Source organism: Clostridium sp. DL1XJH146 (assembly GCF_054819755.1).
Window position 1 is genome coordinate 1 of sequence record NZ_JBTVVN010000032.1, and the last position, 43,330, is coordinate 43,330.

Genomic DNA, 43,330 nt, shown 5'->3' on the forward strand with positions numbered 1-43,330 from the left:
TGCACTGGAGACGGTGTGGGAGAGTAGGACGTTGCCAGGTAAAAGAACTTTACTTTATAGTAGAGTTCTTTTTTTATGTCCAATTTTATTTTTTCAAGAAGATATCTAATAATTCAAAAATTTTTTTAAACACAATTCTTTTATTACTAAGAAATATAATATATTATAATATATAGGAGGCGTATTTTTATGAATGATATTTTAAAATTAGTTAGATTAATTGAAGAAAGCTCAAATATAGTTTTTTTAGGAGGGGCAGGAGTTTCTACAGAAAGCAATATTCCTGATTTTAGATCTCAGCAAGGTATATATAATACAGTTAATAATTATAGTTATAATGCTGAGGTAATGATAAGTTATACTTTCTTCAAAGAACATACTGAGGATTTTTTTGATTTTTATAAAGCAAATTTAATATACAAAGAAGCTATGCCTAGTAAAGCACATATATCATTAGCTAATCTAGAAAAAATGGGTAAGCTTAAAGCAATAATAACTCAAAATATCGATGGTCTTCATCAGATGGCAGGATCTAAAAATGTATTAGAACTACATGGTTCTGTTCATAGAAATTATTGTGTTAAATGTAATGAAAAATTTAGTTTAGATTATATTTTAAATAGTAAAGGGTATATTCCTTATTGTGATAAATGTGGGGGGATAGTACGTCCAGATGTAGTACTTTATGAGGAAGGTTTAGATTCTAATATATTGAACTCTGCCGTTCTATATATAAAAGGATCTGATTTATTAATAGTAGGGGGAACTTCTTTAGTAGTCTATCCAGCAGCAGGGCTTATTGATTTTTATAGTGGTAATAAACTCGTTTTAATAAATAAAACGCAAACAGCTTATGATGATAGAGCAAATTTAATAATCAGAGATAGTATTGGTGATGTTTTAAGAAAGGCTTTATTAAAAACTGGCTATGGGTCAAAGAGTTGTTGATTTATAAAGTATTGTTTTATTAATAGAGCGAAAGGTGAAGTGTGAAATGATGGATGACTTCCTAATTTTTCGTTTACATTTTAATTAAATATAATTATCATCCTTAACTTAATATTTCAGATTTCACTCTTCACAATATTATTAAAGCATAATTTTATCTGAAAAATAATAATAAAAGTTTACAGGTTATTAAAACATCTTCTTCCTATTTAAAAATATAATAGTAATTATTGTAGTAATAAAAATCAAAGATATTACAATTGAAAATCCATTGGGATTATGAAGTAAAGGAAGTCCACCCATATTCATTCCGAATATACCAGAAAATATATCTGGAATAGACATAACTATAGTTATTGAAGCTAAAAACTTCATAACTTGATTAAGGTTATTTGAAATCATATTTGCTGATGCATCCATAGTAGTATTTAAAATATTAGTATAAATACTGGTCATTTCGAGGGCTTGCTTATTTTCAATAATGACATCCTCGAGTACATCCTTATCCTCTTCATATTTTTGCATAATAGATAGTTTTAGCATTTTTTCTAACGTCGCTTCATTAGCTTTAAGAGAAGTTGAAAAATACACTAGTGAATTTTGTAGTGAAAGTAATTGTGACAATACTTTATTACTCATAGACCTATGTAAAGTTTTTTGTAACATTAAACTTTTCTTGCCTATTTGTCTTAAGCAATTTAGATAATATCCTGCAACTCTATAAAGTAATTGTAAAATAAACCGTGAACGTTTATAAGTATAGAAAGACCTTATTTTACCATCTATAAAATCAGAAAAAACTTTACTGTTCTTCAACGATACAGTTATAATATAAGAATTTGTATATATTATTCCAAGTGGATAAGTTTCATAAGTTAAAGAATTTTCTTCCATTTCAGAATAAGGCATATCAACTATAAATAGAATATTATCATTCTCAATATCTATACGAGAAGTTTCTTCTTCATCCAGTGCTGCATTAATAAATTCTAGAGGTACTCCAGTTTTTTTTGATATTAGAATAGATTCTTGTTCACTTGGATCAACTAAATGAATCCAACAACCATCTTCTAAATTTTCTAGCTTATGAATTTTAGGATTACCTAACGGGGTCTTGTATAAAAATATCATTGTAATCACTCCTTTCTAAAAAATAGCATATAGTATTATTATAGCTTAGTCTATACAAAATTAAAAATTTAGCTGAAATAAATTTTGAACTAAGAATAAATGAGAGCATTTGTGAGTATAAACGCAAAATAGATAGAATTGAATATTTAATTAATACTATTAACGTAATATGGACAAATATTAATAGATATGGTTATATTACTGGTTGGATATTATATTAATTATTAGTATAATCACTATATGAGCTTTTGAGAAATTCACGGAGGACCTTGTGTGGAATGTATAAAGAGACTATTATGAAAAAAAAACTAATAGCATTGGGTACAATGCTATTTTTATCTGTTTTGGCCATACTGTTATCGGATTTTATGGGAACCCTTGAAATTAGAGGACAAAGTATAGACACATATTCTTCTTCTATAATATTTGTACTGATAATTATGTTGAATTATAAGCAACTTAAAAAATGTTCAATAAAGTATAAGTATTCAATAATTGCTGATCAATTTATTATTTATGAAGTATTTAGAGATAATCATCAAAATGTAAAAGAGAATTTTAGACTTTCTGAAATTATTTCAATTAAGAAAATAAAAAGTAATATATGTAGTAAAGATATATTATGTAGAAGATATATATGTTTTAGCAAAAATAGAGATATTTATAAATGTAATTATCTAAAAAATGGACAAGAAGTGACTTTTTTATTTGAACCAAGTAATTCTTTAGTTAATAAACTTGATAAATTAATGGAAGAAAATATGTAAGCTAGGGATTCCCTAGCTTTTATTTGACTCAATTTTTGCTTCTTCAAGCAATGTTTCTTTTTCTACAAGATCAATGAATGTACAACAGATAGAGGAAGCAATGTTTTTAACACATGTAATTGTATCTTTTTTCAATGTTAGTTTTGAAAATTCTTCTGTAGCAAAAGGAAATAATTCAGGATTACCTATTTTAATAAATGGTTTTATTGTTGGTATTAAGGTACTAATATTCCCTAGACTTAAACCATAAGTGAAATCTTTTTTATTCTCTACGTTTATTATCCCATTTTCTTTCATATTGTGTACAAATATTCTACTTAATGTTTCGTTTATTTTTAAACTATGATAGGGAACTCCAGATAAATTTAAATTAAAGCTAAAGTTTAGCGACGTTGATAATTTTGTTAATAGTTCACAAAGCTTTTTTTTATATTCATAGGCTTTATCAAGACTTGAAGCTTTAATTGTAAAATCTATTATAGTTTCTGTATTTTTAATTTTGGGATTTAAAGAACCCTGAATATTCAGTTTGTCAATACAGATGTCATCACTCCTATTAAATAAATTCTGAATACTATTTATTATGTCATACCATAGATATGATGGACTGTCGAATATCTGTAATTCATCTATAAACTCAAGTTTTATTTCTATAGGTAAAGTTGCAGGAGAGGTGCCATTCTGTGCATTGAAATTATGCGGTTGGAAGGATATAACGGCATCTACATCTTCAAAAGCTCCTAGCTTAGCAAGGATAGCTTTACTGCCACTTACAGACTCTCCTGGGCATCCATATACCTGTACTTTACCCCCAATGGAAGGAATAATTTTAGTAATGGCCATAGAGGCGCAAATTGAAACAGCATTTAGCACATTAGTTCCTAATATATGTCCAAACGGGTCATAGCTATCATATTCACAAATTAAAGCTATGGTAGGATAGTTATTGCCAAATTCTGCTTTGAAGGCTGTATTAATACCATAGATGTGTTCATCTACTCTAAAGTTGTTTTCTTTAAAAATATCAGTTATAAAACTATAAGATTTATATTCTTGATAGCCACGTTCATTAAATGAGTATAGCCCAGATAGAATTTTATAAATCATACTGTCTAATGTAGATAAATAAGTAATAGCCTTTTGTTTCACATCAATTCCCCCTAATAGTATAGTATCAACATATATTTTAACCAAAAAATATAAATTTATTTATAGGACAAAATAAGTTTTGTGTTTAGGTGCATAAATATATAGTAAAAGAAGTTTTGTGTTAAAACTTCATATCTTTAAATTATAATCTAATTTAAAAAAAGGAGGCTTATATGTATTTAGGGCAAAAGAAATACTGTATAATCTGTGGTAAAAGGTTGAATGATGGTATAATTATTAATGGAAAAGGAATATGTAGACAATGTGAACTAATGATTATACAATCGACAAGTGAATCAGAGGATTACAAGTATATAAAAGGCTGTATTAAGAATACTATTGTGACTAAAATGTTAAAGGGAGAGAGCGAAAATTGCAAGAAACATCTTTTTTGAATAAAATTATTGAATACAAGAACCAGGAGAGAATATCATTTTGTATGCCAGGGCATAAACAAGGAAGAGGTTTTTTGAATACGGAAATGGGTAAGAATTTTTGCAAAGAAATTATAAAAGGTGATATTACAGAAATAAAAGGTATGGATAATTTACACCATCCAGATGGAATAATAAAGCAAGCAGAAGAACTTTTAACAAAGGTATATAAATCAAAGAAATCATATTTTTTAATAAATGGAAGCACTTCAGGAAACCTTGCTATGTTTTTTTCAGCTTTTAATGAACAAGATGAAATTATAGTTGAAAGAAATTGTCATAAGTCAATTTATAATGGGCTTATTCTTAGAAAATTAAAGCCAGTTTATATAGACAATAAGTATGAAAAAAAATATAATGTTCCTCTTTCAATCGATGAGGAGAAGTTATTTAAAATTATAGATAAAAATAAAAGAGCAAAGGGGATAATTTTAACTTACCCCAATTATTATGGAGTTTGCTTTGATTTAAAAAAAGTAGTAGATGAATGTAATAAACGAGGGCTTCTTGTTTTAATAGACGGAGCACATGCGGCACATTTTAATGCAAATAAATTATTACCTAGTTGTCCAGTTGAATTAGGCGCAGATTTAGTTGTTACAAGTTGTCATAAGACACTCCCAGCTTTTACTCAAACAGCTTTTATGCATATAAACAATGAGGCATTAATTGAAAAGACTAATATGTATCTGAAAATGTTTTCAAGCACGAGTCCATCATATATGTTGATGGGCTCTATGGATTATGCTAGGTACTATTTGCAAGAATTAGCAAGTAAGGATTATGAAAAATTGTATCAAGTAATAGAGGAGTTTAAAAAAGATATAAAGAATCTTGATTTTGTTAATGTTGTTGATAGGCAGTGTTTTAGAAAGAGCATATATGATTTTGATTTTACGAGAATAATTCTAAATTTTGAAAATAATTATAGGGTTGATAAAATTGTTAATTATTTAGACCAAAATAATTTAGATATTGAGATGCACGACTTTTATAATATAGTACTGATAGCCACACCTTTTAATACGAAGAAGGATTTTGATGAGCTGTATAGGCTAATAAGTAAATGTTCAGTATTTTATGAAGAAATTAAAGTGCATAATATAATTGATATAAAGATACCAGATATTAGATTTATGCCATATGAGACAATTAATATGAATACAGAGAAAATTAAACTTAAAAAAGCAGAAGGTAAAGTTTCAGGAGAGGCAATAATACCATATCCACCTGGAGTGCCTTTACTAATGCCTGGAGAAATAATAGATGGCGAACTTATAGAAGTTATAATAAAATATATTGATGAAGGTATAGAGGTTATGGGTATAGAATATGAAAATAATAACATAAAAGAATATAAGATTAAGATATTAGAGTGAACTATGAACTGTGCACTGTAACAATAAAAAAATGGAGGATAATATGAAAGGAAAGTTAATTATACTTGAAGCAACAGATGGAGCAGGAAAGAAAACTCAATCAGATTTATTGTACAAAAGATTATTAAAAGATAATAAGAAGGTTATGAAAGTGGAATATCCAAATTATGATAGCCCTTCTTCTACTCTTGTAAAAATGTATCTGGCAGGTGATTTTGGAAATAAACCAGAGGATGTCAATGCATTTGCCGCATCTGCATTTTACGCAGTAGATAGATATGCATCGTATAAGCTTCAGTGGAAGAGTTTCTATGAAGATGGAGGAATTATATTAGCTGATAGATATACAACGGCAAATATGGTTCATCAGGCATCTAAAATTAAGGATAATAATGAAAAGGATAGCTTTTTAAACTGGTTGTGGGAATTTGAATTTACAAACATGGGTCTTCCTGTACCAGATTTAGTATTGTTTTTAAATATGCCACCAGAATATAGTCAAAAACTTATGAAGAATAGAAAAAATAAGATTACAGGGAAAGATAGTAAAGATATTCATGAAAGGGATGAAGAATATTTAAAGAATTCTTATTATAATGCTTGTTATGTTGCAGAAAAATACAATTGGGCTACAATAAATTGTGTAAAAGAAGATAATATAAGAACTATTGAAGAGATTCAAAAAGATGTTTATAGTAAAGTTATTAGTACTATTTAGTATTCAAATAGGTAATGTTTTATTTTTCCATTCAGTATGTTAAAATATATCTAAGAAATGGAGGGGATTATTATGAAATTAATTTTATCAATCATTCAAGATGATTATACAAGTGAATTAGTAGAGGCTATAACTGAAAAAGGGTACAGAGTTACAAAACTAGCTACTACAGGTGGATTTTTAAAATCAGGAAATTCAACATTAATAATTGGAGTAGAAAAAGAAAAAGTAGAAGCAGTTCTTTTAATTATAAAAGAAGTATGTAAAAAAAGAAAACAAGTTGTAGCAGCACCTTCACCTATCACTGAAACTACAGGTATGTTTGTTCCTTATCCAGTAGAGATAGAAGTTGGGGGAGCGACTGTATTTGTACTAGATGTTGATCAGTTTTTGAAAATTTAACAGGTCTCTTTGGAGGATATCTTATGGATTTTAACAAGATAATAGGACATGACGTTGTTAAAACTGGATTATATAATTCCGTTATTAACGAAAAGTATTCTCATGCACATTTAATTGTAGGAGAAGATGGCATTGGCAAAAAAATGATTGCAGAAGAATTTGCTTTAGGGATATTAGGTAAGAAAACGGGGGGGAATTACGTTGATATTCTTAAATGGAGAGTCTTAAAAGGAAAAAAATCTATTGGAGTCGATGATATTAGGGAATTAATAATAGAGATTAATAAAAAGCCTTACGAAAGTGATAAAAAGGTAGTAATAATATATGAAGCAGATAAAATGACTAAGGAAGCTCAAAGCGCATTTTTAAAAACAATAGAAGAACCACCAAAAGGGGTAGTCATAATACTACTTACAAATAATTTACAAACAATTTTACAGACTATTAGGTCTAGATGCCAAGTACATAAATTAAATAAATTGAATTCATATGATATCAAAAAATATATAGATATTAATTATACTGATTTGTCAGATAAAGAAAAAAGGGTTCTTCTAAATTTTGGAGATGGTATTCCAGGAAAAATAGATGAATTTGTTAAAGATCAAAAGTTGAGTAATATAAGAGAAGAAGTGTTGAAGCTTATTTTATCATTAATAGCTAAAGAAAATAGTTTTTTTAAGGAAGCATCATATTTTTTGGATAAGAATAAAGATAGATGGAATGAGGTTTTAAACATATTTCTAGCCTATTTTAGGGATATTATAATATATAAAGAAACTAGAAATAGTGACTTTATTTTAAATTATGATAAAATAGAGGATATACATGAATTAGCAGATGCTATTTCGTATAAGAATTTGAGTAGATTTGTTGAACTAATTAATGAAACAAGAGAAAGACTAGAATCTAGAGTAAATCCCATACTAGTCTTTGATGCAATGCTCTATAAGATGCAGGAGGTATAAAATGATTGAAGTCGTAGGTGTTAGATTTAAAAAATCTGGCAAAATATATTACTTTTCACCTAATGGATTAGATATAAATTTAAATCAATACTTAATAGTTGAAACGGTTCGAGGTACAGAATTTGGTGAATGTGTTATTGCTACTAAAAACGTACAGGATGATGAAATAATTACTCCCTTAAAAAATGTAATAAGATTGGCTACTGATGAAGATATAGAGAAACATACTATAAATAAGGAAAAGGAAAAAAATGCTTTTGAAGTTTGTTTAAATAAGATTGAAGAGCATGATCTTCCAATGAAATTAATTGATGTTGAATACACTTTTGATAATAATAAGGTAATATTTTATTTTACAGCAGAAGGAAGAGTAGATTTTAGAGAGTTAGTAAAAGATTTAGCGTCCATATTTAGGACTAGAATAGAGCTAAGGCAGATTGGGGTAAGAGATGAAGCTAAAATGATTGGTGGGCTAGGACCTTGTGGTAGACCAATGTGTTGTTCTAGTTTCTTAGGAGATTTTGCTCCTGTTTCCATCAAGATGGCAAAAGAACAAAATCTTTCGTTGAACCCATCTAAGATATCAGGAATTTGTGGTAGACTTATGTGTTGTCTTAATTATGAACAGAGTACTTATGAAGAAATAAAAAAAGAACTTCCACGAGTATCATCTATTGTAGAGACAGAACTTGGTAGGGGTATTGTTGTAGCTAATTCAGTAGTTAAAGAAACAGTAAATGTAAAAATAAAGATTAAAGATGGTGAAGATATAATAAAACCTTTCCATATAAAAAAGGTTAAGTTAGTAAAAGGTGATTATGAGTATAGAGAAAATGATGAATGTATATATAATAGCAAAAATAGATATAGTAATGAAGAATATAAAGAGTTAAATGAAATACTAAAAGAAGATTAAGATTATTATTTGTTTTAGAGGGGATAAGTATGAGAATAGTTACAAATTTAGATATGCAAAGAGGATATTCAGAAAAATTTATTGATAAAATATCTTGCTTAGAAGGCGTTATTGCGTGTAGAATTCTTCATAATGAAATTGAAATTATTTATGATGAAAAAATTACTACGGAAGACGAAATATTTGATGCATTGGATTGTTAAATTAAATGTATTATAATAAAATGACATTTATTGATATTTGAAGTGAGAAAATATTATTTATGCATATCTAAAAGATTATAAGGGGATGTTTTAATGGCATATGTAATTAATGATTCATGTGTAAGTTGTGGTGTGTGTGTATCTGAGTGTCCAGTTGATGCTATAAGTGAAGGTGATGGTATATACGTTATCGACGCTGATAATTGTATCAATTGTGGGAATTGTGCTAATGTTTGTCCAGTAGGAGCACCAGAAGCTGAGTGATTTTAAAACCATTCAAAAACGGTTTTTTTTATTAAACTATTCCTTTTAATAAAAAATAGTGGTAAAATATAAAACGAATATATGTAATCAATATATATACTTAATATGTGAAAAGGGGGTTTTTTCATGGCATATAAAATACAAGATTCTTGTGTAAGTTGTGGTGCTTGTGCATCAGAATGTCCAGTTGATGCTATAAGTGAAGGTGATGGTATATACGTTATCGACGCTGATACTTGTATCGATTGTGGTGCATGCGCTAGTGTTTGTCCAGTAGATGCTCCAGTAGCAGAGTAATAAAAAAGACCGTTCTAATAGACGGTCTTTTTTTATTTGCTAATATGTAATATGAAACACTTATAATGCATAGTATATAAAGATTAATTATTTATGGGGGTTATGCATGGCTGTATGGGGAAAAGTGGAAAGAGTATGTGGTACCTGTATACACTGGATAGGAAAAAGAAAAGTTGATTTTAATTATATAGATGTTCAATGTGAAGAAGGTAATTGTAGAAATCCTCATGGATTCTATAATATGAAGACTATGCAGGGTTATACATGTTCAAAATGGCGTGGATTTCCAAAATAAAAATAATCAAATAAAAATACCTAAAGTTATAATTAGCTCTAGGTATTTTTATTTATAAACAAAATTAACTTACATATTTTTTTGATGATGAATTATAAGAAGGAATAGAATTTTTTAAGGTGAAATTTACTAGTAATTCTTTAATTTTAGGTTTTGACTCTATCAATGAATCACTTAATTTTTTATAAATATCTTGATGTTGATTGCTTAAAGTTTCTGCATTTTCTTTGATTTCAAAAGAAAAAATAGTATGTCCAATTGAGTTGAAAGAATGAGCAACTATTTCATCAGCTAGAACATCACAAGTATTTATAAGATGGTCATGAAATCTTGTTTGGTTAACATATAAATCTATCCCGATATTAGAAGTATTATAATCATTAGTATCAGTGCTTAGATCTTCTGATAATTCTAATTCATAACTTATTTTTTCAATTACATAGGTAAATAAAAAAATAAGGTCAACTTTATTTATTATTGTATCCTTGAATTCACCTTTTGAGTAAGATTTCGGATCTTTGCAAAGTTTTAATGAATATGAATAAGCTGAATCTAGGCGATTTTTTAAAAATGTATTTAGTTCTTCATCAATTATGTTATTGCAAAGTGTTTCAAATGAAAAAACATTGTATAAAGAGTACAATTAGAATCCCCCTCATAGAATATAATCTTTTATTAAGACAAGCATAATTATACCTTATAATAATGAGAAAGTTAATACGTTATTATATTTAAAATAGTAATTTCTTGTATTTCTATTGGGTATATTGGATATAAATGTTGGTAATAGCTAATTAATAGATTAAAATTAGTTATTAGAAATTGAAATAATACCATTATTAATTATATAATGAGGGTACGTATTAAAAAAAGAAATTAAAGATGGTGATAATGTGATAAAAAATGATATTGATATGAATTCAGCTTTTAGTATTTTAAAAGAAGATGAAACTTTAGATAATCTGCAATTGGATAATCTTCATTTGATTCAAAAGAAAGGAAGGTTTAGATTTGGAGTAGATGCAGTATTGCTCTCGGATTTTGCAAATGTTAAAACAAAAGATAAAGTAATAGATTTATGTACTGGAACAGGTATAGTACCCATTTTAATGACAGGAAAAACTAATGCAGACAATATAACTGGAATAGAAATCCAAAAAGAAATGGTAGAAATGGCAAGCAGAACAAAACAGATTAATAAATTAGAAGGTAGAGTTGATTTTATAGAAGGGGATTTGACAAATATAGATTTGATGAAGAAGCTTTCTAAAGTTGATGTTGTTACAGTAAATCCACCATATAAACTTGCAAATTCAGGGATAGTAAATCCACAAGATAAAGTTGCTATAGCTAGGCATGAAATATGTTGTACATTAGAAGATGTTATAATAGCTTGTAGGATATTATTAAAGGATAATAAACGAATGTATATGGTTCATAGACCAGAGAGATTAGCAGATATATTTGTACTGATGAGAAAGCACAGAATTGAACCTAAAAGAGTTAGGATGATTCATCCAAATATAAATAAGGCTCCAAACATAGTTTTAGTTGAAGGACAAAGAGATGGAGGTAAATTCTTAAAGTGGGAAAAACCTCTTTATGTATATAATCTTGATGGAAGCTATTCAGATGAGATAAATGAAATCTATGGACGGAAATAATTAAAAGTACAATTTAAAAAAATGCACAATGCACAATGCACAATGCACAATGCACAATTGAGGATGATTTTCTTCCCGTTGGTCAGAAAATCTTTAATTAAGAAAAGAGTATTTAATAAAACAATACTTAATAAAAGAAGATAAATGTTTTTAATCTTTTTTAAAATAGTGGATTTTGCGTAGCAAAATCGCCATTAATTGTGCATTGTGCATTGATAATTGTGCATTGGTTTAAAGGTGCATTGATAATTGTGCATTGGTTTAAAAGTGCATTAATATAAGAGGAAGAAAAAATGTTGGAGGGAAAAATAATGTTAACAGATACAAAACAAAACGGTACACTATATATAGTCCCTACCCCTATAGGAAATTTGAAAGATATTACTTTAAGAGCTTTAGAAGTATTGAAAATGGTTGATATTATATACGCAGAAGATACTAGACAGAGTATAAAATTATTAAATCATTTTGAAATAAAAAAACCTATTTATAGTTATCATAAATTTAATGAGTATGATAAAAGTGATGTTATTTTATTAGATTTAGAAAAAGGTAATGATGTTGCAATAGTTTCTGATGCAGGAACTCCCGGAATTTCTGATCCAGGTAGTGTAGTGATTAGAAAGTGTATTGAAAAAGAGTATAAACTAGAAGTATTACCAGGTGCTACCGCATTTACTACAGCACTTATATATTCAGGACTTGATACTACTAAATTTGTTTTTTTTGGGTTTATTCCAAAAGATAATAAAGGTAAAAATAAAGCATTTGAGCAATTAAAAGATATTAAGGAGACAATAATACTATATGAATCTCCACATAGATTAGCAAAGACTTTAAATGAGTTATATGAAATTGTAGGAAATAGAAAAATTGCTATTTGTAGAGAACTAACGAAATTACACGAACAGATATTAAGGTTTACGATAAAAGAGGCTATTGAATATTATGAGGAAAATAATACTAAAGGTGAGTTTGTAATAGTATTACAAGGATTAAGTGAAGAAGAATTAAAAGAAAGAGAAAAAAAAGATTGGATTAATTTGTCTATAGAAGACCATATACAAGAATATATAGAAAAAGGGGAAAGCAAAAAGGAAGCAATAAAGAAAGTAGCAAAAGACCGAGAAATGTCGAAATCTGAAATATACAAATTCTCATTTAAACTATAAAAATACATAATGTGGGAATAAAGTTTAAAAAAATTGTTTTAAAGTTAAAAATTCATAGAAAGTTTAAGGAATATTGCTGAAAAAACAGGTTTGTGATGTTATAATAAAATAGAGTGTATTGAGTATATATTGTGAAGGAGAGATTTTTGTGCATAAGAGAGTATCAGCGATAGTATTATCGGTAGCAATGTTAGCTTCTCTTAGCCAGTCAAAGACTGTTTTTGCTACTCCGAATTACGAAAGTCAATTAGAAGATCAACAGGAAGAACTAGAAGATCATAAAGAAGATTATGAAGAAGCTCAGAAAAAAGTAGAAGAAATTCAAGTAGAAATTGAATTACTTGATGTAGAAATTGAACAGACACTGATAGATATTGATGACACAGAAGAAAAAATCGCCCAATTAGAACTTCAAATTCAAGAAGCAGAAGAAAATATTGATGCTGCAGAAAAAGATATTGAAGATGAAAAAGCAATGTATAATGACAGAATGATTGCTATGTATATCTCTGGAGGTACTAGCTATCTAGAAATACTTATGGGAGCTGAAAGTTTAAGCGATTTGTTTTCAAGAGTTCAAACTATTAAAACACTTTCTGAGTTAGATGAAGAAATAATTAATGATCTTAGAGAAAAGCAAGCTAAAATTGAAGTTCAAAAGCTTGAATTGATTGAAGAAAATAACAAATTGATCGATTATAAAGACGTTGTAATTCAAAAGAAAGAAAGTTTAGTGGCAGATAAAGATAAGCAACAAGAGTTGATTGATGAAGCTAAAAAAGAAGCAAGTAAGTACGCTAGTATAGTTACAGAAGATGAAAAAGAGATTGCTAAAACAAAGAGTTTAATCGAAGCAGCAAGAGAAGCAACACCATCATATAGTCCCTCAAGAGGTTCTGCAAGTATATCAACGAATTCAATAGTTGCGTATGCTTCTAATTTCTTAGGAACCCCGTATGTATGGGGAGCTACTGGACCAAATTATTTTGACTGTTCAGGATTTACAAGATATGTTTTTGCACATTTTGGGGTTTCAATACCAAGAGTATCTAGAGACCAAGCAAAAGTAGGTACATATGTAGCAAAATCAGACTTGCAGCCTGGTGATTTGGTTTTCTTCGCAAAACCTGGACGAGCTGTCCATCATGTTGGTATCTATGTAGGAAATAATTCTTATATGCATGCACCTAGTACAGGTGATGTTGTTAAGATTTCAACACTATCATCAAGATCAGACTATTATACAGCAAGAAGAGTTTATTAAAATAAAGAAAACTACTGATTTTTCAGTAGTTTTCTTTATTTTAAACTATAATTTAATATAAAAAAAATAAAGGGTTGTCCACCCTTTATCTAATCATATAAAGAATTATTTATCTTCTTTTAATGTTTGCATACATTCTTGACAGATATTTTTACCTCTGTAGTTTATAACATCTCTTGCATTACCACAGAAGATACAAGCTGGTTGATATTTCTTTAAGATGATTTGCTCACCATCAACATAAATCTCTAAAGCATCTTTTTCAGCGATGTCTAAAGTTCTTCTTAGTTCTATTGGTATAACAATTCTTCCAAGCTCGTCTACTCTTCTAACAACTCCAGTTGATTTCATTAAGGTTCCTCCTAATTCAAATATTACAACTTTCGACAAGTTGTAAATAAATAATAACAAATATTACATAAGAAGTCAATAAAATTCGTAAAAAAATTCTTACATTAAAACAAATTTCTCAATTAATTCCACTAATGTATAATATACTATGTATATTGAGGAAAGTCAACAAATTTCTTTATTTACAAAAGTTAAATTAAAAATTCATTAAAGCTAGTGATAGCAAGGATTAAACCGATTTATCATAAAATATATATAAAATTACAGTAATAATTTAAGAAATCTAAAATCTAAAATAAAATAGTTATATACTGTAAAATAAAATAATTTATTTTAATACTTTAATAAGCTTTAACATTAAATAAGGTATAATTACAATATATTGAACAAATTGAAAACAAATGAAAAAACAAGCATACATAAAATTATAATGATTACATATATATGAAATTATTTATCTTAATAAAAAATAAGCCTATGAAATTGGAAATATAAGAAAATTTTTTTCACCTTAGGACAAGAAGGATTATTAAATTCAATAATTAATTTATGAATCTGAGTTATACTTAATACTATATATAGAAACTAGTGTATATGAAATTGTATTTATATGTGATCTAAATACAATAGGAACCAGCTATTTTTGGACATGTATAAATATTTAGATTAGCAGTAAATAATATAATAAGTAATTGTTTTATAAAAGGGGGATTAATATGGATAAATATATAAATAAATTTAATGGAATGATTGAAGATTTTACAGAATGCAATGGTAAATTTTATGCAGTTGGAGGATATTGTAGAGATAAAGTTATGAAAATGTCATCATATATTAATGATGTTGACATAATATATACAGGCAATGTTGAACAACTCATTAATCATATTAGAAAAAAAGGATTTAATATATACATAATTAAAAAAGAAGCATCTATTTATAGAGTTACAGATGAAGATATAATTATTGATATTTCACCTTTAAAAGGAAATACTATTGAAGAAGACTTATATAATCGTGATTTTAGTATTAATTCTATTGCATTTGATATTATAGATAATGTATTTATCGATCCGTATAAAGGAATAGAAGATATAAACAATAAACTACTTAAACGAGTAAATGAGAATAGTATTGCTGAGGATTATGTAAGAATTTTAAGAGCTGTTAGATTTACTAATCAGTATTCACTGCAAATTGAAGAAACATTAATATCAGAAATAAAAAAGCAGGCTAGAAATATATTTAAGGCACCTAAAGAAAGACTATTTATTGAAATAATGAAGATAATAGATAAAGATTTTTATGGGCAAGCATTTTATTGTTTAGATAGATTCGAAATTTTGAAGGAAATAATACCAAATCTAAATGAATTAAAAAAAATAGGTAAATGCAAATATCATGTTGAAGATGTTTTTACACATATTAATATGGTTTATAAAAATTATAAAAAACTTGTTTCTGAGGAAATTTTATTCGATGGATTTTCACTAGAGTTAAAGGAAAAGCAAATAGCGGGTTTTAGTGTACATAATTATATTGCTTTTGCATGTTTTACTCATGATGTTGGAAAATATGAATGCTATAAAAAGGATGGTAATAAAATAAGTTTTATTGGACATGACGTTAAAGGTAAAGAAATTGTAGGTAATATATGTGTAAAGCTAGGATTTTCGAATGAGGGTAAAAAAATTGTAGAAACTCTCGTAGGGGCACATATGTATATTTTGGGTTTATATAAAAATGAGATAAAGGATTATAAGAATTCTTTTTATAAATTTTTTAAAAAATATGATGGGTATATTCAATATATTATTGCTGTGAGTTATTGTGATATGTTAGCTACAAAAAGCTTGTACGATCCGGAAGACCAAATGGAGAACTTTGAGAAGTTTTTAGTTTATATAATAGACGAATATAAATTATATGAGGATATAAAAGTACATAAGTATTTGAATGGTAGCGATATAATACAATATACTAATGCTATAGGAAAAGAAATAGGAGAAATTATTAATCAATTAGATAAACAAACTTATTTTGGACATATTACTAGCAAAAATGATGCCATAGATTTTTTATTAAGGAATAGTTTATAATTAAATATACATAGATATGCACATGTATTCAACAGTATATCCACAATATATACACAGATGTTTGTGGATATATTGTTAGTTGATTTAATATATATATATAAATAAATGAGGATATTAAAGAAAAAAAGAGAATAAGTAAATACACAAGTTATCAACAGACAATGTGGATAAAGACGCAATAATGTGGATAACTTTTTATAAAAACACATATTTATAACTATTTTGTGGATAAGGTTGTTATTTTAGAGTATATAATAGTATATATGTATTTAAAAAAGATCATAAGGGAGCATATTATTATAGGATATTTATTTTTAAAACTTGTAATATAGTTATGATTACCGTATAATATAATTATTAATTAAGTTTTTAAATAATAAAGCTTTTATTTATAGATTTATAGATTCATAGAGTATATTGATTTGTAATGGAGGTTAAAAAGTGGATAAAAGTGTAGAAGTATTAAAAAATATTAAGAATTTAGCTGAACAAATTTCAGATAATAGTTTAGTTTCATATAAAGATTTACCAAGGTATGATTTGTTTTTATCACAAGTAATTGATACACTAAATGATAAATTTGAAGAAGAGAAATATACAAATAATATTGTTCAAAACTATATCAAAAATGAAGTTGTGTCAAAGCCAGAGGATGGTAGGAAGAGAGGATATACAAAAATTCATTTAGCTCAGCTTGTATTGCTAAGTCATATGAGACCTGTACTTACTACTGATGAAATAAAAAAAGTATTTGCTTTAGCTTTTAATGAAATAAATGACAGAAGCGATGATATTATATCTTGGGAAAAAGCCTATGAGATTTTTACGAAGATACAAACTCAAAGTTTTGATAGTTTTTTAAATACAGAATTTTTTGATGAAGAAAAGCTAAAAGCTTATTTGGAAGATTTGAATTTAAAAGAAGATGAAGAAGAAAGAATACTTGTATTTTTAGTAGTTATGAGTTTAATTGCACAAGCAAGTGCTACAAAAAAATTAGCTAAAAAAATTATTGACGAATATGGTAAATCATTTGATGAATAGGATATAATTGAATGCACAATGCACAATGCACAATGCACAATGCACAATGCACAATGCACAATGCACAATTAAGGTGGATTTTCTTCTTTTATCAGAAAATCTTTGGATTTAGTAAATAATAAAACAAATAAAGAATAAATGACCATAAAATGTTGCTGAATATTATCAGGGGCATTTTGTTTTTTTGATGTTTATTAGGCCATATTTTAGAATATTGTTTATATTTATATGTTTATTTATAAAGTATTTACTTTATAAATAAGCAACTTTATAAAATATAGATTAGTATTAATATAAGTTGCCAATAATATAGGAAGAGATAAATTAAATAATATTGCATAAATAATTAAAAAGATGTATAATTATACATAAAAATGGAGGGGTGTTTAAATGAATTTAAAGAATAGAAATTTTTTAACGTTAATGGATTATTCAAAAGAAGAGATTATGTATTTATTAAAATTAGCAGCAGAACTTAAACTTGCTAAAAAGACTAATACAGAAATACAAAAGCTAAAAGGTAAGAATATGGCTTTGATTTTCGAAAAAGATTCTACTAGAACAAGATGTGCTTTTGAAGTAGCGGCACAAGACCAAGGTGCTCATGTTACATATTTAGGACCTACAGGTAGTCAGATTGGTAAAAAGGAATCTGTTAAGGATACAGCAAGGGTATTAGGTAGAATGTTTGATGGAATAGAGTATAGAGGATTTGGCCAGGAAATAGTAGAAACATTAGGTGAGTATGCTGGTGTTCCGGTGTGGAATGGTCTTACAACTGAAGATCATCCAACGCAAGTATTAGCAGATTTTTTAACTATAGAAGAGCATTTTAATAAACCCTTAGGAGATATAAAATTTGTGTATGCTGGTGATGGCAGAAACAATATGGCTAATGCACTTATGATTGGCGCAGCAAAGGTTGGTATGGATTTTGTAATAGCAGCACCAAAAGAATTATTTCCAGAAGAGCAGTTAGTTCAGAAATGTAAAGACATTTTAAAAGAGAGTGGAGGAAAGATTACATTAGAAGATGACCCGATGAAAGCAGTAAAAAATGCAGATGTTATATATACAGATGTTTGGGTTTCTATGGGAGAAAAACAAGAAGTATGGGAAAAAAGAATAAAACTATTGATGCCTTACCAAGTAAATATGAAAATGCTTGATATGACAAAAAATAAAGAAATTAAATTTATGCATTGCTTGCCTGCTTTTCATGATTTAAACACTAAAGTAGGAAAAGAAATTTATGATAAATTTGGCATAGATGCTATAGAAGTTACTGACGAAGTATTTGAGAGTGATAAGTCTATAGTATTTGATGAGGCGGAGAATAGAATGCATACTATAAAGGCTGTTATGGTTGCAACTTTAGGATAAGTTTTTATATAAAATTGCAAAGTATAATATATGGTTTCCGGTTAAACTAGTTATTTATACATGTTAGAAACTACTCAAGCTAGTAGATTTTTAACATGTATAGATAAAGTTTTACTGTGAACACCATATAATTGAAAAATAAGGTTAGTTTTTTAGTTAAACAGTGTGAGTTTTGGCATGGGTCCTTATAGGAGTTGGTATTTCAATTTCTCCAGCTTTAATTAAAGCAGTCTTTGTTAATAATGGTCCAATTAGCTCATAAATTACGGTTGCGGAAAGTATAATTGTTCTAATAGAAGCACCATATGCAGGTAGACTTATTTCGGCTATCATAGCAAGTCCAATTGCTACTCCTGCTTGAGGAACTAATGTAAAACCTAGATATTTTTGAACAGTAGATGGACATTTTGCAATTTTTGACCCAAAATAAGCCCCTAAACTTTTTCCAATTACCCTTGCGAATATATAAGCTATTCCATATAATCCTACATGGCTCAATAAACTTAAATCCAATTCTATTCCAGCTACTGTGAAGAATGCCATATAGATTGGAGGAGTAAATTTTTCAATAACAGAGAATACTCTTTTACTATTTGAAGTAATATTAGTAATAGTTGCGCCTACAGTCATGCAAGTTAATAAAGAGGAAATCCCTATAGAATTTACAAGACCTATTGTAAAGAAAAGCGATGCTAAAATTATAGTTAGTAATTGGTCCGGGCCAGTTGCTTTTTTTGATATATAAGATACTAAAAAACCTACTGCAAATCCTATAATAATAGCTAAGCATAACTCTAAAATAGGCATAAATACAGCATTTATGACTGAAAATTCTGTACTTGCGGATAATGATAAAGATTTAGCAATTTCTAAAGAAATGCCAAATATTATGATTCCTACAGCATCATCTAAGGCAACTATTGGGAGTAAAGTATTTACTAATGGTCCTTTTGCTTTGTATTGTTTTATGACCATTAAAGTAGCTGCAGGAGCTGTAGCAGCTGCAATAGAGGCTAGTACAATACTAAAATCTGTAGGTGCATGAAAAATAAATTTTAAAACTAAGAATACAACTATAACTGCACCTAAAGCTTCAAATAAAGTTATAATAAAAATACCCAATCCTAGCTTTTTGATACTTTTGAATTCAAATTCACTTCCTATAGAAAAAGCAATAAATCCTAAAGCAGCATCAGCTATAATATCAAAATTACCGGAAATAGTACTAGGTACTAAATTTAAAAATGACGTGCCAATAATAACTCCTGCAAGTAGATATCCAGTAACTTTAGGTAATCTTACATAAGAAACTAACTTACCCATTATTAAGCCAGATATTAAAATAATACCTAAATAAAACAGCATATGCATTAAATCATCTTCTTTCTGATTAGTTTAAATCTAGTTTGCCTTCTGTAAAAGAAACTGTATTAAAACAATTTTTACATTAGGCTTATTTAAATTACTGATTACTTTTCGTATAGAGTGAATAGGAATAGGTACATAGTTTTGGTATAATTTGTAAAGAAGCGCGCACTTAGATTACAGAGAAAAGTATATATAAAAATCCTCTATAATAAGTATAGGCTTTTTTATTTTTAAAGTAAAATTCACAAAATGTTTATAAATTATTAAATGAATTAAAATAGAGAAGGTTAAACGTATTCATTAGCTGAATGTTCGTTTTTACTAGATATAATAGATTGTATATTAAAGATATAAACATAAAAGGTTAATAAAAACTTTATAATTATAGGATATAGGATTATATAAAAGAATAAAATATACGACAAAAAAAGAGTGTGTAAAATAGCTTTAAAAATTGCAAATAAAAAATGTAGGTTTGGTTAGGACCTACATTTACCTTATAGGGTTAAAGAAGACTTAAAATCATTTTAACGCCGACCCATATAAATCATTACATACCTATATGCAGTCTCTCGACAACACACAAGCATTACACAACTCATACACATCTTTGCTCGATAATATAAGATACCTTAAGAACTATACATAATCTCTCGACTATATATAACCCTAAACGAATTCGAATTAATTACATCTGAATTGTCGAATAGCCTGCGGAACCCTATATTATCTTCGTTGAACCATTATACATAGCTTGGGACCAAATATATACATTTCGGCACGTAAATAGCCTTTCACAACATATAATAATCTTAACGCCGGCATATAAAGAACCATACAATCCCGTATACACCTTTGCTCGAATGTTAAAAAACCCTAAGATCTCGTAACACTCTTAACTCAACAATGTTAAATCCTCTTGTAATAATTATGATAACCAATTACAATAAAAATATTCTGTTTTTTATAGTAAAACTATGTTTTAAAGGATTGTTGATTTATAGACCATTGTTTATATTGATAGTTCTTATTTTTTAATTAGTGAGTGGATTGTAGTTTGTATTATGTAGTTAATGATTATTTTCTTCTCTTTGGTCATAAAATATTAAATATTTTAATGTTTTAACTGTACTCTGCACTCTGTAAACTTATCAAAAAAGAAGGTGTTTATGGAGACACTCCAAAAGTTATACAAGTAAACAATGAAAAAGATATTAATTTAGTTATTGATAGCTTAATAAAAGAATTAGAAAAAGATAACGAAAAATATGTAGCAATAATTTGTAAAAGTTCTGAAGATACTAAAATATTGTATGAACATTTAAAAGATATAAGTAGATACAATTGGACACTAATAGAAGATAATGAAAATGAAATAAAGAACAATAAAATAATAATTCCTGCTTATAAGACAAAAGGGTTAGAATTTGATTGTTCTATAGTATATGATTGCAGTTTTAATAAATATGAGGATAATGAACTTGATAAAAAGGTATTATATGTAGCATTAACTAGAGCTTTACATAGTGAATTTATATTATTTAAAGATAAGATATCAGAACTTTTGGTATGATATTATAAAAAAATTAATTAGTTGAACTCTGACCACAATATATAGCAGAAGAATGTATCAATCTGGGGTATATATTGTGGTGGATTTTAGTTAAATTTATTTTTAAGGTTTAACCATAACATACAATAGTAACTATTTTAGTAAGTTTATCACTTCTTCATCATAGATTTTTGTCATATTAGACCAATCGTATTTATGAGTTAAGGTGTTATAATTTATTTTTCGTATTTTATCCACATTTTTTATAGCAAATTCAAGTTTATCCACAAATTCTAGTTCTGTAGAATAGAATAATTGTGGATTGTTTTTTATATCATATAAATCTGGATATGTAAGTCTTTCTGGAAGAATAGGATATAAACCGCAGTACACACCTTCCATTATTGAAATTCCAAAAAAATCTTGATTAGATGTAATAGGTAATATATCTCCATATCTTAACCACTCAGCATATTCTTTAAAAGTATCAGCCATTCCGAATTTTACAATTTCATCTTTTAAAATTAATTTAGCTTTCTCAAATATTTTAGGCTTATTTTTATAACTTTCCCCTAATATAGCAACTTTGAATTTTAAATTCTTTTCCTTTAATTTAAATAGAGCATTAAAAAAAGACTCTGGATTTTTGTCGTATTCCCATCTATGATTCCATATTATTAGCGGCATAGATTTATTAAAGTTGAAAGTAAAGGCTTTATTTTCTGAGTATATGTGGTTAGTGGTATCTAAATTAGATTCAATGGTACATAGTTTATTTTGATTTATTGAAGAATCAAATTTATTCAGGTCTAAACCTAAAGATAATACAGAACTTTTTGATTTAAGTTCTTCTATTGCTTGAAGATTTTTATAATCAGGAACGGCTTTAAGAAATAGATTAAGAGCATTATAAAATGACTGCATATGGTAGTTTGAATTAAAATAAATATGATCAGAGCATAGTGCAGAAGTATAGTTAATAAAACCATAATGTAAATCTCTTTTGAGTTTTACATCTTTATCATTAGGGGACCAAGGGTAACTTAATTGATTTTCATGAAAATACATTGATATTTTAGTATTTCTAAGTTTATGTCTAGCAAGAGAAACAAAAGTAGTTAAATCCAGCATATCTGATGCAATAATCAAATCAGCAGTATAGTCTAATTCTAAAAATTGTTTCGCTAGTTCAATAGCGCCCCCATGCATTCTCCATTTCCAAAAAGAACCCTTCAAGCCCATTATTTCGATAGTATGATTGCTATGCTTCTGAAAATCTTCCGCCCAAGTTTTATGTGAACCTGTAAGAAAAGGTTCTATAATTAAAATTTTCATTCTTGTCTCCTTAAATTAGTGTCAGCTTATCTTATATTATCTTATTTAATAATGATGCACAACAGTTCACAATGACAGTGAACTGTGAACTGTGAACTGTGAACTGTGAACTGTGAACTGTGAACTGTGAACTATAAATTATTATATATCCATTCTTGTATTTCCTTCATATTATGAATTAAGACACGAAAGGAGGGATGAAAAAATGGCATGCGGATGTAATAGAAAAAATAGAGGATGTAGCTTTATGGAATGGTGTTTTGAGTTTTTGTGTGAAGATGATGGTCCAGTAGAATCATTTTGTGATGTTGGTTATTTTTATAGAACAACTGGTGATATAAGTTTTGGGCCAAATGCTGCTATTGATTTTGAAGGTGCGGATACTTACGGTGGTGTTACCTTTGAATTAACTAGTCCTAGTGAAATGAAGATTGCAAATACAGGTATATATAAAGTTTCTTATTTTGCAAAAACTCAAAATGCAAATGGAGATCAAATAGGATTGAGGTTAAATGGAGGTACAGTGATAAGTAATACAATTTATGCTACAGGTCCAGATAAATTTGTTTATGGTCAAGCTGTTATTAGAATAGATCAGGTAAATTCAATACTTCAATTATACGCTATAAATCAAATAGATCTTGATAAAGGAAGCGATGTTGAAGTAGTAGCATCAACAGTTGTTGAAAAAGTATGCGAACTAACAGAGGCAAATGACTAAAAAGTTTTTTCTATAAGTTTAAGGAACTAAAATTTATGAACAAAAGAGTTTATAGAGTAATAGTATATATTGTAAAGCAAATGAAAAAAAATGATGTAAAAAAGATATTAAAATAATGAATGGAGGTAATTTTATGGCTTTTCCAGTAACACCAGCTGTTTTAACAGATATGCATAGTATTGACGCCGTAGCAGAAGCAAAGGCTGGTATACTTCAAACTTTAAGTGAATTATTTTACGAACCTGATGCAGCACCAGACCCAGCCCCAGCAGAAGGAAACTTAGTTTATAATATTGAAGCTTTAACTGATTTTGATACTCAAATTTCTCTTATGAAAAATACTTTATGTGCTTATGCGTGTGAAGAATTATCAGCAGCAAAATTAGTTGAATCTCTTGCATGTAAATTAGCAGTAGAAAAAGGACTTGTAGGTGGGGCAGATGATTGTTGTAAATGTTGCTGTTGTTCATATAAATAAATATTAATATAAGGAGGTAATATTTATGGCATTAGAACCAATTTTAACTGACCCTGAATCTATGGACGTTATTATGGAAGCAGAGGCTGGAGTAGTTCAAGGGATGTCTTGGTTTTTATACAATACAGTTGTACCAGGATTAGAAGCATTAGTAGCTGTTCCTGCAACTCCAACAGCAGAAGAAGTTCAAGACCAAGTAGCTAAGATAAAAACTATTTTATGCGGATACACTGCAAAAGAATGTGCTATGGCTGAATTAATTAAAGCTGTTGCTAAGAAAACAGCAGTGGATAATGGAATAGACCCTACAGTAGTATGTGATTGTTTTTGTGACAATAGTAGCTGCTAGTAGTTAAATAAGTATAAATCTATTTGGGTAAATAAGCCCAAATAGATTTATAATATATAAATTTTTAATGAAAATAAGATAGAAGTATATATTTTTTTACACAGTAAAAAAGTTAATAGGTAAATATTTAGTGATTTTTTAATAAGGGGCACTAAATGTTGGTTTATTATCTTGAGAACCTAAAATTCTATAGCTATTTGACCATAAAAATTTTTATTATAAATAGCAAGGGATTTATAGTAAAGGGGGATTGAAGATGAAAAATGGTACAAACATGAGATGTGAGTGTAATAGAGAAAAATGCAGCGATAAAAAATATTTGAATGATATCCTTAAATCAGAATCGGAAATATTAAAATGTTTGCAAGTATTTTTATGCCATTTTCTTAAAGATTTAGAAGAGATAGAATCACCAGAAAAAAGAGGGCAAATTGCAAAAAATATAATATGTGCCTATGAATGTAAGGAAAAATCAATTGCAGAAGTAATAAAGGCAATTTCTATTAAGCAGAAGGTAGATAATTATCAAAAGGATAAAGGATGTTTTGAGATATCGAATTATAATAACTATGGTATAGGGAAATATTTACTTATAATCATTTTTGTGATAATTATTTCTATAGTGGCTTCTTGTTGTAATTATTATAATGGATATTGTTAAGGATAGAAAATCGCGAAAGGTAATCGCGATTTTCTATTATCAAAAAATATCCTTTTTTATATTTGATAAAAGTATGAAAATTACCATTATTACTAATAATAACATAACTATATTTTTATATTAAATTACGATATAGAGTAAGTTAGTTTTAAATTAACAGCCACTATGTTCACGGAAGGTGATCTTTTGAAGAATAAAGAATATATTTCTCCACTGCAATTCTATTTTTTTATTACAGGATTTATATTGGGTTCAGCAATTATTATGTCAACTGCATTAGATGTTGCAGGAAGGGATATTTGGATTTCTCATTTAATTGCAATGATGGGCTCAATATTAGTATTATTAATGATGTTCTTTATAGTTGAAAAAAATCCAGATAAAGAAATTCATCAGATATTTGAGAAATTATTTGGAAAAATCGCTTCTAGATTTATTTTAATAATATATTTTATATATGTTTTATTATTAGGTGGGCTTGTGATAGACAATGTCAGTGAATTTATGACCTTAATGGTTATGCAGCACACCGATGAATGGATCTATATTTTAACTATAACAGTTATAACTTGCTATATATTAAGTAAGGGTCTTGAAGTAATGTCGAGATGTATAGAGGTAGTTAGTATAACATCTTTTATAATTTACATAATTGTAATTTTATTGTTGCTAACAGACATGGATTTTGGAGCATTATTACCTGCATTCTCAAAAGGCAAAGGGGCTATATTTAAGGCGGCTTTTATTATGAGTGGTTATCCATATAATGAAATTGTTACTTTATTTTTTATACTACCGAATATTAGAATAAAAGATCAACAAAAAGCGCTAAAATTCGGTATTTGGGGAATTGTTACTGCCACAATTATCCTCATTATTTTAGATCTTTTAATGGTTGGTATTATGGGAGATAAAGAAGCGGCACGAAATTTATTTGCAACTTTTGAAATTACTAAAATGATACATATAGGGGAGTCTATTGAGAGACTTGAGTTAGTGGTTTTATGGATTTGGTTTTTTTCAGCGTATATTAAAATATCATGCATATTTTACGCTCTCGTTAAAAGTATTCAAGGTATTTTCAATTTAAACGATTATAAAAGTGTAGCTATCCCAATGGCTATTCTGATGATTCCTATAGCAGATAATAGTTATGAGGATTATGAAAAATCAATTAGAGCTGTAATAGTTAATTGGCCGGTTTGTTCAGGCATTATGGTTTTTATATTAAGCATAATATTTTTTGTAATAATATGTAGAAATAGAAAAAAAGTTAAGAGCTAATGTTTTGATGGCATTTAATGTAGAAATGAGAAGGTGTCAAATTGAAGAACAAGGAATATATTTCGCCGTTACAATTTTATTTTATAGTTGTAGGATTTACATTGGGGACAGCTATTATACTCTCAAGTGGAATAGATACTGCGGGTAGAGATATTTGGATTTGTCATCTAATTGCAATGATAACATCAATTATAAGTTTATTAATGATATTTTCAATTGTTTGTAAATTCCCTGAAAAAGATAGTTTTGAAATTTTGGAGCATATATTTGGAAAGGGTATTTCTAAAATTATTCTGTTAATATTTTTTCTTGTATCAGTCGCATTGACGGCGCTTGTATTAGATAATATTGGAGAAATGATGATTTTAATGGTAATACAAAATACAGAAGAATGGGTATATATAATGTCTATAATTTTATTATCTGCATTTTTACTTAGAAAAGGTATAGAAATAAGTGCACGGTGCATTCAAATAATGGCAGCTTTTTGTATGATAGTTTCTATAATAGTACTAAGTTTTATAAGCGTAAATATAGATTTCAATACATTATTACCTATATTTTCTAAGGACTTTGATATAATCTATAAAACAACAATAATTGTGAGTTCTTTCCCATATCTAGAAGTAGTTATTATGTTTTTTCTAGTACCTACAATTAAAAAAAATGAAAGAAAGAAAGCATTGAAATTAGGAATATTAGGAATAGTAGCGACAAGTTTTTACTTTATAATAACTGATATTTTTATAATAGGAATATTTGGCGAGAAGGAAGCTGGTAGAATTTTATTTCCAACTTATGAAGTCGTTAGAATGGTTAGCTTGGGTGAATTTGTTACAAGAATAGAAATAGTTATATTGTTGATATGGTTTGTTACTACATATTCTAAAATTACAATTTGTTTGTACAGCATTATGAAAAGTGTTCAAGGTATTTTTAATTTGAAAGATTATAAGAGATTAGCGATTCCAATTGGTGTTTTTTTAGTGCCTATAGGGACTAATGCTTATAAAAATTATGAAGAGATAAATATATTAACTTTAAAAACTTGGCCAATAATAATGATATTTATATTCTTTTTGTTATTTGTAATATTTATTGGGGCGAAGATAAAAAAAAATGAGTGAAAAGGTTCTTAGTAATTTAAAATACTAAGAACTTTTTCACCGATTAGATTAACTATACTTGCTACTCCGGGTAAATCTATAACATTAAATTGTATAATATAACTTAATATTGAGGCAGAAGTAAGAAAGAATATGTTAATTAATAATATTGGAAAGTCATTATCGTTTTTATATTGTTTTATTTCGTAAAAAACATAAAAAACGACTATTGGTAAAATAAAATAAAACATAAATCACCTTCTATTCTTTAAGTAATTCAACAGTGGAGCCTCTGTATTTATTATTTACATTAACATGTATTTTTATGTCTACATTATCTATAAAAATTTCATTCCATTCATCTTGAGTAAGTTCTAAAACGTCAGTATATTTTCTTGAAAATATTGAACCGAAGTCAAATATATCTAGTTTGATTTCATTTTTAGATTTCTCAAATATTTTCATACATTCATGATAAATATAATTTTCAAATTCTTCATTAATTATATCTAAAATTCCATCTTTTAAATTAAGGTCGCCACTTGCCTCTACAATGGAACTATTTATAAATATATTAACATCCATTATATATTTATCATCTTTGATAATAGGCTTTAGTTTAGTTATAAAATTATTTATTTCGTAAGTGAAATTTGTATTTTCATAGTTTAGTGCTATAACAAAACTATCGATATTATCTTTTAGCATATTATAGGCTCTTGTTTCTTTTTTACTTAAAGAGTTTACCATTTTATATTTATAAAAAATTGCAACCCCATCTAATATTGATTCTGGTGCAAGATATTTATCACTTTTAGTAAATCTCCTGGATTTTGTTGATACAAATTTATTTAATGTAGCTACTCCAGAAATACTAGAACTATCTTTTATGAATTCACTTATAGTACTATTAACTCCAAAAGCAGATCTGCTAGTCTGTTTATTTATTACATCTAATTCTGTAGAGGTATTTAGTTCATCTTTAGCAATATTTTGAAGTAAAGATAGCCCATCTTCTTTTGCAACTACTATATTAACAAGTCTGCGTCTTTGAGAATCTCTTGTAAAAAAATCAAGCACAGGAATAATTCCTTTTTCTGCAAAAGATCTTCCTATTATTATAGTTTGTATATGGGGCCAATAATTTTGTTTATCAGTATCAACAACTAAATTTCTAGAAGCTTCAAAAACAGATTGACCGATACCTGTTTCAATAATATAATTTGATTTTTGTATTTCTGCTTGGTCAGAAATTTTTGCTGTTTGAGTTCCAATTATAATTTCACCAGTGGGTAATCTATCTACTGAAATACCTAATATAATTGCAAGTGAATTAATATCTTGGTAACCATTGCAGCTCGTTAAAAAAATACAAATTACTAGTAACCACAAAATTATTAATTTCTTTTTCATAGCAGGTCACTCTTTTCGTTTTTTTATCCTTACTCTATTTTTACTAGACAAGTAGTAAGGTCTTTGTTTATTTTCCCAAATAGGAGCTCTATATAGAATGTCATCAAAATCTTCTTTGACAAGAGGAGCAAAAGGAATAGTATACGGAATTCCAAATGAGCGAATGGACGCTAAATTTCCAAGTTGAAGTAATATTATTAAAAATACGCCCCAAATACCTAGCATACTACCAGCAAAAATAGATATAAATCTATATATAATAATGGATTGATTCATTTGAATAGAAGAAGTAATGATCGAAGAAGTAGCTGTAATAGCTGTAATAATTACAACTATAGGAGATACAAGGCCAGCTGTTACTACTGCTTCTCCAATAATTAATGCACCTACAATACTGAGGGCAGACCCAGCAGCTTTAGGCAATCTAATACCAGCTTCTTTAATAAGCTCAAATGCAAAAATCATCATCAAAAGTTCTAGCGGAAGAGGAAACGGTATTCCTTCTCTTTGCTTTGCTATTGAGATTAACAATTTAGTTTGTAGTAATTCCTGATGATAGGAAGTAATTGCTATATAAAATCCAGGCAAATATACTGAAAAAAAATAACCGATATATCGTAATGAACGTATAAATGTACTGAAGAAAAATCCATTATAATAATCATCAGAAATATGAAAAAAATCTAAAAAACAATAGGGCAATATTAATGCAAAGGGACTGTTTTCAGATAATAAAACTACCCTACCTTCTAATAAAGCAGAAACTGCTTTATCTGGTTTTTCAGTAATGCATATTGTTGGAAAAGACATCATAGGTTCATCTTCTATTAATTCAGCAATTTGTGAAGCATCTAGTATTGAATCTATATCAATTAGCTTCAAGCGTCTAAAAACTTCTTCTAATAATTTTTCATTAACGATATTTTCAACATAGCAAATAGAAACCTTAGTTTGTGAGTATCGTCCTAGGGTAGTATCTTCAAATTTACAAAGATAATGCTTTAAACGTCTCCTTATTAGAGATATATTTAAGGAAATATCTTCATTAAAAGCGTCTTTACTACCTAGTATAGAGGCTTCTATTTCTGGAGATGTTAAGGATTTATATTGCATATGGGAGAGATTTAAAAGTAAGCCTTCCTTTTTTCCTTCAATCAAAATTAATACTTTACCTGTGAGAATTTCATTAATAGCTATATCTAAATTATCTATATTTAATATTTGGGATACAGGAATTGAATCTGTAATTTGCTTTAGAGCATCTTGATTCGTTATATACAAGCTATTTTCTTGTAAATTGGAGATAATAAGTTTATTCAATGTTAGTAGGTTTATCATACTTTTTGCAAATACTAAATTAAGTTTTACATTATTAAGAGATAGCTCTCTTAATTCTACATCGGAGCAATTATTTAATTTTTTTTGAAGATTAGTTAAATTAAATTGATTATTTGAAGCATTATCTTTTTTAATATCATCCATAAAGTTATTGAACCTTACCTTCCTATTTTAAATAATTAATATAATATTAGTTTGTGCTAAATCTAAGAAAATAAAAGTCAAATATTTAAAATATATTAAAATACTTGAAAACATACTGACCGTAAATGGATTTATATTAATTTTATTGGTTTAGGACTTTTGTGTATGGTATAATATTTTATAGTGAATAACTTTAATGATTTATCGATGTACTACGATAAAATATGCAAAATTATATAACTAATACTAATTAGTTTATAATAATTAAAGGGGATGTGTTCTAATGGAAATAAAATATTCAAAAGTAGCAGAGGGGATTAAAGATTCAGAAATTAGAGAATTATTGAAATTGACAGCTAGACCAGAGATTATTTCTTTTGCAGGGGGACTTCCAGCTGGAGAACTTTTCCCGGTTGAAGAAATGAAAGAAGTATTTTGTAATGTTATGGATAAGTATGGTAGAAATGCATTGCAGTATAGTAGTACAGAAGGAAATACTAAATTAAGAGAATTTATAGCAAAAGATAGAATGAAAAAAATGGGTGTAGAAACTAGTTCAGATAATGTTATTATAACTAGTGGTTCACAACAAGGGCTTTTGATCACAGCACAATTATTGCTAAATGAAGGAGATACAATCATTTGTGAAAAACCTACATATCTTGGAGCATTAAATGCCTTTGATATTCTAAATCCTAATTATATTGAAATTGATATGGATGAACAGGGTATTATTCCTGAAAAATTGGAGGAAGCTTTAAAAAATAATCCTGAAGTAAAGTTTGTTTATACTATTCCTGAATTTCAAAATCCGACAGGCAAATCATTAAGCGTTGAGAGAAGAAAAAAAATAGCTCAGCTTGCAGCTAAATATAAGACTATTGTAGTTGAAGATAATCCTTATGGAGAGCTTAGATTTGAAGGTGAAGTTCTTCCTTCAATAAAGAGTTTTGATGAAGAGGGTTATGTTATTTACTTAGGAACTTTCTCTAAAACGTTTTGTCCTGGACTTAGAATTGGTTGGGTATGTGGAAATGAAGAAATACTTGATAAATATGTAATGATAAAACAAAGTGCAGATTTACATACAAATACTTTAGCTCAATTTGAGATTGCTGAATTTGTTGAAGTTAATAATTTAGATGATCATATTAACAAAATAATTAAAGTGTATAGGAAAAGAAGAGATACAATGATAGAGGCTATAGACGAATTTTTACCTGAAGGAATTAAATTTGTTAAACCAGAAGGTGGACTATTCATATGGGTAGAGCTTGATGAAAATTTAGATAGTAAAGAAGTATTTAAAGAAGCTATAAAAGAAAATGTAGCCTTTGTACCAGGGCATTCTTTTTATGCAAAGGATGTACAAAAGAATATGATGAGATTAAATTATTCTTCTATGGAAGAAGAAGCCATTGTAGAGGGAATTAAAAGACTTGGTACTGTTATAAAGAAAATGCAAAAATAATAGATATTAAAGTATTCTAATTCAAATATATAAATAGCTTTATAATAAATAGAAGAGATTTTTAGTATAACTAGAAAGGCTCTTTTATTTTTACATAAAAATATATGATATAAAGTAAATAGTTTGATTTTAAACCATTATTGATGTAGAAACTATTGAATAGATAATTTGTTTTAATTACAATAATTGGTAAATATTATTTAATAATAATCTTATGACTTATAGAGTGATACTTACAAAATAAGATTGCAGAGTGAAGTTAAAGATAAGTTTGAAATCGAAATCTACTATTTAGATTGAAAGATTTGTAAACAATTAGGTGTTTATCATGAACTGTACATTATAAACTATATTTTGAATATTAATTAAAAATAAAAAGGAGCGTGTTATTATGCAATATAGAAAATTTGGAAAAACAGGATTAGATATTTCATTATTAGGATATGGTTGTATGAGATTACCAATGCAAGAAGGACAAAAGGGCAAAATAGATGAAGAGAAAGCCACTGAACAAATAAGGTATGCTATAGATAATGGTGTAAATTATATAGATACTGCGTACCCTTATCATGGAGGAGAAAGTGAATTAGTTGTTGGAAGAGCTTTAAAGGACGGTTATAGAGAAAAAATTTATCTTGCAACTAAATTACCATCTTGGCTAATAAAAACTAGAGAAGATATGGATAAATATTTAAATGAACAATTAGAAAAATTACAAACTGACCATATTGATTTTTATTTATTACATGCCCTTAGTAAAGATAGATGGCAAACATATAAAGATAATGGAGTTTTTGATTTTATAGATAAAGCAAAAGAAACAGGCAAAATAAAGCATATAGGATTTTCATTTCACGATGATTTAGATGTATTCAAGCAAATAATTGATGAATATGATGGCTGGGAATTTTGTCAAATACAATTTAATTATATGGATGAATATTTTCAAGCAGGTATAGAGGGATTAAATTACGCCTCTGATAAAGGAATACCAGTAATTGCTATGGAGCCATTAAGAGGAGGAGCATTAACTAAAACTATTCCAGAGGATATTCAAAAAGTTTGGGATAGAGCTGATAAAAAAAGAACAGCGGCTGAGTGGGCCTTTAGATTTGTATTTGATTATCCTAATATTAATGTTGTTTTGAGTGGAATGAATAGTATTCAGCAGATAGAAGAAAATATTAGAACAGCAGAAGAAGGTCTTCCTAATTCATTAAAAGAGGAAGAAAAACAATTAATTGATGAAGTAAAAAAAATGTACAGAAGTAAAATTAAAGTCGATTGTACAAAATGTCAATATTGCATGCCTTGCCCTGTAGGAGTTAATATACCATACAATTTTGAACTTTTAAATAATGTAACAATGTATGATGATTTAGCTTCAAGTAAAATGAGATACAATAATTTAATGAAACCTGAAGATAGAGCAGAAGCATGTGTACAATGTGGAAAATGTGAAAAAGTATGTCCACAGAATATAAGCATTAGAGTAATGCTTAAAGAAACAGTAGCTATTTTAAAATAATAGTAATATATACAAAAACATGATTTAACATTTAATGATAAATTATGTTTTTGTAGAATTTTATATATTTTTATAATTTACAGTAGTATTGAATTATGATAATATTAAACTAAATTATAAAAATGTTAAAATAATCAAATTTTTTAAAAATAACAAGAATTATATTTAGTTTTACATTAAACATTATAAAAAGAGAAGGTTATGAGGATGGTGAATGAAGTGATTGGATGTAAAAATGAATATGTAAATACAAATTTTGGTCAACCAATAATCCAAAATCATAAATTTGTAATGCTCATAATAAATCCTAAAACTGGTGAAATTGTAGAAGGGAATAATAATGCAGTTTCCTATTATGGATATTCTAAGGAAGAACTTTTAAGTTTGAGAATACAGGATATTAATATTCTAAAAGCAGATGAAGTCAAAAAAGAGATGTTTAAGGTAAAAAGTGGAATAAAGAATTACTTTAACTTTAGACATCTTTTATCAAATGGGGAAATAAGAAATGTTGAAGTATACAGTACATTAATAAAAATTGAAAAAAAAGAGTATCTTCACTCTATAATATGTGATATTACAAATGAAAGAGAACAAAGTGTATATTTTGATCAATGTTTTATGAATACACCAATTGCCACAGTAATTTTAAATAACGATAATAGAGTAATAGATATAAATAATAGTTTTTATAAATTATTTAAATATAATAAAGAAGAAATACTTAATAAACAATTAAAAGAAGCAATAACTAATGACCCTCTACTTAAAGAAAATATTCAAGATAGTTTCGATAAAGTGAACAAAGGTATTTTAATAAATAAAAAAAGCGAGAGAGTTACAAAGGATGGACAAGTTATATCTGTAGATATAACTGCATTTCCTATAATAAATAATGGTAGACAAATTGGTAAAGTAGCTACATTTATAGATATTACAGAGAAAAAAGAAAAAGAAAAAGAATTAAAACTATTTGAGAAAGCTCTAGCTAAAAATACTGAAGGAATAACTATTACGGATAGAGAAGGAAATATTCAATGGATAAATAATGCTTTTTCAAAAATTACAGGATATACATTACAAGAGGCTAAGGGTGAAAATCCTAGAATTTTAAAGTCTGATAGACATAGTGATGAATTTTATAAAAATATGTGGGACTGTATTATAGATAGAGGTAATTGGCAAGGTGAAATATATAATAAAAATAAAGAAGGACATGTATACCCTGAATTTTTAAATATTTGTGCAATAAAAGATGACAATGATAGTATTACTCATTTTATAGCAATATTTAATGATATTACAGAACATAAAATAAGAGATAAAAAGATAGAAAATTTAATATATAGAGATAGTTTGACAGGACTTTACAGTAGATCTTTTTTTATGGATAATTTAGAGAGGGAAGTATTAAAAGCTAACAATAATACATTGGCAGTTATTTTTTTAGATTTAGACGATTTTAAAAAAATTAATGATACACTAGGGCATTCTATTGGTGATATAGTATTGATAGAGATTGCAGATAGGATAACTAGATGTGTTAGTGATAAAGATATAGTTGCAAGAATAGGTGGGGATGAATTTACTATAGTAATTCCTAAAATAAAAAATGAAAAAGAAACTATAGTAACTAGTAATAAAATAATTAAAATTGTAGAAGAGCCTATATTTGTAGATAATAATGATTTGCATATTTCAGCTAGTATAGGGATAGCTATATATGATAATAATACTGATACAGCAGAAGTATTAATGAAATGTGCAGATATAGCAATGTATAAATCAAAAGAAAATAAAGGAAATAATGAAAATAGAGTTGTACTTTTTAATAGTGACATGAATAAAGATATTGATGAAAAATTTATTTTAGGAAATGACCTTATGAATAGTTTAGAAAAAAAACAATTATATTTAAACTACCAACCCATTATAAATATACAAACACATGATATTATTGCAACAGAGGCTTTGATAAGATGGAAACATCCAGAGTTGGGAATAATTCCTCCAGATAAATTTATATATTTAGCAGAAAAAAGCGGTGTTATAAATAAAATTGGGCTATGGGTTTTGAGAACGGCTTGTATGCAAAACAAACAATGGCAAATGGAGGGAACTAATCCTATAGTGATTTCAGTCAATGTATCTGTTGTTCAGTTAAAACAAAAGAACTTCCCTTCTTTAGTTGAAGAAGTATTAAAAGAAACAAAGCTCGATGCAAAATATCTAGAATTAGAAATAGTAGAGAGCATTTCCATGGAGAATATAGATGATATTAAAAAAACATTAAACTCTTTAAATAAACTAGGAGTAAATATTGTAATAGATGATTTTGGAACAGGATATTCTTCATTAGCAGAATTAAATAATCTAGCCATATCCAAATTGAAAATTGATAAAAAATTTATAGATGATATAGAAAAAGTACAAAAGAGCAGGCGAATATCTGAGGCTATAGTCGCTGTAGCTAAGAGCTTAGATATAAAAGTAGTGGCAGAAGGAATTGAAACTAAAGAACAATTAAGTATTTTAAAGGGTATAAGCTGTGATTATGGACAAGGATATTATTTTAGTAGACCTGTAGATAGTGATTCTATAAAAAAGATGATTTTATTAGAAAAATAAAAATCTAATTATGATATTAAAAGAACTATAAAGTAGGCCTGGTTGTTAGCGATTGGGAATGATTTTAGTTCTTTTTTAACTACAAAAATATATTAGCTATTTTATAAATTATTATTAAAATAAAATACTTTATAATTAATTTAAATATAAAACAGTAAAAAAATTCAATATGGCATAAATTTTGCTAGTATTATTTATATTAAGGAGGTTTTGCTAATGAACATGATAGAGTTAAATAAGATTGAAATAGCTAGTGGAGAAACCCTTGGATATAGGGAATGCGGTAGTGGGGATAAGATACTGTTACTTATTCATGGAAATATGACTTCATCAAAACACTGGGATTTATTAATGGAACAATTAAAGTATGAGTATAAAATATATGCTATTGATTTAAGGGGATTTGGGATTTCTACTTATAATACTGAAATTAATTCTTTAAAGGATTTTTCAGAAGATGTTAAAATGTTTGTTGATAAATTAGGGATTAAAGGATTTATATTAGCTGGGTGGTCTACGGGTGGTGGAGTAGCTATGCAGTTTGCTGCCTATTATCCCGAGTATGTAGAAAAATTAATATTAGTAGAGTCCGTAGGCATAACAGGATATCCTATTTTTAAGAAAGATGATAAAGGACAATCTATAATAGGTGAATTTTTAAGGACTAAAGAAGAAATAGCAAATGATCCAATACAAGTGCTACCAGTGCTAAATGCTATTAAAAATAAAGATAAAGAGACTTATAGAATAGTATGGAATTCTGTTATTTATACAAAAGATAAACCTTCTGCAGAGAAATATGAAGAGTATTTAGAGGATATGCTAACACAAAGGAATTTAGTAGATGTGGATTATGCGTTGACTAGATTTAATATGTCTAATATGCATAATGGAGTAGTTGAAGGTTCAGGGGATATTGATAAAATAAAAGCGCCTACAATTATTTTTCAAGGAGACAGAGATTTAGTAGTACCTATGCAAATGGGACAAGGGATAGCAGAAGCATTAGGAGATAGAGGAAAGTTAGTAATTCTTAATGATTCAGGACATTCTCCTTTTATAGATTGTTTAGATAGGATAACTAAGGAGATTAAAGAATTTTTAAAATAAAATATAAATGAATAATATAAAGGGAACATCAATATGATGTTCCTTTTGTAGTTAAAAGTAATTTGTTGTGAATTATAATTCTCTTAAATATACTTGGTTTTTAAAATTGGCATAACAATTGCTAATTATTATAACAAGAAGATTAAATAATGTTCAATATACCTCGCAGTTTATTATGAAAAGATAGAGTATTCGTGCAATTATTGTTAACGTATACAAATATTCTTTTCTGAAAAAGCATTATTAATCTAATATGGTTAAATATAGGTTGTTTCAAAAAATAACATTGTACCAAAAAGTAACAATAGGAGGAGATATATGAGCCAGGTTATAATTAGTGGTTTAATAACAGGAAGTCTATATGCATTAGCAGCACTTGGACTAGTATTAATATTTAAAACTTCGGGTATAGTAAATTTTGCTCAAGGTGAAATGGCTATGTTTAATACTTTTATAGCTTTTACTATATTACAAGCAACGGGACTTCCGTTTATTGTAGTGATGGCGCTAACGGTATTAGTTGCAGCTGCCATTGGATTTATGATACAGAGATTCATTATGAGACCAATTCAAAATGCAGTATTGAGCTCAATGATAGCTACTCTTGGATTAATTATGATTTTTAATGGTGTTGCAGGAAATTTGTTTGGTTTTGAAACAAAACAATTTCCTAAGATGATGGATGGGGAAAATATAAGTATTTTGGGGGTTTCGGTTTCTCCAAATAGTTTAATGACTATTGTAATAACACTTGTGATAATGGTAGCTTTATTTTACTTTTTTAAATTTACTAGGGCTGGGTTAGCATTAAGAGCTGCATCTCAAAATTCAGAGGCTGCTAAACTTATGGGAATTTCTGTAGAGAAAACAATAGCAATGACTTGGGCTATAAGTGCTTCCTTGTCAGCTATTGCAGGTATGCTTATTGCACCAACCACATTTTTAGATATAAATATGATGGCAGATGTCCATTTGAAATCATTTTCGGCAGCTGTTTTAGGTGGATTTAATTCATTTATTGGACCAGTTGTAGGTGGATTTGTATTAGGTATAGCAGAGAACCTATTTGGAAAATATATTTCGATATCATGGAAAACAGTATTTTCATTTGGGCTAATAATAGTAATGCTTATTATGAGACCTAATGGTTTACTTGGTAAAAAGCATAGAAAGAAGGTGTAACAATGAAGATAAAATTTGGTGAGTTTATTAGACAAAACAAAAAATTCTTAATCGGGCTTTTAATAGTTATAGTATTTCCATTAATATTTAGTCTAATTGGTATACCTTTAAAGAGAAGTATAATGACACTGTTTAATATGGCAGGAATTTATATAATTGTTGCCATAGGTTATAATCTGCTTCTTGGATTTGGGGGACAAATTTCACTTGGTCATGCAGCTTTTATAGGATTAGGAGCTTATATAACTGCTAATTTAAGTATTAGATTTGATGCTAATTTCTTAGTATCTATGGCTGTTTCCGTAATAATAACAGGATTACTTGGTGTTGTTCTTGGAATACCAGCGCTTAGATTAGAAGGAAACTATTTGGCTATTGCGACACTGGGATTTGGGGTTGCTATGGAACATATATTTATGGAATTTGAAGGATTAACAGGTGGATTTTCAGGGCTTACGGGTGTAGCGTCACCAAGTATTTTTGGATTTGAGTTTGGAAGTAGATTAAGTATGTATTATTTTATATTGTTTTTTATTGTCTTAGCTATAATAATTGCTAGAAATATAATAAATAGCAAGACAGGTAGAGCTTTAATGGCATTAAGAGATAGTGAGATTGCAGCAGAATCATTAGGTATAAATATTGCAAAATATAAAACAATTGCCTTTGCAGTTAGTGCGGCTTATGCAGGACTAGCAGGAAGCTTATGGGCATTTTTATTCAAAGCAGTTTATGCACAATCATTTGGTACAGCTGTTTCATTAAATCTTTTGGCTATGGTAGTAATAGGTGGATTAGGAACTATTAGTGGATCTATAATTGGAGCTGTATTAATGATAATTTTACCGGAGTACACAAAAGCGATTCCTTTAGCAAATAGTGCAACTATTATTACAGGTATTCTTTTGATTGTTATAGTTATGTATTCACCATATGGACTAGTTGAATTATATGGAAGGCTGAAATATAAATTTAAAACAAGAAAAAAGAATAATTCTAAAATTGAAAAGAAGGAGGCTTAGAAATGGGAGATACACTATTGAGAGTAGAAGATATATCAATAAGTTTTGGTGGACTGAAAGCTGTTGATAAGCTTTCCTTTGAAATAAATAAAGGCGAAATATATGGATTAATCGGTCCTAATGGAGCTGGAAAAACAACAGTATTCAATCTTATAAGTCAATTTTATAAGCCTGATAGCGGCAAAGTAATGTTTGATGATAAGAATATATCTAACTTAAAAGTACATCAAGTAATTAATGAAGGAATAACTAGAACTTTTCAAAATGTAGAGTTGTTTAAGAATATGACTGTTAAAGATAATCTTATGGTAGGTTATCATCACGGTATAAAATATGGCACTCTTGCTGCAATTCTAAAGCTTCCTAGGGTAAAAAAGCAAGAAGAAGAGATTGAAGAAAAAATAGTCAATATATTAGAGTTTTTAGGGATTGAGGAGTACAAAGATTTCTATGTGGTAAATCTACCCTATGGGGTTCAAAAATTAGTAGAGTTAGGAAGAGCTCTAATATCAAATCCAAAACTACTAATATTAGACGAACCTGCAGCTGGGATGAATGACATAGAAACAAAAGAACTAGGAGATAGGATTCTTAAAATAAGAGATGAACAAAATGTAACGGTACTTCTAGTAGAACATGATATGGCTTTAGTTATGAAAATATGTGACAGGATAACAGCAATTAATTTTGGTGAAAAAATAGCTGAAGGAACACCAAAAGAAGTTCAAAATAATCCAGTTGTAATAAAAGCATATCTTGGGGAGGAGGTGCAGTAATGCTTGAAATAAAAAACTTACAAGTTAATTATGGATACATTAAGGCAGTAAAAGGTATTGATATTAAAGTAGGAGAAGGAAAAATAATAAGCATTTTGGGGGCCAATGGAGCAGGTAAAACCTCTACATTGAAGGCTATATCGGGAATAATTAAACCTTCAGCAGGTCAAATAATCTTTAATGGAGAGGATATTTCAAATTTATCTTCAGATAAAATTGTCTCTAGAGGACTTATTCACTGCCCAGAAGGAAGAAAGATATTTCCAGAGTTAACAGTAGAGGAAAACTTGAAAGTAGGGGCTTATATAGTAAGGGATAAAAAAATAATAAAAGAGAACTTCCAAAAAGTATATCAGTATTTCCCAAGACTTTTAGAAAGAAAAAAACAAATGGCAGGTACTTTGAGTGGAGGGGAGCAGCAAATGCTAGCTCTTGGAAGAGGTATAATGGCAAATCCTAAGCTATTAATTTTGGATGAGCCTTCACTTGGACTAGCACCTATTATAGTAGGTGAAATATTTAACATCATTAAAAAGATAAAGAGTGAGGGAGTTACCATACTTTTAGTGGAGCAAAATGCATTTCAAGCATTAAAAATATCTGATTATTCTTATGTTCTTGAAACAGGAAAAATAAGATTGGAAGGAAAATCAGAAGAAATAAGAGAAAATGAGGATATCAAAAAATCATATTTAGGTAATTAAATAGTTAAAATATATATTTTAAAAAATAAATGGCTTTTAAATCCTAATGGATCTAAAATAAATAAAAAATGAGGGGGAAAAATTAATGAAAAAGTTTTTATCAATTTTATTGACTGGAATTTTAGCAATTTCTTTACTTACAGGATGTGGTGCTAAGGAAACTCAAGAAGCAGCACAAGGGGTAACAGACGATACAATTAAAATAGGAACAATTGGACCTGTATCTGGACCAGTAGCAATTGTTGGAGTTCCTGTTGTACATGGAATGGAAGCTTATTTTGATATGGTTAATGATGAGGGTGGAATTGATGGTAGAAAAATTGAATTAATATCAAAAGATGATAGTTTTAAGCCAGATGTTGCTCTTCAAAAGGCTGAAGAATTAGTTGAATCAGATGAAGTATTTGCAATTGTTGGTCAACTTGGTACTCCTGGATGTTTAGCCACTGTTGATTATTTTAAAGAAGTTGGAATACCAGCAGTCTATCAAGGAAGTGGAGCTAGTAGTTTTTCTGAGCAAAAAGGAAATTATTTCCCAGTACAACCAAACTATACAATGGAAGGTAAATTAATGACACAATATATTCTCGATGATTTGGGAGCTAAAACTATAGCTGTTATTTATGAGAATAATGATATCGGTAAAGAAGGTATAGCTGGAATAAAAGCAAAATTAGAATCATTAGGAAAATCTGATGCATTAGTAGAAGAAGTTCCATATAATCCAACTGAAATTGATTTTTCTACACATGTACAGAAACTTGCAGAATCAAAACCGGATGTAACAATTGTTTATGGAAATGCAAAACCAACAGCGGGTATAGTGACAGAAGCTAAAAAACAGGGTTTTGAAACTCAAATAGTAGCTTCTTATATAGTAGCTGATGTTACTTTATTTACTTTAGCACAAGATGCTTGGGATGGTGCTATTGTAGCGGCTTGGGTACCTGATATTACTGATGCTAGTAATGAACAAGCAAAATTATTCATTGATACTTTCACTAAATATTTTCCAGATGAAACACCAAATGCATTTGCAGTTGCAGGTTGGGTAGCAGGAGAGGTTTTTGTTGAAGGATTAAGAAAAACTGAAGGAACATTAACTTGGGAAAATTATACAAAAGGTATGGAAAGCTTTGATAATTGGAGTGGTGGAATAGCTAAAGGAATCACTTATACAGAAGAAAGAAGAAATGGTGTTGAACAAATGTACTTTATGAAAGCAAAATATGTAGATGAAACTAACTTTACTTATGAGGCAATTTCAGATTTTATACAATTAGAAAACGAGTAAAGAAAAGATCAAACTATGTTTAAGTAGTAGACCATACACAATTAAATTTTAAGCTCATTGTTAATAATATAATAGAGGCGGTAAAATAGAGGGTTATCGCCTCTTAAATTAGAAGGTGTTATAATGAAAATGGATATTAAAGGTTATGAAATAAACTATGAGATATACGGGGAAGGTGAGCCTCTTGTAATGCTTAATGGTATTATGATGAGTTCAGCTAGTTGGAAACCTTTTCTAGATATACTTAAAGAAAAAAAATTAATATTAATAGACCTAATAGACCAAGGATTATCAGGCAAGGGGAAAGAAGAGTATACTCAAGAAATACATGTTGATATAATAAAAGAACTTCTCGATAATTTGGGAATAAAGAAAGTAAATTTATTTGGGATTTCTTATGGTGGAGAAGTTGCTATGCAATTTGCACTTAAATATCAAGAATATTTAAGTAGTTTAATATTATCGAATACAACAGCTTATACAAGTAAATGGTTAAAAGGAATAGAAGAACTTTGGGATTATGCAGCTGGTACACATGATGGTAAAGTGTTTTTTAAGGCTACAATGCCTTATATTTATTCTACAAAATTTTATGAAGAAAATAATGATTGGCTAAAAGAAAGGGAAGAAGTATTTTGCAAAGTATTTACTCCAGAATGGTACGAAGGTTTTAGACGAGCTATAAGAAGTGCTTCTGGTTTAAATATTGAAGAAAAGATTAATAAAATTAAAGTACCGACACTAGTAATAGGTGCTGATAAAGATATTTTAATCCCATTGTCTTGCCAATTCAAAATATACGAAAGAATAGAAAATTCGAAAATGATGATCATTAAGGATGCTGGGCACGCAGCAATGTATGAAAAACCGTACGAATTTGCTAGTATGATAAATGGATTTTTGAGTATTTATGATAAAGATATAAAAATTAATTAAAAGTAGATAGTGTAAAGTAATCTATGAAAAAAGTACGCAGAAAAATATTTCTCATTATAGCATAGGAAATAAGAAAAAATGT

At 28.0% G+C, this 43,330-nt stretch carries 43 protein-coding genes; 35 read left to right on the forward strand and 8 right to left on the reverse strand.

The features are described from left to right. Window positions 1-189: 189 nt before the first annotated feature. On the forward strand, window positions 190-948 hold the full coding sequence (locus ACVHXK_RS14000) for an NAD-dependent protein deacylase (protein ID WP_461207030.1): 759 nt from the start codon (window positions 190-192) through the stop codon (window positions 946-948). A 189-nt stretch (window positions 949-1,137) separates the two neighbouring features. Here the strand turns inward: ACVHXK_RS14000 and ACVHXK_RS14005 are convergent, their stop codons facing one another. Then, window positions 1,138-2,079: a magnesium transporter CorA family protein gene (locus tag ACVHXK_RS14005; protein ID WP_461207031.1), complete on the reverse strand. Its 942-nt coding sequence runs from the start codon at window positions 2,077-2,079 to the stop codon at window positions 1,138-1,140. A 278-nt stretch (window positions 2,080-2,357) separates the two neighbouring features. Here ACVHXK_RS14005 and ACVHXK_RS14010 point away from each other — a divergent pair, with 278 nt between their 5' ends. Then, on the forward strand, window positions 2,358-2,846 hold the full coding sequence (locus ACVHXK_RS14010) for a hypothetical protein (RefSeq protein ID WP_461207032.1): 489 nt from the start codon (window positions 2,358-2,360) through the stop codon (window positions 2,844-2,846). 12 nt (window positions 2,847-2,858) lie between these two features. Here ACVHXK_RS14010 and ACVHXK_RS14015 read toward each other — a convergent pair whose 3' ends face one another. Next, window positions 2,859-3,995, reverse strand: coding sequence for a zinc-binding metallopeptidase family protein (locus tag ACVHXK_RS14015; RefSeq protein ID WP_461207033.1), 1,137 nt, complete (start codon window positions 3,993-3,995; stop codon window positions 2,859-2,861). Window positions 3,996-4,168: 173 nt separating this feature from the next. Between ACVHXK_RS14015 and ACVHXK_RS14020 the strand changes: the two genes are divergently transcribed. The 10 genes from ACVHXK_RS14020 (at window position 4,169) to ACVHXK_RS14065 (ending at window position 9,871) form a co-directional block, all read left to right on the forward strand. Continuing rightward, a complete protein-coding gene (locus ACVHXK_RS14020; protein ID WP_461207034.1) occupies window positions 4,169-4,390 on the forward strand; it encodes a sigma factor G inhibitor Gin in 222 nt (73 codons plus the stop codon). A 44-nt stretch (window positions 4,391-4,434) separates the two neighbouring features. Then, window positions 4,435-5,808, forward strand: coding sequence for an aminotransferase class I/II-fold pyridoxal phosphate-dependent enzyme (locus ACVHXK_RS14025; RefSeq protein ID WP_461207035.1), 1,374 nt, complete (start codon window positions 4,435-4,437; stop codon window positions 5,806-5,808). Between the two features lie 43 nt (window positions 5,809-5,851). Next, on the forward strand, window positions 5,852-6,526 hold the full coding sequence (locus tag ACVHXK_RS14030; protein WP_461207036.1) for a dTMP kinase: 675 nt from the start codon (window positions 5,852-5,854) through the stop codon (window positions 6,524-6,526). A 72-nt stretch (window positions 6,527-6,598) separates the two neighbouring features. After that, window positions 6,599-6,928, forward strand: a complete 330-nt coding sequence (locus ACVHXK_RS14035; RefSeq protein ID WP_461207037.1) for a cyclic-di-AMP receptor — start codon at window positions 6,599-6,601, stop codon at window positions 6,926-6,928. Window positions 6,929-6,951: 23 nt separating this feature from the next. Beyond that, the gene (locus tag ACVHXK_RS14040) at window positions 6,952-7,896 is read left to right on the forward strand and encodes a DNA polymerase III subunit delta' (protein ID WP_461207038.1); all 945 of its coding nucleotides are present in this window, start codon (window positions 6,952-6,954) and stop codon (window positions 7,894-7,896) included. A gap of 1 nt (window position 7,897) precedes the next feature. Further along, window positions 7,898-8,812 carry a PSP1 domain-containing protein gene (locus ACVHXK_RS14045; RefSeq protein ID WP_461207039.1) on the forward strand — a complete coding sequence of 305 codons (915 nt, stop codon included), beginning with the start codon at window positions 7,898-7,900 and terminating at the stop codon, window positions 8,810-8,812. Between the two features lie 29 nt (window positions 8,813-8,841). Continuing rightward, entirely contained in the window at window positions 8,842-9,015 is a 174-nt protein-coding gene (locus tag ACVHXK_RS14050) for a hypothetical protein (protein ID WP_461207040.1), read from the forward strand. Between the two features lie 93 nt (window positions 9,016-9,108). Next, the gene (locus ACVHXK_RS14055) at window positions 9,109-9,279 is read left to right on the forward strand and encodes a DUF362 domain-containing protein (protein ID WP_461207041.1); all 171 of its coding nucleotides are present in this window, start codon (window positions 9,109-9,111) and stop codon (window positions 9,277-9,279) included. A gap of 126 nt (window positions 9,280-9,405) precedes the next feature. Beyond that, complete coding sequence (locus ACVHXK_RS14060) at window positions 9,406-9,576, forward strand: DUF362 domain-containing protein (RefSeq protein WP_461207042.1); 171 nt, start codon at window positions 9,406-9,408, stop codon at window positions 9,574-9,576. A 106-nt stretch (window positions 9,577-9,682) separates the two neighbouring features. After that, window positions 9,683-9,871, forward strand: a complete 189-nt coding sequence (locus tag ACVHXK_RS14065; RefSeq protein WP_461207043.1) for a hypothetical protein — start codon at window positions 9,683-9,685, stop codon at window positions 9,869-9,871. Window positions 9,872-9,935: 64 nt separating this feature from the next. On the opposite strand, the gene ACVHXK_RS14070 is transcribed toward ACVHXK_RS14065, so the two are convergent. Continuing rightward, window positions 9,936-10,514: a hypothetical protein gene (locus tag ACVHXK_RS14070; protein ID WP_461207044.1), complete on the reverse strand. Its 579-nt coding sequence runs from the start codon at window positions 10,512-10,514 to the stop codon at window positions 9,936-9,938. A 271-nt stretch (window positions 10,515-10,785) separates the two neighbouring features. Here ACVHXK_RS14070 and ACVHXK_RS14075 point away from each other — a divergent pair, with 271 nt between their 5' ends. The 3 genes from ACVHXK_RS14075 (at window position 10,786) to ACVHXK_RS14085 (ending at window position 13,971) form a co-directional block, all read left to right on the forward strand. Further along, entirely contained in the window at window positions 10,786-11,535 is a 750-nt protein-coding gene (locus ACVHXK_RS14075) for a tRNA1(Val) (adenine(37)-N6)-methyltransferase (protein ID WP_461207072.1), read from the forward strand. Between the two features lie 311 nt (window positions 11,536-11,846). Continuing rightward, window positions 11,847-12,707: a 16S rRNA (cytidine(1402)-2'-O)-methyltransferase gene (gene rsmI, locus ACVHXK_RS14080; RefSeq protein WP_461207045.1), complete on the forward strand. Its 861-nt coding sequence runs from the start codon at window positions 11,847-11,849 to the stop codon at window positions 12,705-12,707. A gap of 148 nt (window positions 12,708-12,855) precedes the next feature. Continuing rightward, window positions 12,856-13,971 (forward strand): C40 family peptidase, encoded by a 1,116-nt coding sequence (locus ACVHXK_RS14085; protein WP_461207046.1) that lies wholly within the window; start codon window positions 12,856-12,858, stop codon window positions 13,969-13,971. A 105-nt stretch (window positions 13,972-14,076) separates the two neighbouring features. On the opposite strand, the gene ACVHXK_RS14090 is transcribed toward ACVHXK_RS14085, so the two are convergent. Beyond that, window positions 14,077-14,322: an AbrB/MazE/SpoVT family DNA-binding domain-containing protein gene (locus ACVHXK_RS14090; RefSeq protein ID WP_461207047.1), complete on the reverse strand. Its 246-nt coding sequence runs from the start codon at window positions 14,320-14,322 to the stop codon at window positions 14,077-14,079. 716 nt (window positions 14,323-15,038) lie between these two features. Here ACVHXK_RS14090 and ACVHXK_RS14095 point away from each other — a divergent pair. The 3 genes from ACVHXK_RS14095 to argF all read left to right on the forward strand — a co-directional run bounded on the left by ACVHXK_RS14095 (window position 15,039) and on the right by argF (window position 18,848). Beyond that, complete coding sequence (locus ACVHXK_RS14095) at window positions 15,039-16,421, forward strand: tRNA nucleotidyltransferase/poly(A) polymerase family protein (RefSeq protein WP_461207048.1); 1,383 nt, start codon at window positions 15,039-15,041, stop codon at window positions 16,419-16,421. A 441-nt stretch (window positions 16,422-16,862) separates the two neighbouring features. Beyond that, on the forward strand, window positions 16,863-17,465 hold the full coding sequence (locus tag ACVHXK_RS14100) for a DUF1836 domain-containing protein (protein WP_461207049.1): 603 nt from the start codon (window positions 16,863-16,865) through the stop codon (window positions 17,463-17,465). Between the two features lie 390 nt (window positions 17,466-17,855). Beyond that, a complete protein-coding gene (gene argF / locus ACVHXK_RS14105) occupies window positions 17,856-18,848 on the forward strand; it encodes an ornithine carbamoyltransferase (protein ID WP_461207050.1) in 993 nt (330 codons plus the stop codon). Window positions 18,849-19,004: 156 nt separating this feature from the next. On the opposite strand, the gene ACVHXK_RS14110 is transcribed toward argF, so the two are convergent. Further along, window positions 19,005-20,219: a cation:proton antiporter gene (locus ACVHXK_RS14110; RefSeq protein WP_461207051.1), complete on the reverse strand. Its 1,215-nt coding sequence runs from the start codon at window positions 20,217-20,219 to the stop codon at window positions 19,005-19,007. Between the two features lie 1,306 nt (window positions 20,220-21,525). On the opposite strand from ACVHXK_RS14110, the gene ACVHXK_RS14115 reads away from it, so the two are divergent. Further along, window positions 21,526-21,789 carry an ATP-binding domain-containing protein gene (locus tag ACVHXK_RS14115; RefSeq protein WP_461207052.1) on the forward strand — a complete coding sequence of 88 codons (264 nt, stop codon included), beginning with the start codon at window positions 21,526-21,528 and terminating at the stop codon, window positions 21,787-21,789. A gap of 132 nt (window positions 21,790-21,921) precedes the next feature. Here ACVHXK_RS14115 and ACVHXK_RS14120 read toward each other — a convergent pair whose 3' ends face one another. Further along, window positions 21,922-23,103: a tRNA-queuosine alpha-mannosyltransferase domain-containing protein gene (locus ACVHXK_RS14120; protein ID WP_461207053.1), complete on the reverse strand. Its 1,182-nt coding sequence runs from the start codon at window positions 23,101-23,103 to the stop codon at window positions 21,922-21,924. 205 nt (window positions 23,104-23,308) lie between these two features. Between ACVHXK_RS14120 and ACVHXK_RS14125 the strand changes: the two genes are divergently transcribed. The 6 genes from ACVHXK_RS14125 (at window position 23,309) to ACVHXK_RS14150 (ending at window position 27,723) form a co-directional block, all read left to right on the forward strand. Further along, on the forward strand, window positions 23,309-23,824 hold the full coding sequence (locus ACVHXK_RS14125; RefSeq protein WP_461207054.1) for a hypothetical protein: 516 nt from the start codon (window positions 23,309-23,311) through the stop codon (window positions 23,822-23,824). 133 nt (window positions 23,825-23,957) lie between these two features. Beyond that, on the forward strand, window positions 23,958-24,302 hold the full coding sequence (locus ACVHXK_RS14130; protein ID WP_461207055.1) for a hypothetical protein: 345 nt from the start codon (window positions 23,958-23,960) through the stop codon (window positions 24,300-24,302). Between the two features lie 25 nt (window positions 24,303-24,327). Next, entirely contained in the window at window positions 24,328-24,651 is a 324-nt protein-coding gene (locus tag ACVHXK_RS14135) for a hypothetical protein (RefSeq protein WP_461207056.1), read from the forward strand. 256 nt (window positions 24,652-24,907) lie between these two features. Then, window positions 24,908-25,312, forward strand: coding sequence for a hypothetical protein (locus ACVHXK_RS14140; RefSeq protein WP_461207057.1), 405 nt, complete (start codon window positions 24,908-24,910; stop codon window positions 25,310-25,312). Between the two features lie 186 nt (window positions 25,313-25,498). After that, window positions 25,499-26,596 (forward strand): GerAB/ArcD/ProY family transporter, encoded by a 1,098-nt coding sequence (locus tag ACVHXK_RS14145; RefSeq protein ID WP_461207058.1) that lies wholly within the window; start codon window positions 25,499-25,501, stop codon window positions 26,594-26,596. A 41-nt stretch (window positions 26,597-26,637) separates the two neighbouring features. Next, window positions 26,638-27,723 carry a GerAB/ArcD/ProY family transporter gene (locus ACVHXK_RS14150; RefSeq protein ID WP_461207059.1) on the forward strand — a complete coding sequence of 362 codons (1,086 nt, stop codon included), beginning with the start codon at window positions 26,638-26,640 and terminating at the stop codon, window positions 27,721-27,723. Between the two features lie 240 nt (window positions 27,724-27,963). On the opposite strand, the gene ACVHXK_RS14155 is transcribed toward ACVHXK_RS14150, so the two are convergent. Beyond that, complete coding sequence (locus tag ACVHXK_RS14155) at window positions 27,964-29,115, reverse strand: Ger(x)C family spore germination protein (RefSeq protein ID WP_461207060.1); 1,152 nt, start codon at window positions 29,113-29,115, stop codon at window positions 27,964-27,966. Between the two features lie 6 nt (window positions 29,116-29,121). After that, window positions 29,122-30,597: a spore germination protein gene (locus ACVHXK_RS14160; RefSeq protein WP_461207061.1), complete on the reverse strand. Its 1,476-nt coding sequence runs from the start codon at window positions 30,595-30,597 to the stop codon at window positions 29,122-29,124. A 283-nt stretch (window positions 30,598-30,880) separates the two neighbouring features. On the opposite strand from ACVHXK_RS14160, the gene ACVHXK_RS14165 reads away from it, so the two are divergent. The 10 genes from ACVHXK_RS14165 (at window position 30,881) to ACVHXK_RS14210 (ending at window position 43,248) form a co-directional block, all read left to right on the forward strand. Next, window positions 30,881-32,068, forward strand: coding sequence for an aminotransferase-like domain-containing protein (locus ACVHXK_RS14165; RefSeq protein WP_461207062.1), 1,188 nt, complete (start codon window positions 30,881-30,883; stop codon window positions 32,066-32,068). A gap of 391 nt (window positions 32,069-32,459) precedes the next feature. Then, the gene (locus tag ACVHXK_RS14170) at window positions 32,460-33,596 is read left to right on the forward strand and encodes an aldo/keto reductase (RefSeq protein ID WP_461207063.1); all 1,137 of its coding nucleotides are present in this window, start codon (window positions 32,460-32,462) and stop codon (window positions 33,594-33,596) included. 207 nt (window positions 33,597-33,803) lie between these two features. Continuing rightward, window positions 33,804-36,224: an EAL domain-containing protein gene (locus ACVHXK_RS14175; RefSeq protein ID WP_461207064.1), complete on the forward strand. Its 2,421-nt coding sequence runs from the start codon at window positions 33,804-33,806 to the stop codon at window positions 36,222-36,224. Between the two features lie 216 nt (window positions 36,225-36,440). Further along, a complete protein-coding gene (gene phaZ, locus ACVHXK_RS14180) occupies window positions 36,441-37,334 on the forward strand; it encodes an intracellular short-chain-length polyhydroxyalkanoate depolymerase (RefSeq protein ID WP_461207065.1) in 894 nt (297 codons plus the stop codon). Window positions 37,335-37,652: 318 nt separating this feature from the next. Beyond that, entirely contained in the window at window positions 37,653-38,516 is an 864-nt protein-coding gene (locus ACVHXK_RS14185; protein WP_461207066.1) for a branched-chain amino acid ABC transporter permease, read from the forward strand. Window positions 38,517-38,518: 2 nt separating this feature from the next. Continuing rightward, on the forward strand, window positions 38,519-39,538 hold the full coding sequence (locus tag ACVHXK_RS14190) for a branched-chain amino acid ABC transporter permease (RefSeq protein ID WP_461207067.1): 1,020 nt from the start codon (window positions 38,519-38,521) through the stop codon (window positions 39,536-39,538). Window positions 39,539-39,540: 2 nt separating this feature from the next. After that, entirely contained in the window at window positions 39,541-40,314 is a 774-nt protein-coding gene (locus tag ACVHXK_RS14195) for an ABC transporter ATP-binding protein (protein WP_461207068.1), read from the forward strand. Further along, entirely contained in the window at window positions 40,314-41,018 is a 705-nt protein-coding gene (locus ACVHXK_RS14200; RefSeq protein ID WP_461207069.1) for an ABC transporter ATP-binding protein, read from the forward strand. Before ACVHXK_RS14195 ends, ACVHXK_RS14200 begins: the two co-directional genes overlap by 1 nt. 85 nt (window positions 41,019-41,103) lie before the next feature. After that, the gene (locus tag ACVHXK_RS14205) at window positions 41,104-42,312 is read left to right on the forward strand and encodes an ABC transporter substrate-binding protein (RefSeq protein ID WP_461207070.1); all 1,209 of its coding nucleotides are present in this window, start codon (window positions 41,104-41,106) and stop codon (window positions 42,310-42,312) included. Window positions 42,313-42,435: 123 nt separating this feature from the next. Continuing rightward, the gene (locus ACVHXK_RS14210; RefSeq protein ID WP_461207071.1) at window positions 42,436-43,248 is read left to right on the forward strand and encodes an alpha/beta fold hydrolase; all 813 of its coding nucleotides are present in this window, start codon (window positions 42,436-42,438) and stop codon (window positions 43,246-43,248) included. Window positions 43,249-43,330 lie beyond the last annotated feature (82 nt).

Excerpts from the sequence above, each read along its gene's own strand:
- ACVHXK_RS14160 (WP_461207061.1), bottom strand. The coding sequence starts at position 30,597 with ATGGATGATATTAAAAAAGATAATGCTTCAAATAATCAATTTAATTTA.
- ACVHXK_RS14075 (WP_461207072.1), top strand. The coding sequence starts at position 10,786 with ATGAATTCAGCTTTTAGTATTTTAAAAGAAGATGAAACTTTAGATAAT.
- ACVHXK_RS14165 (WP_461207062.1), top strand. The coding sequence starts at position 30,881 with ATGGAAATAAAATATTCAAAAGTAGCAGAGGGGATTAAAGATTCAGAA.
- ACVHXK_RS14060 (WP_461207042.1), top strand. The coding sequence starts at position 9,406 with ATGGCATATAAAATACAAGATTCTTGTGTAAGTTGTGGTGCTTGTGCA.
- ACVHXK_RS14155 (WP_461207060.1), bottom strand. The coding sequence starts at position 29,115 with ATGAAAAAGAAATTAATAATTTTGTGGTTACTAGTAATTTGTATTTTT.
- ACVHXK_RS14065 (WP_461207043.1), top strand. The coding sequence starts at position 9,683 with ATGGCTGTATGGGGAAAAGTGGAAAGAGTATGTGGTACCTGTATACAC.
- ACVHXK_RS14000 (WP_461207030.1), top strand. The coding sequence starts at position 190 with ATGAATGATATTTTAAAATTAGTTAGATTAATTGAAGAAAGCTCAAAT.
- ACVHXK_RS14195 (WP_461207068.1), top strand. The coding sequence starts at position 39,541 with ATGGGAGATACACTATTGAGAGTAGAAGATATATCAATAAGTTTTGGT.
- ACVHXK_RS14030 (WP_461207036.1), top strand. The coding sequence starts at position 5,852 with ATGAAAGGAAAGTTAATTATACTTGAAGCAACAGATGGAGCAGGAAAG.
- rsmI (WP_461207045.1), top strand. The coding sequence starts at position 11,847 with ATGTTAACAGATACAAAACAAAACGGTACACTATATATAGTCCCTACC.
- ACVHXK_RS14050 (WP_461207040.1), top strand. The coding sequence starts at position 8,842 with ATGAGAATAGTTACAAATTTAGATATGCAAAGAGGATATTCAGAAAAA.
- ACVHXK_RS14205 (WP_461207070.1), top strand. The coding sequence starts at position 41,104 with ATGAAAAAGTTTTTATCAATTTTATTGACTGGAATTTTAGCAATTTCT.
- ACVHXK_RS14010 (WP_461207032.1), top strand. The coding sequence starts at position 2,358 with ATGTATAAAGAGACTATTATGAAAAAAAAACTAATAGCATTGGGTACA.
- ACVHXK_RS14095 (WP_461207048.1), top strand. The coding sequence starts at position 15,039 with ATGGATAAATATATAAATAAATTTAATGGAATGATTGAAGATTTTACA.
- ACVHXK_RS14185 (WP_461207066.1), top strand. The coding sequence starts at position 37,653 with ATGAGCCAGGTTATAATTAGTGGTTTAATAACAGGAAGTCTATATGCA.
- ACVHXK_RS14125 (WP_461207054.1), top strand. The coding sequence starts at position 23,309 with ATGGCATGCGGATGTAATAGAAAAAATAGAGGATGTAGCTTTATGGAA.
- ACVHXK_RS14120 (WP_461207053.1), bottom strand. The coding sequence starts at position 23,103 with ATGAAAATTTTAATTATAGAACCTTTTCTTACAGGTTCACATAAAACT.
- argF (WP_461207050.1), top strand. The coding sequence starts at position 17,856 with ATGAATTTAAAGAATAGAAATTTTTTAACGTTAATGGATTATTCAAAA.
- ACVHXK_RS14055 (WP_461207041.1), top strand. The coding sequence starts at position 9,109 with ATGGCATATGTAATTAATGATTCATGTGTAAGTTGTGGTGTGTGTGTA.
- ACVHXK_RS14020 (WP_461207034.1), top strand. The coding sequence starts at position 4,169 with ATGTATTTAGGGCAAAAGAAATACTGTATAATCTGTGGTAAAAGGTTG.
- ACVHXK_RS14045 (WP_461207039.1), top strand. The coding sequence starts at position 7,898 with ATGATTGAAGTCGTAGGTGTTAGATTTAAAAAATCTGGCAAAATATAT.
- ACVHXK_RS14025 (WP_461207035.1), top strand. The coding sequence starts at position 4,435 with ATGCCAGGGCATAAACAAGGAAGAGGTTTTTTGAATACGGAAATGGGT.
- ACVHXK_RS14005 (WP_461207031.1), bottom strand. The coding sequence starts at position 2,079 with ATGATATTTTTATACAAGACCCCGTTAGGTAATCCTAAAATTCATAAG.
- phaZ (WP_461207065.1), top strand. The coding sequence starts at position 36,441 with ATGAACATGATAGAGTTAAATAAGATTGAAATAGCTAGTGGAGAAACC.
- ACVHXK_RS14040 (WP_461207038.1), top strand. The coding sequence starts at position 6,952 with ATGGATTTTAACAAGATAATAGGACATGACGTTGTTAAAACTGGATTA.
- ACVHXK_RS14175 (WP_461207064.1), top strand. The coding sequence starts at position 33,804 with ATGGTGAATGAAGTGATTGGATGTAAAAATGAATATGTAAATACAAAT.
- ACVHXK_RS14130 (WP_461207055.1), top strand. The coding sequence starts at position 23,958 with ATGGCTTTTCCAGTAACACCAGCTGTTTTAACAGATATGCATAGTATT.
- ACVHXK_RS14135 (WP_461207056.1), top strand. The coding sequence starts at position 24,328 with ATGGCATTAGAACCAATTTTAACTGACCCTGAATCTATGGACGTTATT.
- ACVHXK_RS14200 (WP_461207069.1), top strand. The coding sequence starts at position 40,314 with ATGCTTGAAATAAAAAACTTACAAGTTAATTATGGATACATTAAGGCA.
- ACVHXK_RS14035 (WP_461207037.1), top strand. The coding sequence starts at position 6,599 with ATGAAATTAATTTTATCAATCATTCAAGATGATTATACAAGTGAATTA.
- ACVHXK_RS14170 (WP_461207063.1), top strand. The coding sequence starts at position 32,460 with ATGCAATATAGAAAATTTGGAAAAACAGGATTAGATATTTCATTATTA.
- ACVHXK_RS14140 (WP_461207057.1), top strand. The coding sequence starts at position 24,908 with ATGAAAAATGGTACAAACATGAGATGTGAGTGTAATAGAGAAAAATGC.
- ACVHXK_RS14190 (WP_461207067.1), top strand. The coding sequence starts at position 38,519 with ATGAAGATAAAATTTGGTGAGTTTATTAGACAAAACAAAAAATTCTTA.
- ACVHXK_RS14110 (WP_461207051.1), bottom strand. The coding sequence starts at position 20,219 with ATGCATATGCTGTTTTATTTAGGTATTATTTTAATATCTGGCTTAATA.
- ACVHXK_RS14210 (WP_461207071.1), top strand. The coding sequence starts at position 42,436 with ATGAAAATGGATATTAAAGGTTATGAAATAAACTATGAGATATACGGG.
- ACVHXK_RS14090 (WP_461207047.1), bottom strand. The coding sequence starts at position 14,322 with ATGAAATCAACTGGAGTTGTTAGAAGAGTAGACGAGCTTGGAAGAATT.